At 68.8% G+C, this 57,671-nt stretch carries 32 protein-coding genes (2 of these 32 cut by a window edge); 15 read left to right on the top strand and 17 right to left on the bottom strand.

Annotated elements, in window-relative coordinates; genetic code table 11:
* The 7 genes from ACFXMV_RS05775 to ACFXMV_RS05745 form a co-directional block, all read right to left on the bottom strand.
* Positions 1–745: the 5' portion of a hypothetical protein gene (locus ACFXMV_RS05775; protein WP_378500960.1), read on the bottom strand. The gene continues 152 nt to the left of window position 1, outside the view; the window shows 745 of its 897 coding nt (coding positions 1–745); it begins with the start codon at positions 743–745; its stop codon lies off the left edge, out of view.
* A 121-nt stretch (positions 746–866) separates the two neighbouring features.
* Positions 867–1,253 (bottom strand): RNA-binding S4 domain-containing protein, encoded by a 387-nt coding sequence (locus tag ACFXMV_RS05770; protein ID WP_378500959.1) that lies wholly within the window; start codon positions 1,251–1,253, stop codon positions 867–869.
* Positions 1,254–1,279: 26 nt separating this feature from the next.
* Positions 1,280–2,740 (bottom strand): lipase maturation factor family protein, encoded by a 1,461-nt coding sequence (locus ACFXMV_RS05765; RefSeq protein ID WP_378500958.1) that lies wholly within the window; start codon positions 2,738–2,740, stop codon positions 1,280–1,282.
* Positions 2,741–2,833: 93 nt separating this feature from the next.
* Positions 2,834–3,235 carry a YchJ family protein gene (locus ACFXMV_RS05760; protein WP_378500957.1) on the bottom strand — a complete coding sequence of 134 codons (402 nt, stop codon included), beginning with the start codon at positions 3,233–3,235 and terminating at the stop codon, positions 2,834–2,836.
* Entirely contained in the window at positions 3,232–4,596 is a 1,365-nt protein-coding gene (locus ACFXMV_RS05755) for a metallopeptidase TldD-related protein (RefSeq protein WP_378500956.1), read from the bottom strand. The genes ACFXMV_RS05760 and ACFXMV_RS05755 overlap by 4 nt, the downstream gene beginning before the upstream one ends.
* Positions 4,593–6,122 (bottom strand): TldD/PmbA family protein, encoded by a 1,530-nt coding sequence (locus ACFXMV_RS05750; protein ID WP_378503143.1) that lies wholly within the window; start codon positions 6,120–6,122, stop codon positions 4,593–4,595. The genes ACFXMV_RS05755 and ACFXMV_RS05750 overlap by 4 nt, the downstream gene beginning before the upstream one ends.
* Positions 6,123–6,152: 30 nt before the next feature.
* Positions 6,153–6,920, bottom strand: coding sequence for a TSUP family transporter (locus ACFXMV_RS05745; protein ID WP_378503144.1), 768 nt, complete (start codon positions 6,918–6,920; stop codon positions 6,153–6,155).
* Positions 6,921–6,974: 54 nt separating this feature from the next.
* Between ACFXMV_RS05745 and ACFXMV_RS05740 the strand changes: the two genes are divergently transcribed.
* Both ACFXMV_RS05740 and ACFXMV_RS05735 read left to right on the top strand, forming a co-directional pair.
* Positions 6,975–8,132, top strand: coding sequence for a sensor histidine kinase (locus ACFXMV_RS05740; RefSeq protein WP_378501489.1), 1,158 nt, complete (start codon positions 6,975–6,977; stop codon positions 8,130–8,132).
* 155 nt (positions 8,133–8,287) lie between these two features.
* Positions 8,288–9,139, top strand: coding sequence for an SGNH/GDSL hydrolase family protein (locus ACFXMV_RS05735; protein WP_378503145.1), 852 nt, complete (start codon positions 8,288–8,290; stop codon positions 9,137–9,139).
* Here ACFXMV_RS05735 and ACFXMV_RS05730 read toward each other — a convergent pair.
* Complete coding sequence (locus ACFXMV_RS05730) at positions 9,136–9,843, bottom strand: cutinase family protein (RefSeq protein ID WP_378501487.1); 708 nt, start codon at positions 9,841–9,843, stop codon at positions 9,136–9,138. The two genes, ACFXMV_RS05735 and ACFXMV_RS05730, sit on opposite strands and share 4 nt — an antisense overlap.
* Positions 9,844–9,957: 114 nt before the next feature.
* On the opposite strand from ACFXMV_RS05730, the gene ACFXMV_RS05725 reads away from it, so the two are divergent.
* The 3 genes from ACFXMV_RS05725 (at position 9,958) to ACFXMV_RS05715 (ending at position 12,882) form a co-directional block, all read left to right on the top strand.
* A complete protein-coding gene (locus tag ACFXMV_RS05725; RefSeq protein WP_378501486.1) occupies positions 9,958–10,545 on the top strand; it encodes a hypothetical protein in 588 nt (195 codons plus the stop codon).
* A gap of 9 nt (positions 10,546–10,554) precedes the next feature.
* Complete coding sequence (locus tag ACFXMV_RS05720) at positions 10,555–12,084, top strand: DUF222 domain-containing protein (RefSeq protein WP_378503146.1); 1,530 nt, start codon at positions 10,555–10,557, stop codon at positions 12,082–12,084.
* A gap of 138 nt (positions 12,085–12,222) precedes the next feature.
* A complete protein-coding gene (locus ACFXMV_RS05715) occupies positions 12,223–12,882 on the top strand; it encodes a response regulator (RefSeq protein WP_378501035.1) in 660 nt (219 codons plus the stop codon).
* Between the two features lie 31 nt (positions 12,883–12,913).
* Here the strand turns inward: ACFXMV_RS05715 and ACFXMV_RS05710 are convergent, their stop codons facing one another.
* Positions 12,914–13,576 carry a hypothetical protein gene (locus ACFXMV_RS05710; RefSeq protein ID WP_378503147.1) on the bottom strand — a complete coding sequence of 221 codons (663 nt, stop codon included), beginning with the start codon at positions 13,574–13,576 and terminating at the stop codon, positions 12,914–12,916.
* A 285-nt stretch (positions 13,577–13,861) separates the two neighbouring features.
* Between ACFXMV_RS05710 and ACFXMV_RS05705 the strand changes: the two genes are divergently transcribed.
* From ACFXMV_RS05705 to ACFXMV_RS05690, 4 genes are read left to right on the top strand one after another with little or no spacing between them, the layout of a single operon-like run.
* Positions 13,862–14,452 carry an FxsA family protein gene (locus ACFXMV_RS05705; protein WP_378501037.1) on the top strand — a complete coding sequence of 197 codons (591 nt, stop codon included), beginning with the start codon at positions 13,862–13,864 and terminating at the stop codon, positions 14,450–14,452.
* A gap of 6 nt (positions 14,453–14,458) precedes the next feature.
* Positions 14,459–16,045 (top strand): amidohydrolase, encoded by a 1,587-nt coding sequence (locus tag ACFXMV_RS05700; protein ID WP_378503148.1) that lies wholly within the window; start codon positions 14,459–14,461, stop codon positions 16,043–16,045.
* Positions 16,035–17,660 (top strand): apolipoprotein N-acyltransferase, encoded by a 1,626-nt coding sequence (lnt, locus tag ACFXMV_RS05695; protein ID WP_378503149.1) that lies wholly within the window; start codon positions 16,035–16,037, stop codon positions 17,658–17,660. The genes ACFXMV_RS05700 and lnt overlap by 11 nt, the downstream gene beginning before the upstream one ends.
* A gap of 52 nt (positions 17,661–17,712) precedes the next feature.
* The gene (locus ACFXMV_RS05690; RefSeq protein WP_378502549.1) at positions 17,713–18,489 is read left to right on the top strand and encodes a polyprenol monophosphomannose synthase; all 777 of its coding nucleotides are present in this window, start codon (positions 17,713–17,715) and stop codon (positions 18,487–18,489) included.
* 150 nt (positions 18,490–18,639) lie between these two features.
* On the opposite strand, the gene ACFXMV_RS05685 is transcribed toward ACFXMV_RS05690, so the two are convergent.
* On the bottom strand, positions 18,640–18,978 hold the full coding sequence (locus ACFXMV_RS05685; RefSeq protein ID WP_378501351.1) for an RNA polymerase-binding protein RbpA: 339 nt from the start codon (positions 18,976–18,978) through the stop codon (positions 18,640–18,642).
* A 238-nt stretch (positions 18,979–19,216) separates the two neighbouring features.
* On the opposite strand from ACFXMV_RS05685, the gene ACFXMV_RS05680 reads away from it, so the two are divergent.
* Entirely contained in the window at positions 19,217–19,549 is a 333-nt protein-coding gene (locus ACFXMV_RS05680; RefSeq protein WP_378501352.1) for a hypothetical protein, read from the top strand.
* Positions 19,550–19,732: 183 nt separating this feature from the next.
* Positions 19,733–46,789: a non-ribosomal peptide synthase/polyketide synthase gene (locus ACFXMV_RS05675; RefSeq protein WP_378503150.1), complete on the top strand. Its 27,057-nt coding sequence runs from the start codon at positions 19,733–19,735 to the stop codon at positions 46,787–46,789.
* Positions 46,790–46,841: 52 nt separating this feature from the next.
* Here ACFXMV_RS05675 and ACFXMV_RS05670 read toward each other — a convergent pair whose 3' ends face one another.
* On the bottom strand, positions 46,842–47,396 hold the full coding sequence (locus ACFXMV_RS05670; RefSeq protein WP_378500043.1) for a TetR/AcrR family transcriptional regulator: 555 nt from the start codon (positions 47,394–47,396) through the stop codon (positions 46,842–46,844).
* Positions 47,397–47,458: 62 nt separating this feature from the next.
* Here ACFXMV_RS05670 and ACFXMV_RS05665 point away from each other — a divergent pair, with 62 nt between their 5' ends.
* From ACFXMV_RS05665 to ACFXMV_RS05655, 3 genes are all read left to right on the top strand, one after another.
* Positions 47,459–48,343, top strand: coding sequence for an alpha/beta fold hydrolase (locus tag ACFXMV_RS05665; RefSeq protein WP_378500044.1), 885 nt, complete (start codon positions 47,459–47,461; stop codon positions 48,341–48,343).
* Positions 48,344–48,446: 103 nt separating this feature from the next.
* Positions 48,447–49,133, top strand: coding sequence for a GNAT family N-acetyltransferase (locus ACFXMV_RS05660; protein WP_378611326.1), 687 nt, complete (start codon positions 48,447–48,449; stop codon positions 49,131–49,133).
* 132 nt (positions 49,134–49,265) lie between these two features.
* Complete coding sequence (locus ACFXMV_RS05655) at positions 49,266–50,063, top strand: alpha/beta hydrolase (RefSeq protein WP_378500046.1); 798 nt, start codon at positions 49,266–49,268, stop codon at positions 50,061–50,063.
* 50 nt (positions 50,064–50,113) lie between these two features.
* On the opposite strand, the gene ACFXMV_RS05650 is transcribed toward ACFXMV_RS05655, so the two are convergent.
* The 6 genes from ACFXMV_RS05650 to ACFXMV_RS05625 form a co-directional block, all read right to left on the bottom strand.
* Complete coding sequence (locus tag ACFXMV_RS05650) at positions 50,114–51,112, bottom strand: diiron oxygenase (protein ID WP_378500683.1); 999 nt, start codon at positions 51,110–51,112, stop codon at positions 50,114–50,116.
* On the bottom strand, positions 51,109–51,999 hold the full coding sequence (locus ACFXMV_RS05645; RefSeq protein WP_378503177.1) for a prephenate dehydrogenase/arogenate dehydrogenase family protein: 891 nt from the start codon (positions 51,997–51,999) through the stop codon (positions 51,109–51,111). Before ACFXMV_RS05645 ends, ACFXMV_RS05650 begins: the two co-directional genes overlap by 4 nt.
* Positions 52,000–52,076: 77 nt before the next feature.
* Positions 52,077–54,191 carry an aminodeoxychorismate synthase component I gene (gene pabB, locus ACFXMV_RS05640; RefSeq protein WP_378500682.1) on the bottom strand — a complete coding sequence of 705 codons (2,115 nt, stop codon included), beginning with the start codon at positions 54,189–54,191 and terminating at the stop codon, positions 52,077–52,079.
* 5 nt (positions 54,192–54,196) lie between these two features.
* Complete coding sequence (locus ACFXMV_RS05635; RefSeq protein ID WP_378500681.1) at positions 54,197–54,574, bottom strand: chorismate mutase family protein; 378 nt, start codon at positions 54,572–54,574, stop codon at positions 54,197–54,199.
* A gap of 228 nt (positions 54,575–54,802) precedes the next feature.
* On the bottom strand, positions 54,803–55,606 hold the full coding sequence (locus ACFXMV_RS05630; RefSeq protein WP_378500680.1) for an MBL fold metallo-hydrolase: 804 nt from the start codon (positions 55,604–55,606) through the stop codon (positions 54,803–54,805).
* Between the two features lie 45 nt (positions 55,607–55,651).
* Complete coding sequence (locus tag ACFXMV_RS05625) at positions 55,652–57,142, bottom strand: flavin-containing monooxygenase (RefSeq protein WP_378500679.1); 1,491 nt, start codon at positions 57,140–57,142, stop codon at positions 55,652–55,654.
* Between the two features lie 125 nt (positions 57,143–57,267).
* Between ACFXMV_RS05625 and ACFXMV_RS05620 the strand changes: the two genes are divergently transcribed.
* Positions 57,268–57,671, top strand: partial view of an alkaline phosphatase family protein gene (locus ACFXMV_RS05620; protein WP_378503151.1) — the 5' end (the start) only. The gene runs 1,645 nt beyond the window's last position; the window shows 404 of its 2,049 coding nt (coding positions 1–404); the start codon lies at positions 57,268–57,270; its stop codon lies off the right edge, out of view.

Genomic DNA, 57,671 nt, shown 5'->3' with positions numbered 1-57,671 from the left:
CGACCCTCGGAACGGAACCGGCCGGAGCGAGTTCGGTGCTGCCGCCTGCCGGGACCAGGAACGAGCCGCCGCCGCCGCCCACGCCACCGCCACCGCCGAAGTAGCCGCCGCCACCGCCCGAACCCAACGCTCCGCCGGAGCCCCCGGCGCCGAGCGCGCCGCCGGTGCCACCCAGCCCTGCGATTCCGCCCGCGGCGTCCGATCCGGCGTGGCCGCCCCCGGCGCCGGGGGCGGAGACACCCGCATCGCCGCCCGCGCCTGCCCCGCCGCCGCCACCGCCTCCCGGCGCGACCAGCAGGCGTGAGTTCATACCGACGGTCCAGTTGGTTGCGGCCGATTCCGTTGCCACGGCGGCGAATCCGCCGCCCGAGTTCAGGCCCGACCCGCCACCGGGGCCCACCATGATGATCAGCCGCTGTCCCGGCGTGACGGGCAGATCAGATGTGACGACTCCGCCACGTCCGCCCAGCGCGCCCCCACCGCTACCGCCGGTCGCCTTCACTGACACCGAAGTGACACCGGCCGGGATGTCCAGGTAGTACTCGTCAGGACCGAAGCTGTCGTAAGAGCAGGTGGTGTGCCCGGGCTCGGTCGCGCACCCGAGTGTCCGGGTCTGTTGCGCCGATGCGCCGCCCGCACCGATCACCCCCGCCGACGCGCACGCTGCGGAAAGCCCCACTGCCGCGGCAACCCACACCGCACGGTGCCCCCACACCGAACCCTGTCGACACACCCGGTCCATCATCGATTACTCCTCCGAAATCACGCTGATTCGGTGGCGATCGCCACCGGCGGGGGGAAGCATGGCACGAGTTCTCGCCCCGCATACCGGGAATGAGTGAGATGATTCGCGGGATCGCCGGTAGTCAGTCTTCGTTGAAGCCGCGCAGCCTATTTAGTTCGCGCCGTTCATGTTTCGTCGGTCTGCCGGTCCCACGGTCACGGCGCGGCACGGCGATCAGCTCCTCGCGGGGCGGGGGAGGAGGGGTCCTGTCGATCAAACAAAGGACGGCCTCGGCGGCGCCGACCCGCTTGCGGATCAGTTTGGTCACCACGACGATCCGTTCGGTACCGGCGACCCGGACCCGCACCTCATCATCCACGTGCAGCGGTTGAGCGGGTTTGGAGGACACCCCGTTCACGCGCACGTGCCCGGCGCGGCACGCGGCCGCAGCCGCGGAGCGGGTCTTGAACAGACGCACGGACCAAGCCCAACTATCCACGCGCACGCTGGTGGAATCCGCGCTCGACATGCCGTCCAGGGTACCGACACAGGTCGTCAGGCCCCGTCAGCTCCGCGGCCGGCGACCGCCCCTGGCGCGAGCCGGATGGGCGGAAGATAGTCCGAAACGGGGGCCCGGTGCCACCACGCACCGCTTTCGCGCCGCTCTCGCCACGTGCTGAACCGGTAGCGATAGAGGCGCGCCCGCACGAAGATGGGCGGCGCCTTCGCGAACGGATTGACGCGTAGCAACCTGAGCGTCGCTGCGTCGTTGAGGAGCAGCTTCTCCGCGAACGACACGAACCACCCCCTGGCGTAGCTGGGTGAGATCGCGGCGAACCACATCAGCCAGTCCAGGCGCAGGTGGTACGGAGCGAACTGACGCGGCCTCCTGTGGATGTCGCCCGGCTTGCCCTTGAACTCGTACTCACGCCACACCGTGTCCGGCGTGATATGCGCTGCCGACGTGCCCTCCACGATGACCTCGTACCGGATCCGGGTGACGTGCCCGAACGCGCCGTAGGTGTTGACCAGGTGCCAGGCGTTGAACGAGGCGTTCATCAGCTGGCTGTGCGAGGCCAGGTTGCGGACCGGCCAGTAGCTGAGCACGAGGACCAGCGCGGTCACCGCGATCACTGCCGCCGCGAAGGGCGCCGGGGAAGACGCGGCCTCGGCGGGTGGATCGATCGGCAGGACCGCGCCGAGCACACTGTCCGGCAGCACCGACACCGCGAGCACGAGCGCGAGCCAGTTCAGCCAGGCGAAGTTGCCGCTGGCCACCAGCCACAGCTGCGTCACGATCATCAGGCCCGCCGCGATCGAGGCAATCGGCTGCGGGGCGAAAAGGCCGAACGGCATCACGAGCTGGGCCAGGTGATTGCCCGCGACCTCGACCCGGTGCAGCGGGCGGGGGAGGTGTTGGAAGTACCAGCTCAGCGGCCCCGGCATCGGCTGCGTCTCATGGTGGTAGTACAGGCAGGTCAGGTCCCGCCAGCAGGAATCTCCGCGGATCTTGATCATCCCGGCGCCGAACTCGAGCCGGAACAGCAGCCACCGCAGCAGCAGCAGGATCGCGACCGGCGGGGCGGTATCGGCGTTGCCAAGGAAGATCGCCAGGAAACCGACCTCGAGGAGCAGCGACTCCCAGCCGAACCCGTACCAGACCTGGCCGACGTTGACGATCGACAGGTAGAGCAGCCACATCGCGAACCACACCAGCATGTGCGCGGGCAGCGGAAGCCGGTCGGTCACCCCAACCACCGTGACTGCGGCCAGACCGGCCCCGGTCCACGCGACCGCGGCGAAGAACCGATCGGAGTAGTACAGGTGGAACAGGCTCGGCGAACGCCGGAACGACGCCGTTGCCAGGTAGTCGGGGATCGGGAGCATCCCGTTGCTGCCGATCAACGCGCGGAATTGATTCACTGCCACCAGAAACGCAGTCAGGTAAAGGGCGGCGAGTCCTTCCTTGAAGAGCAGCCGCCCGATCGAATAGCCGTCCGCGTTGAACCAGTCCATCGTCGCCACCTGAGGCGATCGTCGCGGTTTCCCGCCTGCGCCGGACGTTACTCCTCGAATCGCCCCTTGGGGCGGGTGCGGATCGGCAGCGAGTCAGTCGAGCGCGTCCAGGTAGAACCACTTCCCGCCCTCGCGCACGAACCGGCTGTGCTCGCGCAGCGACTTCCGCTCCCGGCCGTACCGGTAATACGCGACGAACTCGACGGTGCCCTCCGACTCGAGCAGACCGCCGCCCGAGCGGCCGAGGATATCGAGCCGCAGCCACCTCTGGTTGTCGTCGAGTTCCAGCGTCCTAGGGCGGGTGCTCGGATGCCAGGTCCTCAGCAGGTAGCCGGTGTCACCTTCCGCGAACGCCGAGTACCGCGAGCGCATCAGCGCTTCCGCGGTCGGGGCCTGCGCGGCACCGGAGTGATAGCGGCCGCAGCAGGCACCGTAGGTGTCGCCGCTCAGGCAGGGGCAGCGGGCGTCGTCGGCGAGGCGGATTGTGATGCTCATTGTGCCTGGCTCACCGACGACATGTGGAAGTCCGGGATCCGCAGCGGCGGCATCGCGGTGCGGGTGAACCAGTCCTTCCACTCACGCGGGAGAGTCGTCTCGGTGGCACCCGCCTCCGAGACCCGCCGCAGCAGGTCGAGCGGGCTCTCGTTGAACCGAAAGTTGTTGACGGCGCCGGTGACCGCACCGTCCTCGACCAGATACACGCCGTCCCTGGTGAGTCCGGTGAGCAGCAGCGTTGCCGGATCCACCTCGCGGATGTACCAGAGAGTGGTCAGCAGCAGCCCGCGCTCGGTCCTGGCGACCATCTCGTCGATGGTCGCCGCTCCGCCGCCGGTGAGCAGCAGGTTGTCACCCGGCACCGCGACCGCGGCTCCGAACTCCTGCGCCGCGTGACGGGGGTAGGCGAGCGCGTTGACGGTGCCGTCCCGGACCCAGTCGACCCGATCGACATCCATGCCGTTGTCGAAGAGGGAGAGCGAGTCGCTCGAGGCCACCGTCGCGACGAAGGGCGCGTACTCGAGCCCGGGAGCACAGGGATCGGAGCGCAGGGTCAACGGGAAGCCGGTGAGCCGCTCACCGATTCGGGTGCCGCCCGCCTTCGACAACGCGGTGTGCCCCTCCTCTGCGCCGCGGCCCTCCATCGTCCACATCAGGTAGATCATCAGGTCGGCCACCGCCGACGGCGGCAGCAGCGTCTCGTAGCGACCCGCGGGCAGGTCGACGGTGCGCTTGGCCCAGTCCAACCGGGTGGTCAACTGTGCCAGCAGGTTCGGCACCGATACGTCGGCGAAGTCGACGGTTCCCGCCCCGACCCACGCGCTGGCGTCGCCGCGCTTGCCGTTGATCTCCACCGATCCGGTCGGCTGGGTGAAACGCCTGCGCACCCCCGTCGAGGTGCCGAGCCAGGTGCTGTGCAGTTGATGATGCGCAAACCCGTACAGCCGGTCGGCGCCGTCGAAACCGTCGGCCAGATCGCCTGCGAGCCCGCCGAACACGTCGATACCGGTCGAGGCGGCGGCCGCGGACCAGGCGGAATCGGTCACTCCGGAACCCGGAATCAGGTCCATCGTGTCCTCCGCCGGCTGGGCGGTGCGCGCCGCCTCCTCGCTGGCCCGCACGACGTCCGGGATCTGCTGTGGGTCGACGCTGCTGGAGCTGACCGTTCCGACCCGCGCATTCTTGCCGTCGCGGACGATGGAGATCACGGTCCAGGTCCGCGACGTCGACACGCCGTTCGTGGTCATCGAGTTGCCTGCCCAGCGCAGCGACGCCTCGCTGGCATCGGTGACGACCACCATCGCCTCGTCCACCGTGCACAGCGCTAGCGCTCGCTCGACGAGATCCTGCCCCGGAATCATTTCCCGCCCTCCGTTCGAGTGTTGAGCACGTTCACGCCGCGAAACAGTGCCGAGGGGCAGCCGTGGCTGACGGCTGCCACCTGACCCGGCTGCGCCTTACCGCAATTGAACGCGCCGCCCAACTGCCAGGTGGAGGCGCCGCCGAGGGCCTCCATCGAACCCCAGAAGTCGGTGGTGGTGGCCTGGTAGGCCACATCCCGGAGCTGCCCCTCGAGCGCGCCGTTTCTGATCCGGAAGAACCGTTGGCCGGTGAACTGGAAGTTGTACCGCTGCATGTCGATCGACCAACTCTTGTCCCCGACCACGTAGATCCCGTTCTCGACCCGGCCGATCAATTCCTCGGTGGTGGTGTCCCGCTCGGGATCCGGCTGCAGCGACACGTTCGCCATCCGCTGGATCGGCACGTGGTGCGGGGAGTCCGCGTAGGAGCAGCCGTTGGAACGCTCCAGGCCGAGCCTCGGGGCGAAGACCCGGTCGAGCTGATAGCCGACGAGAGTGCCGCCGCGCACCAGGTCCCAGCGTTGTGACCCGACGCCGTCGTCGTCGTAGCCGATGCTGGCCAGCCCGTGATCCTCGGTGCGGTCGGCGGTCACGTGCATGATCTCGGTCCCGTACCGCAGCGAGCCGAGCTTGTCCGGGGTCGCGAACGAGGTGCCCGCATAGGCCGCTTCGTACCCGATTGCCCGGTCGTATTCGGTTGCGTGGCCGATGGATTCGTGGATGGTCAGCCACAGGTTGGACGGATCGATGACCAGGTCGGTCGGGCCCGCCGTCACCGAGGGCGCCTTGGCCTTCTCTGCCAGCCATTCGGGAATCTGTGCCAGTTCCGTCGCCCAGTCCCAGGAGGCCCGGTCCTCGCCGCCGCGCAGGTACTCCCACCCACGCCCGACCGGGGGCGCGAGCGTGCGCATGGTCTCGAAGCTGCCCGCCGTCTGGTCGACGGCGGTCGCCTCCAGTTGCGGATGCAGCCGAACACGCTGCTGGGTGATGTTCGAACCGGCCAGGTCCGCGTAGAAGGTCTGCTCCTTGACCTGCATCACGGTGGCCGTGACATGGTCGACGCCGTCGGCGGCCGACAGCCGGCCCGAATAGTCGGTGAGCAGGTCGATCTTCTCGGCCGTCGGGACCTCGAACGGGTCGACCTCATAGCCGGAAACCCAGACCGCGTCGCGGTAAACGGGTTCCGGCGCCAACTCCACCCTGTCCCTGTTCAGCGTGCGAAGCGCCCTGGCCACCTCGACGGCCTGCGCCGCGGTGCGGGCCGCGGCGTCGGGAGTCAGCTCCGCGTGCGAGGCAAACCCCCACGTCCCGTCGACCACCACCCGCACCGCCACGCCGAGTTCGACGCCGTCGACCGCCGACTGCACGGCGCCGTCCCGGAGTCGGAGCGACTGGGTCAGCAGTCGGTGCACCCGTAGATCGGCGTGGGTGGCGCCCGCGGCCCGGGCCGCGGACAGCGCCGCGTCCGCGAGGGCCCGCAGCGGTAGGGCGAGAAAGTCCGGATCGACGTCGCGAGTGGCGGTCACGGGTGACACGCTACCGATGTCCGATACCTATCAGGCGAACTGCTGCCAGCCCAACCGGATCACCATGACCACGACCACCACCAGCAGCACGATGCGAACGAACCCCGCGCCCTTCGCGAGTGCCACGCGCGCGCCGAGGACCGCGCCGACGATGTTGCACGCCGCCATCGCCAGCCCGAGGGTCCACCAGACGTTGCCGGTCGCGGCGAAGTAGACCAGCGCCCCGAAGTTCGATCCGAGGTTGATCACCTTGGCCATCGCGGCGCTGCGCACGAACTCCGTTCCCAGCATCACCGCGAAGGTGATGATCAGGAAGGTGCCGGTGCCAGGGCCGAACAGCCCGTCGTAGAACCCGATCGCCCCGCCCGCGACCAGAACCGTCGTCCACACCCGCATCCGACTCGGCCGGTGATGGATGAGGGTGGTGCCCAGAGTCGGCCGCATCGTGACTATCGCCGCGACCGCAACGAGCAACACCATGATGATCGGGATGAACAGCGCCTTGTCGATCAGCGACACGGCGGCGGCCCCGAGACCGGCGAACGCCGCGGCCAGCACCGCGGCGGGGATCATCAGCCGCCACTGCATGGCGACCTTCCGGCTGAAGGTCAGCACGGCCGCGGCGGTGCCGTTGATGGCCGTGAGCTTGTTGGTCGCCAACGCCACCTGCGGACTCAGCTGCGGCATGGTGATCAGGATCGCGGGGAGCAGGATCAGCCCACCCCCGCCGACCACGGCGTCCACCCATCCGGCCGCGGTGGCCGCGACCATCAGCACTCCCCAGTCGAGCCACGCCATGCGTCAGACTCAATCACAGGACGGCTCGCGGCTCGCAACTCCTAGGCTGAGGTCATGCGGAGGTTCAGTCTGTGGCTGCGGGGAAAGCCGTTCGTCGCGGACTCGATGCTGGCCGCGATCCTTTTCGTACTCGAATGCCTGACGGCGCCGAACAGTCAGGCACCGGGACTGTCGGTACTACTCGGCCTGGCACTCTGCGTGCCGATAGCGTTCCGGCGCCGACATCCCGTCGTGGCCGCGGCCGCGATCCTCGGCATCTCCGTCCTGAGCACCGTGGTCAGCAGCTGGATCGGCGACGAGACACTCACCCATCCGGGCCAGCTGGGCCTGGCCGTGATGCTCTACACGCTGGTCGCCTACGTCGGCCGGAAGCAGGCCGTGGTCTACGTCGTCGGGCTCGCGGCCGACTCCGCGTTCTCGATCTGGCTGTTACATCAGGAACCGGCCACCACGGTCGGGTTCATCTCGCTGTTCTATGCACTGTCGTGGATCACCGCCGAGTTCCTCGGCGCGCGCCGGCTGTACGACGAGGAGGTCGCGGCGAGGCTGGCCGTCGCCGAGTACGACCGGGACCGGCGGGCCGAGGAAGCGGTGGCAGGGGAGCGCACCCGCATCGCGCGCGAACTGCACGACGTCGTCGCCCATGCGGTGAGCGTGATGGTGGTTCAGGCGGACGGCGCGTCCTACGCCGTGCGGCGCAACCCCGACGCCGCCGAGCGGGCACTCGGCAACATCGCGAGCACAGGCAGACAGGCGCTCGCCGAGCTACGCCGGACCGTCGCGCTACTTCGCACCGAGCAGACGCCCACCGAGATGCCACAGCACGGGACGGCGGGCGTGGCCAAAGTCGTCGGCATGATGCGTGACGCGGGACTGCACGTCGAACTCGAGATGACGGGGGAACTCGACGACATCCGACCCGCGCTCAGCCTCGGCATCCATCGCGTCGTGCAGGAGTCGCTGACGAACGTGCTCAGGCACGCGGGCGCCTCGCCGCGGGCGCGGGTCCGGGTGCGCAGGCGGGACGAGGACGTGCTGGTCGAGATCACCGACAACGGACGGGGATCGAGCCAGTTCACCCAGGGCTCGGGCAACGGCCTGCTCGGAATGAGGGAACGGGTGGCGGTGCTCCAGGGCAACCTCGAGACCGGGCGGGAAGCGGATGGGAGCTGGCGGGTCCGGGCGGAACTGCCGCTGCACCCCGAGGACTAGACGGCGCGGCGGGTTGTCACCAGCCTGGACAGGCGTCTATGTTGCCCAACAGCAGGAAGATAGACCTAGATCACGTCCGGCGGCTCCCAGGGGAGATCCGGCCAACTGACGGGGGGATCCGAATGCACGTGAAAACCGGGGGCAGGGGTTGGATTGTGGCGGCGAGCGCGCTCGCCGCCGTCGTGGGCTTCGGGCCGCCCGCAGCGGCAGCCCCGTCGCAACCACTCGAGTATGTGAACCTCGGCGACAGCTTCAGCGCCGGATCCGGCGTGTTCCCGATCGCCCCCGCGACGGTCTCGCAGTGCTGGCAGTCAGAGCAGAACTTCTCCCACATCATTGCCCAGCGGCTCGGCTACCGCCTCACCGACGTGAGTTGCGGCGGCGCGAAGACGGACGACTTCTACTCGCCGCAGCACCCGGGTACCCGCGCCCAACTGGAGGCGCTGACGCCGTCGACCGAGTTGGTCACGGTGATGATCGGCGGCAACAACAATGACACCTTCGGCGGCGCCATGACGGCCTGCATCGGCGCGATGCTCACCCACCCCGGATCGCCGGAACCGTGCAAGGTGATGTACGGAAACAGCCTCACCGAGCCGGTCGAGACCAACACGTATCCGGCGTTGGTGCAGGCGCTCAGCGACATCCATGCCAGGTCCCCGCGCGCCCACGTCATCATCGCCGGCTATCCGAACCTGCTGCCGTCGAGCGGAAGCTGCATACCGCAGATTCCCATCGCCCCGGGCGACGTCCCCTTCATGCGGGACCTGCAGTCCACCCTGAACGACGCGGTCCGACGCGCAGCGCAGGAGACTGGCGCTACGTTCGTGGACATGTCTGCGGTGTCGGAGGGGCGCGACGGCTGCAAGCCCGTCGGGCAGCGGTGGATCGAGCCGATGCTGTTCGCGGCGCAGCCGGTCCCGGTTCATCCGAACGCGGACGGCGAGCAGGCACTGGCGACCGAGATGCTGAAGGCGATCGGCGAAAGGAACGCGCAGACCGGCTAGAGGCGGCTGGCGACGAACTGCGCGGCCCCGATCGCCGTCCCGTTCACGGGATACAACGCGTGCAGGACGTTGGGGCGACCGAGTGGGGAACCATCGCAGATGTTGTCACCGGGAGCGCACAGATCGATGGTCTTGGTTCCGAATAGCGGTCCGATAGCGATTGGCGGATTTCCCGCATCGCGCATGAACCGATCCGAGGGCTTTCCGAAAAGAACGACCGCGGCAACATGGCTAGCCACATCCGGCGACAGCGGACCGGGTAGTGCTAGCTCAGGCGGTAGTCCGACGGGATTTCCGGCTTCGGCGACGAAACCCGCGACGGCCGCACCTTGCGAGTAGCCCCCGATCACCATCCTCGTGTTCGGACAGCTTGAGGCCATGAACTGAATCCGAGAATGCATGTCCCGCACACCTTCGACGAAGGTGTGGGCGAAGGCTCGCCGATCGTCAAAATTGCTGGCGGCACGGTAATTGACGGCGTACACCCCGATCGACCGCGTGCCCGCGAACAAGCGGAGCGATTCGATGAATGCGAGTCCCGTGGCGCCGACGCCGATCTGTTCGTCGGTACCCCGGGCGAACGCCACCTCGACGTCGGGGCATGGCTGGGCGGAAGCGGGCGGGGGCTCGAAGGATACGCAGAGCAGCGCACCAAACATCACCATCGCAGTGCTGATGAATCGAGCGGACGCGCGAGTCGCCATTGGCCAACAATACCTTTGGGGACGTTCATGCAACATGCTTGCTGAGCACCCCGCGAGGAGGGCTTCTTCCGGAAAGAACAGGGCTGTAGCGACGTCTGACTACAGTTCGAAGCCGTGGAAGAGTCCGCGTCCAACGTCGATGGCAGACAAGGCCTGCTGTCCCGGGTCGCCTCGGCACCAACAATCTACTGGGTCACCGGTTGCGCACTGGGCTACTTCGCTTCGGAACGCATGAGCTGGAGCTCGGGCGAGTCCTACGGGGAGAACGCCCTCAAATGGCACAATCTGCCGCTCTTCATCGCACTCGCTGTGGTCTGCATGCTCTCGGAGATCCTGTATCGCGCCGGCAAACTGCGCGGCCTGCGGTCCACCGCGTTGATCCCGTTCATTGCGATCCAGCTCCGGTTCGCACTGTGGCTGCTCTACTACTCAGGAGTCTGGATCCTCTGGTGCGGGACACTCAGCGCCGTTGCACTGAGCATTGCTGCAATCAAGTTTGCCGCCCACCGAACGATCACGGATAGTCGCTCGAACGCCTGCGCTGGGCACCCATTGCCGGTTCGCCTGGTTCAGGCACGAGCAGATCGAGATGCTCACGCGGGCGCACCTCGCCGAGCCCGCGCTGTACTCAGGATGTCGAGTCGGACCACCGACCCACCCACCGCGGCTGCATCCGCCAAACGTGTCGGACCCCGGCGGTAGACTTCGAACATGGGTTCGACCGATGGTTTCGGGGTCGCGGGGCAGGTGCAAGGACACCTGACCGCGATCGCCGACGCCATGTCTGGGCTCTGCGACATGGATATGACGGGGCTGGCCGACGGCGAGTTGACCGACACGATGCGCCGGTTGGAGACATCGCTGCGTCAGGCCTCGGCGGTCGGGCACAAGTTGATCGTGGAAACGGTCGAACGGTCGCTGCCGGGCAAGCTTGGCCACAAGACGGTCAACAAGCTGCTGATCGGGGTGCTGCGGATCTCCGCGGCCGATGCGTCCGCGCGGGTGACCGCGGCGAAATCGTTGGGCACCTGGCATGCGCTGTCCGGGCAGTCGTTGCCCGCGGATCTGCCCGAGACCGCCGCGGCGCAACGCGACGGCGATATCGGTCGGGATCATTGCCGGGCGGTGCGCGATGTGATCCGGAAGATCCCGCATTCGGTGCCCTCCGCTGACGTCGAGGCGGCGGAACAGATCCTGGCGGAACTCGCGCGTTCGGCCACCCCCGAGGATGTTGAGAACGCAGGCCAAAATCTGCTCGCGTATCTGAATCCGGACGGCAACCTGACCGACGCCAAGGACCGCAAACGCCTGCGCGGGATCCGGTTCGGCCGCCAGGACAAGGACCTCATGACGCCGATCTCCGGGCATCTCGACCCGGAGACGCGGGCGTTGTTCGAGCCGATCTTGGCGAAGTGGGCGCGGCCGGGGATGAACAATCCCGACGACCCGCAGTCGCCGACCGGTGATGCCGAGCACCCGAGCGTCGACAGGGAGGCGTTGGCTGCGGCGGCGGGCCGTGACACCCGCGCCGCCGCGCAACGCAACCACGACGCGTTCAAGGAAGCGCTGCGTGCCCTTCTCGGCTCCGGGGTGCTCGGGTCTCATCGCGGGCTGCCGGTGACGGCGATCATCACGATGACCCTCGACCAGCTCGAACATGCGACGGGGGTCGCGACGACCGCGTCCGGTGGGATCCTCCCGATTCGCGACGCGCTGAAACTGGCGGAACGCTCGCACCCGGTGCTTGTGCTATTCGATCACAACGGCCGACCGCTGCACCTGGGACGGACGAAGCGTCTCGCGAGCGCTGATCAGCGTCTCGCGTTGATTGCCGCGGAGGGCGGTTGCACCGGACCGGGCTGCGCCGCGCCGGCCACGATGGCCGCCGGCCACCACAAACGCGACTACGCCAAGGGCGGCAGGACCGACATCGACGAGCTCACGTTGGCCTGCGACTGCTGCCACGCGTTGGTCAAGGACGGGCCCGGCGGCTGGAAGACCCGCACCGCCCCCGACGGCACCGAGTACGCCGGCCGCACCGAGTGGATCCCACCGCCGCACATCGACCCCGAGCAGAAACCCCGGATCAACCACCGGCACCACCCGAAAGAGCTCCTCGACCGCGCCCGACGAAAAGCCCACGCCCGCAGGGAAGCCGACGCGCAAGCGCGGCGCGAACAAACGAAGCGGCACGATGGGCGAGGGTCGGCGGGAACCGACGGCAAAGACGAGGTTCCGTAGGTGTCCGTCCCGCGTGGACAACCTGCGGCCGGAGCCGCGCCGGCTCGAGCAGGCGACGGTCCGCGACCGAACCAGGCGTTGCCGCACCGACCCGTTGCCGCACGACCCGTGGCCGCTGCTCGGGGATAGGGTGGCGCCATGCCCATCACCGTGTTGCTCGTGGACGATCAGGAGCTGATGCGGATGGGACTCAAGATGGTGCTCGAGGCGCATGATGACATCGTGGTGCTGGGGGAGGCGGGGGACGGCGCCGCGGCGGTCAACGCCGCGCGGACCCTCGAACCCGACGTGGTGCTCATGGACGTGCGGATGCCGATTGTCGACGGCGTCACGGCCACCGCGCAGATTGTCGAATCCGGCTGCTCCAGCAAGGTTCTGGTGATGACGACCTTCGACCTCGACGAGCACGCCCTCGGTGCGCTTCGCGCGGGAGCGAGCGGCTTCCTACTCAAGGACACCCCGCCCGAGGACCTGGTCTCGGCGATCAGGAGCGTCGCGGCCGGGGACGCGGTGGTCTCGCCCAAGGTGACGCGACGTCTGCTGTCGCGGTTCATCAGCGACGACCCGGTCCCGACCGGGACCCCCGAGGTCCTCGATGACCTGACCGAACGGGAACTCGAGGTGCTCAGGCACCTGGCAACCGGGCTGTCCAATGCGGAGATCGCGCAGCAGCTCCACCTCTCCGAGGCCACCATCAAGACCCACGTCGGCAAGATCCTGACCAAGCTCGGCCTGCGCGACCGCGTGCAGGCCGTGGTGCTGGCCTACGAGACCGGGCTGGTCACACCCCGCGCGTAGGTCCCGCCCCGGCACCTGGTTGCAGGCTGACTCACGCCGTGAAGCTGCCCACCGTCGGCAACGCAAAGCAGGTCTTGCCCGACTGGTAGGTGACATCACCGTAGAGCGCGGCGAGTACGGTCCCGCCGCCGGTTGCGACGGTCTTCGACATCGTCGGCAAACCGAGCACCACGTCGTTCAGCGGCTCGATACCGCCCTTGAAGGTCTCGGTGTTGAACCAGACCACGCTGAGCCCGGACTGCTTGGGAAGGTCGAGGTGCGCCGGCAACGCCTGGAAGCGCAGCTGACCACGCTCGACAAACGGCGGAATCGGGAAGTTGGGTCCGGCCTGCGCGGAGGCGACCGTGACGGTCACCGGACTCTCGCCGACGCCGCAGCCGAGGGTGGGCGCCGGATACATGAACTCCTGCGGCCTGGTCACGCCGAACTCGGGGAGACCGAGGGGACCGAATGCGGCCGCCCCGAGAATGCTCTGGAGCACCGCGAGAGCCTCGGGAGACTGCATGCCGGGATCCGTCAGCAGGGCTGCAGGCGCCAAGCCGGGCGCCGCTATTCCAGCGACGGCAGCGGGTGTGGGTGGGGGCAGTGCCACGGGGGAGGGCAGTGCCGCGGGTCCCTCTGCCGTTGGGGTCGCGCCCGCCTGCCCGGCGAGCGAGAGGGCAAGGGCCGCGACGGAGACCATGGCTACAGACATCCGGCGAAGTATCAGGGGGAGACTCATGTTGCTCCTCGGCTGGTGCGCGAACTCGGCGATCATGAACCCGACCGATGTGAACTGCATCATGCCAAATGTCTAAATGTCAACTAGAGGGTTCGGGTTTACGTCGACTAGAGGTTCGCGTCCAGCTCAACTTGACGGTTGGTTTACACGAGAAGGCCGGATTGGTTTACGGGCGAAACTCCGGGAGAAAATCCGGGCCGTCGCACGTTGTTCGAGCAAGGGACCCAAGAGGCAAAGGGTCCAAGGAAAGGCAGGTCGATGATTCCGGCGTTGTTCGTGCTCTACGTCGTCATCGAGGTCGCTGCGGTGATCTGGGTGGGCAGCACCATCGGAGTGCTCTGGACGATTGCGCTGTTCCTGCTCGGCTGGGCCGTCGGCCTCGTCCTTGTGCGCTCGCAGGGCCGAAAGGTGATCGAGGGATTCCGCCGTGCCGGCCGCGGCACCGGATCGGCGGGCGGTGCCGTGGCAGACGGGGCCCTGGTCGCGCTCGGCACGATCCTGCTCGTGATCCCGGGGCTCGTCACGTCCGCGCTCGGGTTGCTGCTGCTGATCCCGCCGACCCGCCGCGTGCTTCGGCCGCTGGTGCTGATCCTCGGTGGCCGCCGGCTCGGGATGGTGTCTGCGGCAGGCGGGGTCGGAGCCGAGGTGTTCTCGCGCACCCGTCGCCGCACGGTGGTTGACGGCGTCATCGTCGAGGACACGATCGTCGAAGACTCTTACGTCGACACCAGCTACCGCCCCGGGACCGCCGGATCGCCCGCCGCAACCGGAGAGACTTTGGCCCTCGAGGGCGAGATCATCCTTCCGGATCCCGGTGGCACGGGTCCCGGTGCCCGGCGGGCAGACTGAACCCCCGTGGGTACCCAATTGTTGGTCGGCGGACGCATCTACAGCCCCGCCGCACCTGATGCGACATCGATGGCCGTGACCGATGACACCGTGGTGTGGGTCGGCGAGGATCGCCCCGGCCGCGCGCTACATCCCGACGCCGAGATCATCGACCTCGACGGCGCCTTCGTCACACCCGCGTTCGTGGACACCCACGTGCACGTCACCGCGCTCGGACTGATGCTCACCGGGCTCGACCTGACCGGCGCGCGGTCCCGGCGCGAATGCCTCGACCTGGTCCGCCGCTACGCGGACGAGCAGGACGACGCGGTGATCTGGGGCCACGGCTGGGACGAGACGGCCTGGACGGACGAAGCCGTCGCGCCGACCACCACGGAACTCGACGCCGCCGCACCGGGCCGGATGGTCTACCTGGCTCGGATCGACGTCCACTCCGCCGCCGCCTCGTCGCTGCTGCGGCGCGCGGGCGGCGTCGACCCCGCCGACGCCGAGGCGCCGGTCACCGCGGACGATCACCATCGCGTCCGCGCGGCTGCAAGGGAACTACTCACCGTCGCCCAGCGCGCGCGGGCCAGGACCGCCGCGCTCGACAGCGCCGCCGCCAACGGGATCGTCGCGGTCCACGAATGCGCGGGTCCCGACATCTCCGGCCGCGAAGACCTACGGGAACTGCTCGCGCATCCACACGGCGTCGAGGTCCGCGCCTACTGGGGCCAGCCCGTCCAGACCGCGGCGGAGGCGACCGCTCTGCTCGCCGAGACGGGGGCCGCGGGCCTCGGCGGCGATCTCTTCGTCGATGGCGCGATCGGATCCCGAACGGCCTGGCTGCACGAACCGTATGCCGACCGCCCGCAGACCGGGAACGCCTATCTCGACGTGGACACGATCGCGGCACACCTGCGGGCCTGCACCGAGGCCGGCATCCAGGCGGGCTTCCACGTGATCGGTGACGCCTCGGTCACCGCCGTGATCGAGGCGTTCGAGCGAGTGGCCACCGAACTAGGCGGACCCGCGGTCGCGGCGTGCGGACACCGTCTCGAACACGTCGAGATGATCACCGCCGAGCAGGCGGCGACGCTCGGTGCGCTCGGGGTGGTCGCCAGTGTCCAGCCGGTGTTCGACGCGCTCTGGGGCGGCGACCACGGCCTCTACGCCCAGGCGCTCGGGCAGGCTCGGGCCGGGGCCCTCAACCCATTCGCCGCGATGGCCGCGGCGGGCGTGTCCCTGGCCTTCGGATCCGACGCGCCGGTGACGCCCGTCGATCCGTGGGCGATGCTCCGGGCCGCGGTCAACCACCGCACCGAGGGCAGCGGCGTCTCGCCGCGTGCGGCGTTCTCCGCCGCCACCCGCGGCGCCTGGCGGGCAGGCGGTGTCCGCGACGGACTCGCAGGCACGCTGGTGCCCGGCGCGCCGGCCTCGTACGCCGTCTGGGAGGCCGGTGAGTTGGTGGTCACCGCCGCAAAGGACTCCGTCCAGCGGTGGTCGACCGATCCGCGGTCACGCGTGCCCGCGTTGCCCCACCTGGATCCCGGATCGCCGAACCCGGTGTGCCTGAAGACCGTTCATCGCGGCGAGACCATCTATGAGCGTTGAGGTGACCGCCTCGACCCGGACCCGACCCCGCACGCCCCGATTGACCACCCTGCGCGACTGCGCGTTGGCGTTCGCGTCCGGTGGGCTGTTGTTCGCGAGCTTCCCACCGCGACCGCTCTGGTTCCTGGCTCCATTCGGCGTCGCGCTGCTGGTTCTGGTGCTGACGCGGTTCGGCGCGTCCGATCGCGGCGAAGAAAACCCGAACCGGAAGGCACTGCGCCTACGGGGCGCGTTCGGGTACGGGCTTCTCGCCGGACTGGGCTTCCTGCTGCCGCTGCTGCCCTGGGTGGGGGAGTACGTGGGGCCGGGGCCCTGGCTCGCCCTATCGGGCGCGGAGGCGGTGTTCTTCGGCCTCTTCGGCATCCTCACGGTCATCCTCGCCCGGCTACCGCTCGCCCCGCTGTGGATCGCGTGCGCGTGGACGCTGACCGAATGGCTGCGGTCGAGTGTGCCGTTCGGAGGGTTCCCGTGGGGCAGGCTGGCCTTCGGCCAGGCGGAGGGCTGGCTGCTGTCGCTGGCCGGCATCGGCGGCGCTCCGCTGGTCAGCTTTGCGGTCGCGCTGACCGGAACCGGTATCGCCGCGCTCGCGGTGGCGCTCACCCGCCGCCTGCCCACGAGGGACTGGCTCGCCGCTGGCGCGTTCACCGTCGTCATGCCGATTCTCGCGGCCGTCCTCTGGCCTTTCGTCCCCGGCATGGGCTCGGTCGACGACGCAGCGGGGGACCGGAAGGTCGTCGTGGCCGCGATCCAGGGCAGCGTGCCGAGGCTCGGGCTCGAGTTCAACGCCCAGCGCCGCGCGGTGCTCGACAACCACGTCCGGGAGACCCTTGCGCTGGCCGACGACGTCCGGGCCGGGAAACAGCCGCAGCCCGACCTGGTGGTCTGGCCGGAGAACGCCTCGGACATCGACCCGCTACGCAACGCCGACGCGGCCGACGCGATCGATGCCGCATCGCGGGCCGTCGGCGCGCCGATCCTGGTCGGTGCGGTGCTGGTGAACGGCGACCGGACCACCACCAACTCGGTGATCGTCTGGGACGCCGACAACGGACCCCAGGACCGCCACGACAAGAAGATCATCCAGCCGTTCGGCGAGTACCTGCCCTACCGCGACTTCTTCCGCCACTTCTCGTCGTACGCGGACCAAGCAGGCAACTTCGTGCCAGGGGACGGCAACGGCGTGGTGACGGCCGCCGGGATCCCGGTCGGCGTGGCCACCTGTTACGAGGTGGCCTTCGACCGGGCGCTCACCGAGGCGGTCCGGTCCGGTGCCGAGCTGATCGCGGTGCCCACCAACAACGCGACCTTCGGTGACACCGAGATGACGTACCAGCAGCTCGCGATGTCGCGGCTGCGCGCGGTCGAACACGGTCGCGTCGTGGTGGTGGCGGCCACCTCCGGAGTCAGCGCGATCATCGCCCCCGACGGGTCCGTACAGGAATCTTCGTCACTTTTCGTGCCAACGACGCTTGTCGCGGAGGTTCCTCTTCGAGCCTCCACTACGCTGGCTACTCGACTCGGCCCGATTCCGGAGATCGTTCTCTGTGTCGGTGCCGCATTGGCCCTCGCCGTCGCACTCGTGCGACGGCGGCGGCCGGCCGCGCCGATCAATTGACGGCGGCGGACGTATGAGAAGGAACCAGCTCCGGCTGGCAGGGAGGATCAAGATGGCAGCGGGTACGCCGAACGGGGACTCACCGAGCGCGCACACCTTGGTGATCATTCCGACGTACAACGAGCGGGAGAACCTGGGCCTGATCATCGGCCGCCTGCACGCCGCACTGCCGAATACGCACGTGCTCGTGGCCGACGACGGCAGCCCGGACGGCACAGGGGAGCTCGCGGACAAGCTGGCCGACACCGACTCCGAGAACCGCATTCACGTCATGCATCGCACCGAGAAGAACGGCCTCGGGGCGGCCTATATCGCCGGTTTCAAGTGGGGACTCGAGCGTGACTACCGCGTCATCGTCGAGATGGACGCAGACGGCAGCCACGCCCCCGAGCAGCTGCACCGACTGCTCGACAAGATCGACGAGGGCGCCGACGTGGTCGCCGGCTCGCGCTACGTGCCTGGCGGCTCCGTGGTGAACTGGCCCAAACGACGCGAGTTCCTCTCGCGCGGCGGCAACATCTATTCCCGCCTGGCGCTGGGCGTGAAGATCAAGGACATCACCGGCGGTTTCCGTGCCTACCGACGCGAGGTACTCGAGGCCCTCGACCTGGACGCCGTCGAGTCGCACGGCTACTGCTTCCAGGTCGACCTCGCGTGGCGCGCGATCCAACACGGGTTCACCATGGTCGAGGTGCCGATCACCTTCACCGAGCGCGAGTTCGGCGAGTCCAAGATGGACGGGAACATCGTGCAGGAGGCGTTGCTCAAGGTCACCGCCTGGGGCATGCGTAACCGGTGGAACAAGGCGAAGGCGCTGTTCGGCAGGTAAACAGAGCAGAACCGACGACGCCGCCCCTGGGATTCCCCAGGGGCGGCGTTCTGTCGCTCAGCTCGGCGCTGGCGCCTGCTCCGCGTCGCGGCGTCTCAGGCGCCTGCTCCGCTACGCTCCGCGGCGCGGCGTTCTCAGGCGCCGGCTCCGCTACGCTCCGCGGCGCTTGGTCTTCAGCAGGTCCAGGCGCTCCTTGAGCAGCTCCTCGAGCTCCTCGACGGAGCGGCGCTCGAGCAGCATGTCCCAGTGCGTACGCGGGGGCTTGACCTTCTTGGCCTCCGGTGCGGTGCCCTCGAGGAGGCTGCCCTCCAGCCCGTTCTTGCACAGCCAGGTGCCGGGGATCTCGGCGTCGTCGGAGAAGGGGACGTCGAACTCTTCGCCGTTATCGCAGCGGTACTTAGCCATGCGGCGGGGCGCCAGGTCATGGTCGCGGTCGGTCTCATAGCTCACCGCTCCGAGTCGGCTACCTCGAAGTACGCGATCTGCCATGGTGGTGTCCTCTCCCTAGGTCGGCACGCGAGTGCGCTGGATCTGCAAAAAATTCACGGATCGGCAGGCATTCACACATCTTCAACGCCACGGACGCTGGAATGGTTCCCCGGCGTCGCACAGACGCAACCGCCCCATCTTACCGGTCTTCGAACGTCGGCAGGCACCGCGTCGTCTTGCCGGCGCGGCATCTCGGCGGGCATGGTCGCCATCGATAGGCACAGTAAGGTGACTTATCGTGGCTGGTCCCTCTCGCAGACTCGATTCGTGTGTGTGGTGTGGACGAGAGGTCGCCGATGTCGGCATCGGGCGCCGCCGCCGCTACTGCCGCCAGTCCTGCCGCCAGCGGGCCTACGAGCAGCGCTCCGCGGTCAAAGGCACGTCCATTCCGGTCGATGCCGTAGTCCTCACCGCCGACGAGGCAGCCGCGCTCGTGGATCGCATGTTCGAGGTCCGCTGCGCCGCGGAGGACGTGGACACCGCCGTGGCGGAGGGCGCAGAGCACTCCGAACTGGCTTCGTTGTGTGCGCGCCTGGTTCAGCTCGCTCGAGAGGCGGAGCGCTTCCGCTGAGCCCGGGACGAGGCGTTGACCCGTCCGTCCTGGTGTGTGTAACCGAAGCCCGAAACGGACGACAGTAGCAGCCCGCGGCCGATACTCTGTGTAACGCGGCCGACACTAATGCTGACAAACAGAATAGTGCGCACCAGCGCTGAATGAATCCTTCGAGATTTGTCTACTCGCTTGGGGAGTGCGATGACGACTACACATTCGCAGGGGCCAGCCCAAGACCCTTACAGGCAGGACGCGGCCTTTCCGCTGTCAGCAGTCCAGCGGAGCATGTGGTTCTCACAACAACTCAGCCCCACCGTCCCCGCCTCGATCGCGCACTACATCGAACTGCACGGCGACCTGGACCTCGAACTGCTCCGCGCGTCGGTCGATACCGCCGCACTCGAGTTCCAGTCCCCGATGTTGAAGATGGTCGAGGTCGACGGCGAGCCGCACCAGGTGTTCGACGAGACCTGCGACACCTCCACCGGCCTGGTCGACTTCCGTGGCGAACCCGACCCGATCGCCGCGGCCCACGCCTGGATCGACGGCGAGTACACGACGCCTGTCGACGTGACCCGCGACCGTCTCATCGACACATCCGTCCTGCAGGTCGGCGACCGAGACTACCTGTGGTACGCGCGAATTCATCACGTCGTCCTCGATGGCTACGGCGGCGCGACCCTGATCAACCGGATTGCGGCGCTGTACACGGCGGCCGTCAACGGCACCGAGCCGGAACCGAACCGCGCCCTGCCGGTGCGCGATCTCTACGACCTGGATCAGAAGTACCGGAACTCAGACCGATTCGCCTCTGACCGGCAGTACTGGGCCGAGCACATCGTCGGCATCGAGTCCGGCTCCACCCTCGCGCGCAGGGAGGCAGCCGCCACCGCGCGCAGTTCCCTTGTGAGTGCCCGATTGTCGGACGAGGGACTGGCCGCACTCGAGGACTCCGACCACCGCGTCGGCGCGACCTCCGCTGCGGTGATCATCGCGGCCTTCGGCTGCTACCTCGCGCGGATGACGGGCGAGCGCGACCTCCTCATCAACCTGCCCGTGTCCGGCAGGACGACGGCACAGTTGCAGCGGTCCGGTGGCATGCTCGCCACCGTCGCGCCCCTGCACATCACGGTGACCGACGCCGATACCGTCGCCGACCTCGTCACCCGGGTCCAGCTCCAGCTCATGGGCGCCCTGCGGCATCAGCGATGCAGCGTCGAGGACATCCGCCGCGACGCCGGCCTCGCAGGCGGCGCCCGTGGGCTCACGGGCCCGATGGTCAACGTGATGCTCTTCAACCAGGTGGTCACGCTGGGTTCCATGGTCGGCGGCTATCACATCGTCACCTCGGGCCCGGTCGAGGATCTGCTGGTCAACATCTACAAGAGCGGCGCGGACGAGCGGACCCTCGTCGATTTCCGGGGCAATCCGAACCGATACGACGACGACGAATTGCGGTCGCACCACGGCCAGTTCGTCGAGCTGCTCGAGGAGTTCCTGACAGCGAGTCCGAGTACCAGGGTCGGCGACATCCACTCTGCCAGCGCCGAGGCAGGCGTCCGGCAGCGCAAGATCGCCGAGGATCGCGACTACTGGGCCCGCGCGCTCACCCACCTACCGGCGGCCGCCTCGGTTCCCCTCGACCGGCCGCGGCAGGCGACGCCTTCGGGCCGGACCGGGCACGTCGATATCGAGATCGATCGGCGCGTCCACCGGCGGATGGCCGACCTGGCGTGGCAGGCGGACTCGAGTGTCTTCACGGTGATGCACACCGCGCTGGCGGTGCTGCTCGGCAGGCTCGCCGACACCGACGACGTCGCCGTCGGCACCGTGGTGGACCTCCGGCAGGACGACGGGGACGACTCGGTCGTCCCGGCAGTCGACTCCACTGCATTCCCGGCCGGCTCCGCCAACGTCGTGGTGCTGCGGAGCACGACGTCGGGGGCGGCCGCGTTCTCCGATCAGCTGGCCCGCATCCGAGATTCTGATCGGGCTGCGCTGCGGCACTCCGGCCTTCCGTACGAGCGGGTCCTCGCGGGCATAGGTGTCGAAGGAGCTGGCGCCGTGGCGGACGAATCCGCGGCTCCTCCGTTCAGGGTGTTGTTCGAGTTCGGGGACAGGGGCGATCCCGAGCCCCGCCGCAACAACCTCCGGATCGGAGCCGCCGGGGACCACCACCCGGCACCCGACCTCGACCTTCGTCTGTCCTTCACGGAACTGACCACGCACGACGGCGAACCCGCGGGGATCGCGGGCCGGATACTGTTCCAGACCGACCTGTACGACCGCGCCACCGTCGCCGAGTTCGCGGACCGGATCGACCGGGTCCTGCAGACCGCCACCGCCGATCCCGAACTGCCGGTCGGCGACATCAGGCTCCTCGGCCCGGCCGAATTCGACGCACTCACGCCGGTCCTCGGTGCACCCGGCATCGCTCCCCGGCCACTGCCCGACCTCCTCTCGGCCGCCGCGGCGATGGCACCGGACAACGACGCCCTGACCTTTGAGGGCGCGACTCTGACCTATCGAGAACTCGATCGTCGGTCCACCCAGCTCGCACGACTTCTGATCGGGCGTGGGGTCGGCCCGGAAATGGTTGTCGCGCTGTCGATCACCAGGTCCGCCGATTCGGTACTGGCTCTCTGGTCGGTAGCCAAGACAGGCGCAGCCTTCGTGCCGGTCGACCCGAACTATCCGCCGGACCGCGTCGCTCACATGCTCACCGATTCCGGAGCGGTCATCGGACTGGCCGTCGGAGACGGCGAACGTCCCGGCACCACACCGTGGTTGGACCTGCACGACCCTGCCCTGGTACGTCAGTGGTCCGGGCAATCGACGGCCCCGATCACCGATGCCGATCGCACCAGCCCGCTCCGGGTGGAGCATGCTGCCTACCTGATCTACACGTCCGGCTCCACCGGTCTGCCCAAGGGTGTCGTCGTCACGCACCGGGCCCTGGCCAACCTGTCCGCCGACGCGCGCGAGCGGTTCGCGGTCACGCCCGCATCGAGAACCCTGCACTTCAGCTCGCCCAGTTTCGACGCGTCGATCCTGGAACTGCTGATGGCCGTCGGGTCCGGCGCGACGATGGTCATCGCCCCGCCCACCCTGTACGGCGGCGCCGAACTGGCCGGGCTGCTCAGCCGTGAACGCGTCACGCACGCGTTCGTCATCCCGGCCGTGCTCGCATCGATCGACCCGGAGGGCCTCGATCACATCGAATGCGTGCTCACCGGAGGTGACGTCTGCCCGCCCGCCCTCGTCACGCAGTGGGGGACCGGGCGCGCGCTGCTGAACGGATACGGCCCGACCGAGACCACCGTCATTGCGAGCGCCAGCGCACCCATGTCGCCGGGGGCTCGGGTCGGCATCGGCAGGCCCTTCGTCGGTTACGGCGAGATGGTGCTCGACGCCCGCCTCGATCCGGTACCTGTCGGGGTGTCGGGCGAGCTGTACATCACCGGCCCCGGGATCGCCCGTGGGTACCACAGGCGGCCAGCCACCACCGCCGAGCGATTCGTCGCGAACCCCCACTCGCGTTCCGGCGAGCTGATGTACCGCACCGGAGACCTGGTCCGATGGGCCAGAAACGGCGGCGACGGCGAGATCTCGCTCGAGTACCTGGGCCGCACCGACTTCCAGATCAAGATCCGCGGGTTCCGGATCGAGCTCGGCGAGATCGACGCGGTGTTGCGTTCGCATCCGAGCGTTGGCTTCGCGCTGTCCACCGGTCACCCCGGCCCCTCGGGCGACACGGTGTTGGTGAGCTATCTCGTGCCCGAACCGGGCCACGAGATCGACGAAGCCGATGTGCTCGCGCAGGCCGCCGCCGCACTGCCGGCGCACATGGTGCCCTCGAATGTCACGATCCTCGACGAGGTGCCCTTGACCCCGGCGGGCAAGGTGGACCGAAAGGCGCTGCCCGCACCACGATTCGACGGGGACGGTGCCGGATATAGGGCGCCCCGCGACGCGACCGAGGAGGCGATCGCGGCGGTCCTCGCCGAGGTGCTTCAACTCGAGCGGATCGGTGTGGACGACAGCTTCTTCGATCTCGGCGGCAACTCGCTCGTGGCGACGAGGGTGGTGGCACGGGTCAACGCCGCGTTGGGCACCGAGATCGGGGTGCTCGACCTGTTCGAGGCGCCCACCGTGGCGACCCTGGCGGCGCGGATCGGAGCGGGCGGCGCCAGGACCACTCCGGTTCCGGTCCTCCGGCCGGTGCCCCGGCTCGGTCCGGTGCCGGTGTCGCTGGCGCAGCAACGGATGTGGATCGTCAACCAACTCGACACCACCTCGGCGGCCTACAACATCCCGATTGCCGTGTACCTGTCGGGCGAACTGGATGTCGATGCGCTCCGGAACGGACTCACCGATGTCCTCACCCGCCACGAGTCCCTGCGAACGGTGTTCCCGAACACCGCGGACGGTCCGGTCCAGGTGGTGCTCCCCGCCGCCGAGGCCATCCCCGATCTCGAGGTGACCACCACCACCGAGTCCGCACTCGACGGGCAACTCAAGTCGGTTGCGACCGCGGGATTTGACGTCGCCGAAGGACTTCCGGTCCGGATCAGGCTGCTGCGCACCGCGCCAACCGAGCACGTCCTGGTCATCGTGGCCCACCACATCGCGGCGGACGGGCTGTCGATGCCGCCGCTCGCGCGGGACATCATGACCGCGTACGTCGCCCGGTCGGCCGGACAGGCGCCTGCGTGGCCCCCACTCGAAGTCCAGTACTCGGACTTCGCGGCGTGGCAGCGCGAAGTCCTCGGCTCCGAACAGGATCCGGACAGCCGGCTGTCACGACAGCTCGACTTCTGGACGCACGCGCTCGACGGCGCACCCGAACTGCTCGAACTGCCGACCGATCGACCACGGCCTGCGCAGCCGTCCGTTCGCGGCGGCGTCGTCGACTTCACCATCCCGGCGCACCTGCATCGGGGATTGCTCGAGATCGCGGGGGCGCGGAGCGCCAGCCTGTTCATGGTGCTGCACTCGGCACTCGCGGTCCTGCTCGCGAGATCGAGCGACTCGACCGACATCTCGATCGGCACGCCGGTCGGGGGTCGCGGCGAGGCGGCGCTCGACGACGTGGTCGGCATGTTCGTCAATACCCTCGTGCTGCGCACCCAGGTGGACATCGGCGGGACGTTCTCCGATCTGCTGACCCAGACCCGCGCAACCGATCTCGAGGCCTTCGGGCACACGGACCTCCCGTATGAGCTTCTGGTGGAGGCACGCAGCCCCTCGCGCTCCGCCGCGCACACGCCGCTGTTCCAGGTGATGCTCGTCCTGCAGGGCCTCGAGGGAACGGAGCTTGAGCTGCCCGGCCTCGACGTGCGCGTCAGCGATGTGGACACCCAGACCGCCAAGTTCGATCTCCAGGTGATTCTCACCGAGAACTGGGAGGACCCGGATCCGCAGGCTCGCGACGGACAGCGGGAACCGGGGCCGATCACCGCCCAGTTCTCCTATGCGCGTGACCTGTTCGACCCGGCTTCGATGTCGGGGCTGGCGGAACGGTTCGTCCGGATCCTCGACGCGGTGACCGCCGACGCCGATGCGCTGGTCGGCGACATCGCGCTGCTCGGGCTCGACGAACAGGAGCGGGTGCTCGAAGGGTGGAACAACACCGCCGCGGAGGTGCCCGACACCACGCTCGTCGGTCTCTTCGACGACCAGGTGCGCCGTACGCCGGACGCCGTCGCGCTGGTGGTCGACTCCGAGCGGCTCACCTACGCCGAGTTCGACGCGCGAGTCAATCGGCTGGCCAGGGAGCTGATCTCCCGCGGCGTCGGACCCGAATCGCGCGTGGCCGTGGCAATCCGGCGTTCGACCGAACTCCTGATCGGTATCTACGCGATCGCGAAGGCGGGCGGCGCGTACGTGCCGCTTGACCCCGATCACCCCGCGGCCAGGACCGAGTACGTGCTGGACAGTTCCGCGCCCGTGTGTGTGCTCAGCACCGCCGAGGATCGTGCCGTGCGCAGCGGCGACGCCCCGGTGCTGCAGATCGATTCGATCGATCTGTCCCGGCATTCGACGTCCCCGATCACCGATGCCGAGCGGACGTCGGCACTGCGCCCGGACAACACGGCCTACGTGATCTACACCTCCGGGTCCACCGGCAGGCCCAAGGGCGTCGCGGTCTCACATCGGGCCATCGTCAACCGCCTGGTCTGGATGCAGGACACCTACCGACTCGACGAGTCCGACGTGGTGCTGCAGAAGACCCCCGCGACGTTCGACGTGTCCGTGTGGGAGTTCTTCTGGCCGTTGCAGACCGGGGCCCGGCTGGTCGTCGCGGCGCCGGACGGTCACCGCGACCCCGGTTATCTCTCTCGCGTGATCGATGCCGAGCGCGTCACCACCATGCACTTCGTGCCCTCGATGCTGGCCGCGTTCACCTCGGAGGCCGACGCGCAGCGGTGCACGTCGCTGCGCCGGGTGTTCTGCAGCGGCGAGGCGCTGCCGCCCGCCACCGCCGAGGCCTTCCGACGGTTCAGCGGCGCGGACCTGCACAACCTCTACGGCCCCACCGAGGCCGCGGTCGACGTGACCTCCTGGGAATGCAGCGAATTCGACCGGATCACCGTGCCGATCGGAGCTCCGGTGTGGAACACCGGGGTTTACGTCCTCGATTCGAGGCTCCACCCGGTGCCGCTCGGCATTCCCGGTGAGCTCTATCTCGTCGGCACCCAACTGGCGCGCGGCTACGTGGGCCGCAGCGACCTGACCGCGGACCGGTTCGTGGCCAGTCCGTTCGGCGCACCCGGCGAGCGAATGTACCGGACCGGCGACGTCGTCCGCTGGCGGCGTAACTGGGAGGCCGTCGGCTCGCTGGAGTACATCGGCCGGTCCGACTTCCAGGTCAAGCTCCACGGCCTGCGTATCGAGCTGGGCGAGGTCGAGTCGGCCATGTTCGTCGATCCCGCGGTGGCCCAGTCGGTGGTGGTCGTGCACCACAGCGCAGTCACCGGAGAGAGCCTGATCGGCTACGTGATCGCGGAAGCGGGCGCCGAGGTCGACATCGCCGGACTACGCACGGCATTGGCGAAGGTGCTGCCCGGCTACATGGTTCCCGCTCAGATCATCGTCCTCGACGAGTTCCCACTCGGCGCCACCGGCAAGCTCGATCGCAGGGCCCTGCCCGCGCCCGATTTCCTGGTCTCCCGCGCCGAATACCTGGCGCCGCGCAACCCGATCGAGGAGATCCTCGCGACGATCACCGCCGATCTCCTTGGCAACCCGCGAATCGGTGTGCACGACAACTTCTTCGATCTGGGCGGGAACTCCCTGATCGCCACCCGGCTCGTCGCGCGCGCCAACACGGCACTCGGTGCCGAGCTGGGCGTGCGCGACATCTTCGACGCCCCGACGGTGGCGGGCATCGCGGCCCGGATCGAGTCCAAGGCCTCGCACGAGGGTGGCAGGCCCGCGTTGATCGCGGGGGAGCGGCCCGACCCGCTGCCGGTCTCGCTGGCGCAGAAGCGAATGTGGTTCATCAACCAGTTCGATATCGACTCACCGGCGTACAACGTGGCGATGGCGGTGCGCCTGACCGGGCGACTCGACGAGGACGCGCTGCGGGCCGCCGTGACGGACGTCCTCGAGCGGCACGAGTCGCTGCGGACCCTGTTCCCGTCGGTGGACGGCGAGCCGACGCAGCTCATCGTGTCGACCGCCGAGGCGTTGCCCGACCTGCAGGCCGAACAGGTCGCCGAGGCGGATCTCGCCCCGCGGATCGCCGAACTGGCGGGCTCGGGTTTCGATGTGACCGCAGCGGTCCCGCTGCGCGCGGGTCTGTTCCGCAGCGGCCAGGACGAGCACGTCCTCGCCCTGGTCGTGCACCACATCTGCGCTGACGGATTCTCCCTCGCCCCCCTCGCGAGGGACCTGATGGTCGCCTACAGCGCCCGCTCGGACGGGCACGGCCCACAGTGGGCGCCGCTTCCCGTCCAGTACGCCGACTTCACCCAGTGGCAACACCGGGTGCTCGGTGACACCGCGGATCGAAGCAGCCTGCTCTCCGCTCAGCTCGACCATTGGCGGCGTGAGCTCGACGGCATGCCGGAACTGCTGGCCCTGCCCACAGACCGCCCACGTCCACAGGCACGTTCGATGCGGGGGCACGTCCTGGACTTCAGCGTCGACCCGCAGGTGCACCAACTGTTGGTGCGCCTGGCGCGCGAACACAATTCCAGCGTGTTCATGGCGATGCATGCCGCATTCGCGGTGCTTCTCGCGCGCTTGTGCGACACCGACGACGTCCCCATCGGCACCCCCATCGCGGGCCGCGGCGAGGCCGCCCTCGACGACATGGTCGGCATGTTCGTCAACACGCTCGTGCTGCGCAGCAGGGTCGGCAGCGGCACCAGCTTCACCGACCTGCTGGCAGACACCCGCGAAACCGACCTCCGTGCCTTCCACCATGCGGACCTCCCGTTCGAGCGACTGGTCGACGCCCTGTCGCTGGAACGTTCGACCTCCTACACACCGCTATTCCAGGTGGTCTTCGAATTCCGCAACAACGATCGTGCCCGGCTCGAGCTGCCGGGTCTGACCGTCGCGGGCATCGATCTCGGGACCGCGATATCCAACTTCGACCTTCAGCTCACCTGTACCGAGGAGTTCGACGACACCGGTGGACCCGCAGGCATCTCGGCCGGGTTCACCTACGCCACCGACCTGTTCGACCCCGCCACCATCGCCGGGTTCGGTCGACGACTGGTGGCGATTCTCACCGCGGTCACCGCCGATCCGGCCACCGCGGTCGGGGACATCGACCTGCTGGACGCCGCCGAGCTGACCGCGCTCGCCCCTGCGCTCGGAGCTGCCCCCGTCCCCGCGCGCACCCTTCCCGCGCTTCTCGCCGACGCGGTCGCACCCTCGCCCGATTCGGTCGCCGTCGCCTCGGACAGCCGGGAGCTGACCTACCGCGAGCTCGACGAGCGCTCGAACCGACTCTCTCGCATGTTGATCGAGGAGGGTGTGGGGCCGGAGTCGGTGGTGGCCATCGCGATGGCCCGGTCCGTCGAGTCGGTGCTTTCGGTGTGGGCCGTGACGAAGACGGGTGCCGCCTTCGTCCCCGTCGACCCGGACTATCCGGTGGAACGAATCGAGCACATGCTCACCGATTCCGGCGCGACGGTGGGCCTGACGGTGGCCGAGTTCGTCGACGGGCTGCCCCCGCTCGCGCGCTACCTGGTGCTCGACGACCCCGAGTTCCTCGCGGCCGCATCCGCTGTCTCGGCGAACCCGGTCACCGATGCGGACCGGATCAGCCCGCTGTCCCTCGACCATCCGGCGTACGTGATCTACACGTCTGGGTCCACGGGCACGCCGAAGGGTGTCGTCGTTCCGCACCGCGGTCTGGCGAACTTCGCGGCCTCGATGCGAGAGCGCTTCACCGTCACCCCGTCGTCGCGCACCCTGCACCTCGCCTCGCCGAGTTTCGACGCGTCCATCCTCGAGCTGCTGCTGGCCATCGGCGCGGGCGCGGCGATGGTCGTGGCCAGGCCCGGCATCTACGGCGGAACCGAGCTCGCCGACCTGCTCCGCCGCGACCGGGTCTCGCACGCCTTCATCACCCCGGCCGCGCTGGACTCCGTCGATCCGCACCAGCTCGACGACCTGGTCTGCGTCGTGACCGGTGCCGACAGCTGCCCACCCGAGCTCGTCGGCCGGTGGGTCACCGCCTCGCCCGAGCCTGCGACGGGCTCCGCCCCTGGCACCAAGCGACGGATGTTCAACGGCTACGGCCCGACCGAGGCGACGATCGCGGTTGCCCTGAGCGCGCCGATGATTCCCGGCGAAACAGTCGTCATCGGACGTCCGGTCCGGGGCTGCGGCCTGATGGTCCTCGATTCGAGGCTGCGAGCGGTCCCGCTCGGGGTTCCCGGCGAGCTCTACATCACCGGGCCCGCGCTCGCGCGCGGCTACCGCAATCGGTCCGGCACCACGTCGGACCGGTTCGTGGCCAATCCGTACGGCGGGCCGGGCGAGCGGATGTACCGGACCGGCGACCTGGTCCGGTGGAATCGCCGCGCGGGTGCGCAGGAGGGGACCAACCTGAGCGTCACGGTCGGCAACATCGAGACCGTCCCGGTCGGCAACATCGAGACCGTCCCGGTCGGCGACCTGGAGTACCTGGGCCGCACCGACTTCCAGGTCAAGATCCGCGGGTTCCGGATCGAGCTCGGCGAGATCGAGTCGGCGCTGGCTCGCTACGACGGAGTCTCCAGCGCCGTCGCGACCGCCCAGTCGAACGGGTCCGGTCCCAGTCGGCTGATCGGCTACGTGGTACCCGAATCCGGGGCGGTGCTGGACGAGACCGCGATCCTCTCGTTCGTCAGCGGCGTCCTCGCCCCCTACATGGTGCCCGCCGCCCTCGTCGTGCTCGACGGACTGCCGCTCACCCCTGCGGGCAAGCTGGACCGGAAGGCACTGCCGAAGCCCGACTTCGGTGCGATGGCAACGACGGGCCGAGGTCCGACCTCCGAACTCGAAGCCGTGCTGGCGACGCTGTTCGCCGAGGTGCTCGGGCTGGACGCGGTCGGCGTGGACGATTCATTCTTCGCACTCGGCGGCGACAGCATCATGTCGATTCAGCTCGTGGCGCGGGCCAAAGCGGCGGGCGTGATGCTGTCCCCGCGGGATGTGTTCGAACACAAGACGATCTCGAGGCTGGCCACGGTCGCGGTGCTCGGCGATGCCTCGGAGGTCAACACGCTCGAGGAACTGGCCGGGGGCGGCGTCGGTGACATGCCGTTGACCCCGATCGTGGCGTGGCTCGTCGAACGCGGCGGCAACTTCGATCGACTCACCCAGTCCGCGCTGCTCATCGCGCCCGAGGATCTCACCGACACCCGGGACCTCGGCCTCGTGGTCCAGACCGTGATCGATCGGCACGACATGTTGCGGGCCAGGTTGCGCGCGAACCAGGTAGCCGGTCCTGGCCTACGCGCGGACGCGACGATGGAGGTGACCGCCCCCGGGTCCGTGCCCGCGGCCGAGCTGATCCGCAGGGTCGAGGTGACCGCCTCTCCGGCCGACTCGGAGTTCGATGCCGAGGTGATCGAACAGTTCGAGGCGGCCGAGCGGCGACTCGACCCCGCCGCAGGCGTGATGATGCAGGTCGTGTGGCTGGACTCCGGTGCGGGCGTCGGCCGAATCCTGCTGGTGCTGCACCACGCCGTGGTCGACGGGGTGTCGTGGCGGATCCTGGTGCCGGACATGGCGTCGGCGTGGGCTCAGGTCCGCGCGGGTCAGGATCCGGAACTCGAATCGGTCGGGACCTCGATGCGGCGCTGGGCGTTCGCCCTCGCGCAGGAGGCCGAGAATCGGGCGGGGGAACTGGTCCGGTGGCGCGAGATGCTCGCCGGACCCGATCCGGTGATCGGCTCGCGCGCACTCGATCCCGCCGTCGACACGAACGAGACGGTGCGGAAGCTGTCCGTCGAACTGCCGACAGCAGTCACCGACGCGGTGCTGACCCGGATTCCCGAGGCGTTCCACGGCAGCGTCAACGACGGACTGCTCACCGCGTTGGCGATGGCCGTGTCTCGTTGGCGTCGCACTCGTGGAGTGCACGCGACCGCGACGGTGGTGAACCTCGAGGGGCACGGCCGCGAGGATCAGGTCATTGCCGGCGCGGACCTGTCGCGCACCGTCGGCTGGTTCACCACGGTCTTCCCGATGCGGCTCGATCTGTCGGACATCGATCTCGACGACGCGTTCGCGGGTGGCCGGGACGCAGGCGCCGCGGTGAAGGCAGTGAAGGAACGACTGCTCTCGATTCCCGACCACGGCATCGGGTTCGGGATGCTGCGACACCTGAGCGAGCACGCCGACGAACTGCGAGAGCTGCCGACGCCGCAGATCAGCTTCAACTACCTCGGCCGTCTGACCGCGGGTGCGGCAGACGATGGCCCGACCGTCGCGTGGAGCCCTGTCGCGGACACCGATCTGGACCTGGTCGGCACGGTCGACGTGCCGCTCGCATCGGTGCTCGATATCAACGCGGTCACCACCGAAACCGTTGACGGACCGCAACTGCGGGCCACCTGGACATTCCCCGACGGGATCCTCACCTCCGCCGAGGTGAGCGAGCTCGCGGACATGTGGACCGACGCATTGACCGCGCTGGCACGACACGTCGCCGCACCGACCGCGGGTGGGCTCACGCCGTCGGACCTCGACCTCGTGGACCTCGAGCAGCGCACCATCGAACGACTCGAGGATCGTTTCCCGGAGCTCACCGACATCTGGTCGTTGTCCCCGCTGCAGTCCGGATTGCTCTTCCACGCGCTGCTAGCCGACAAGTCGATCGATCAGTACACGGTGCAACTCGCACTGGACGTCCGGGGCGCCGACCCCGATCGCATCCGGCGGGCCGCGCAGGCCCTACTCGACCGGCACCCGAACCTGCGCACGTCCTTCGTCGCCGACATCGACGGCGTCACCGTCCAGGTGCAGCACGGCCGCGCCGTGCTGCCGTGGGCCGAATGCGATGTGTCCGCACTCGACGAGCAGGGCCGCGAGGCCGAGATCGCGCGCGTCCTGGACGAGGACCGGCAGCACCGATTCGACATGGCCACCCCGCCGCTGCTGAGATTCCTGCTCATCCGGACCGGCCCGGACACCCACCGCCTGGTGATGACGAACCACCACATCCTGCTCGACGGCTGGTCTGCACCGCTGCTCCTTCGGGAGCTGCTGGCCCTGTACGCGACCGACGGCGACGCGACCGCGCTGCCCCGGGCAAACGCCTACCGGGACTACCTGAAGTGGTTGTCCCAGCGCGATTCCGAGAAGTCGCTGGACGTGTGGATGCAGGCCCTCGCCGGCGTCGACGAACCGACGCTGGTCGCGCCGCTCGACCGGGCCAGGCTGCAGTGGGACACGTCCCTCGACGTCTTCGTCGAGATGGGGGTCGAACGGACCGAACGCCTGCGGGCCGTGGCGCGCGAGCGCGGACTCACGCTGAACACGCTCATCCGTGCCGCCTGGGGCATCATCGTCGCCGAACTCACCGGCCGCGACGACGTCGTGTTCGGCAGCACCGTCTCCGGGCGCCCACCACAGATCCCCGGCATCGAGTCGATGATCGGATTGTTCATCAACACCCTGCCCGTCCGGATCACCCTCGATCCCCGCGAGAGCCTCGACGGGATGCTGCGCCGAATCCAGGACGAGCAGACCGGTCTGCTCGATCACCATTACCTGGGGCTCAGTGACATTCAGGATGCCGCGGGCCCGGCCGCCACCTTCGACACCCTGACCGTCTTCGAGTCGTACCCGTTCGACCGCGCCGCACTGACCGCTGACGTCGACATCGCCGGACTGCGCGTGCTCGGCATCCCCGAGATCAACGACGCGGCGCACTACCCGCTGGCGCTGGTCGCGTCCGCAGAAGAGCAGCTGCGCCTCAAGGTCGAGTACTTCCCCGAGTTGTTCGACCACGCCGAGGCGCAGAGCATCGCCGTCCGTACCGCACGGGTGCTGGACGCGTTCGCCGAGAACCCGGACCTGCCGCTGGCCCGGCTGAGGATGCTCTCGCCGGACGAGGAGGCCGAACTGCTGCCGGTCGACGGCGGGCCCGCCGAGAGCACGCGGACACTGCCCGACCTGTTCGCGGCTGGCGCGGCGCTCGATCCCGCCGCGGTGGCGCTGTCCCTGGCCGGCCACGAGGTGTCCTACCGAGAACTCGACGATCGGTCGAATCAGATCGCCCGAAGTCTGCTCGATCGGGGCGTCGGGCCGGGTTCGGTTGTCGCCCTCGCGATCAGGCGTTCGATCGAATCGGTCATGTCGGTCTGGGCGGTCGCCAAGGCAGGCGCCACCTTCGTCCCGGTGGACCCGAACTACCCGCAGGACCGGATCGAGCACATGCTCACCGACTCCGGCGCCACCTCAGGGCTGACGATCGCCGAGTTCCGCGATCGGCTCCCGGGGACGGCGACGTGGCTGTCCATCGACGATCCCGGGATCTCGGCCGAGTTCGACGGCAGGTCGACAGCCCCGGTCACCGACGCGGACCGCCCGCGGCCCCTTCGGGTCGACGACATCGCGTACATGATCTACACGTCGGGCTCGACCGGGCTACCGAAGGGCGTGGCGGTCTCGCACCTGTCGTTCGAGAAGCTCGTCGCCGAACAGCGCCGGCTGTTCTCGACGACCTCGGCATCGCGCCCCCTGCACTTCGCCAGTCCCAGCTTCGACGCATCGGTCTTCGAGTACCTCCTCGCCGCCGGTGCGGGGGCCACGCTGGTGATCGTGCCGCCCACCGTGTACGGCGGGATCGAACTGGCCCGGCTGCTCAAGCAGGAACGGGTCACCCACGGCTTCATCATCAGCTCGGTCCTCGCGGGGCTCGATCCGTCCGGTCTCGACGACTTCCAGGACGTCCTGTTCGGCGGCGAGGCCAGTTCTCCCGAGCTGGTGCCGCGCTGGGCACCTGGACGCCGGCTGTGGAATGCGTACGGCCCGACCGAGGGCACCATCGTGACCAATTTCAGCGAGCCGATATCGGTGGGCGAACCGGTCACCATCGGCGGGCCGCTCCGCGGGATCCAGGAGATCCTGCTCGACGGCTTCCTGCGTCCCGTGCCGGTGGGGGTGCCAGGCGAGCTCTACATCGCGGGGCACAACGTGGCCCTCGGGTACCACCGGCGGAGCAGCCTGAGCGCAGGCCGATTCGTGGCGAATCCGTTCGGCGGGCCGGGAGAGCGGATGTACCGCACCGGCGACGTGGTGCGGTGGCTCCGGTCCCCGGCGTCCGGCAAGCTCGTGATCGAGTACATCGGGCGCAGCGACTTCCAGGTCAAGGTCCGCGGGTTCCGCATCGAGCTCGGCGACATCGACAGCGCCCTCGGCGAGCATGTCGGGATCGACTTCTCCGTGACCATCGGGCACGGGTCCGCGAGCAACGCGGTCCTGGCGTCGTACGTGCTGCCCGCTTCCGGGCACCGGATCGAACCAGCCGAGGTCCGCGAGTTCCTGTCGACGCGCCTGCCCTCGCACATGGTGCCCTCGAGCGTCACGATTCTCGACGACATCCCGCTCACACCGGTCGGCAAGCTGGACCGCGCGGCGCTGCCAGCGCCGGAGTTCGTCAGCGCCGCCGAGTTCCGGGCGCCGACGACGACACTCGAACGCACCATCGCCGACATCTTCGCCACGGTCATCGGCATCGACCGAATCGGCCTCGACGACAGCTTCTTCGACCTCGGCGGCAACTCGCTCAGCGCAACCCGTGTCATGGCCCGGCTGTCGGCCGCACTGGAGACCGACCTCAGCGTCCGCGCGCTGTTCGAGGCACCCACCATCGGAACCCTCGCGCAGCGGATCGCACTGTCCGACGGTGAGCACCGCCGCGCGCCCCTCGAGCCCGCCGACCGGCCCGAGCGCCTCCCGCTGTCGTTGGCACAGCAGCGAATGTGGTTCCTCAACCAGTTCGACACCGACTCCGCCGTCTACAACATCCCGCTCGCGGTTCGGCTGACCGGGCACCTCGACGTCGCGGCGCTGCGCGGCGCCGTCGCCGACGTCATCGACCGGCACGAATCGCTGCGCACCATGTTCCCGATGGTCGATGGTGAACCCTCCCAGGTGATCGTGCCCGGCACTGCCGCCATGCCTGACCTCGCCGTTCTCGACACCGCCGAGTCCGAACTGCCGCAGCGCATCTCCGACCTGATCTCCGGCGGCTTCGACGTGACCGGTGCGGTCCCCGTTCGCGCGACCCTGCTGCGGGTCCGGCCAACCGAACACGTGCTCGTCCTCGTGGTCCACCACATCAGCGCGGACGGGTTCTCGATGTCCCCACTGGCTCGGGATGTGATGTCGGCATACACCGCCCGCGTCTCGGGTACGCGGGCACCGTGGTCTCCGTTGCCGGTTCAGTACGCCGACTACGCGCTCTGGCAGCACCGTGTCCTCGGTTCCGAGGACGACGCCGACTCGCTGATCGCGCGCCAGCTCGAGCACTGGACGCACGCCCTCGCCGGGTTGCCCGAGGTGATCGCACTGCCGACCGACCGGCCCCGGCCCGTCTACCAGAGCTTCCACGGCGCACGCATCCAGTTCACCGTCCCCTCGGAGGTGCACCGCGCGCTCCTGGACGTGGCGCGGCAACACAACTCGACAATGTTCATGGCCACCCACGCCGCCCTGTCGCTGCTGCTGGCCAAGCTCGCGGGAACCACCGACGTCGCCGTCGGCACGCCGATCGCCGGTCGCGGCGAGGCGGCACTCGACGACCTGATCGGCATGTTCGTCAACACCCTGGTGCTGCGCAGCGAGGTGGACCCACGGGCGTCGTTCGGGGACCTGCTCGACACCGTCCGCGAGGTCGACCTCGCCGCCTTCGCGCACGCTGACCTGCCGTTCGAGCGGCTGGTCGAGGCGCTCGCCCCCGAGCGGTCCACGGCGCATTCGCCGCTGTTCCAGGTACTTCTCGAGTTCCAGAACAACGAGCGGCCACATCTGGAACTGCCCGGGTTGACCGCGGACGGAATCGATTTCGACCTCGCGGTGGCGAAGTTCGACCTGCAACTCACGCTCGCCGAGCAGTACGCGGAGGACGGGAGCCCGGCCGGGATCGCCGCGATGTTCACCTACGCGGACGACCTGTTCGACGCCGACACCGTGCACGGGTTCGCGCAGCGGCTGTGCGGGCTCCTCGAATCGGTCACCACCGATCCGCTCCGCGCGGTCGGCGACATCGAGATCACGGCCGCGGCCGAGCGGGACGCGATGGCGTCGAGCTGGAACCTCGCAGGCGTCCCTGCCCCTGCAGGCACCCTGGTGGATCGGTTCGCGCGGACGGCCGCCCGGGTGCCAGGCGCGATCGCCGTGTCGTGCGATGGCGACATCCTGACCTACGCGGAACTCGACGACCGGGCCAACCGGCTGGCCCGAATCCTGATCGATCGGGGCGCCGGGCCCGAGTCGCTCGTCGCGGTCGCGCTGCCCCGCACGAACGACCTGATCGTGGCGCTGTTGGCCGTCGTCAAGACGGGCGCCGGGTACCTGCCCGTCGACGTCACGTACCCCGCCGACCGGCTCAGCTTCATGCTCGCGGACGCGGCCCCGCTCTGCGTGATCTCCGCGAGCGCCGACCTCGAACACCTGCCCGGCGCCGATGTGCCAGTCGTCGTACTCGATTCTGAAGAGGTATCGGCCCGGCTCACCGCGGTCTCCGGGGCGCCCGTCACCGACTCCGATCGGCTCGCCCCGCTCGATCCGGCGGGCACCGCCTACGTCATCTACACCTCCGGGTCGACCGGGCGACCGAAGGGCGTCGTCGTCTCGCACCGCAATGTGCTCACCCTCTTCGCGAACACCGAGCAGAAGTTCGGGTTCGACGAGTCCGATGTGTGGACCATGTTCCACTCGTACGCGTTCGACTTCTCGGTGTGGGAGCTGTGGGGGCCGCTGCTGTACGGCGGCACTCTGGTGGTGGTCGACTACTACACCGCCCGGTCGCCGGAGATGTTCCTTGACCTGCTCCGCCGCGAACGGGTGACGGTGCTCAATCAGACCCCGACCGCGTTCTACCAGCTCGCCGAGGCCGACCGGCTGGCGCAGGAGGACGCCGAACCACTGTCGTTGCGCTACGTCATCTTCGGCGGCGAGGCCCTCGATCTCGGACAGCTCGGCCGCTGGTACGCGCGCCACGACGGCAGTTCACCCGCACTGGTCAACATGTACGGCATCACCGAGACCACCGTGCACGTCAGCCATCTCCCACTCGACAGCGAGTACGCCGCCGAGGCCTCCGCGAGCGTCATCGGCCGGGCCATCCCCGGCCTGCGGGTGTCGGTGCTCGATCAGCGACTGCACCCGGTGCCGCCAGGGGTGACCGGGGAGATGTACGTCGCGGGAGATCAGGTCTCGCGCGGCTACCTCGGTCGCGGGTCGCTGACCGCCGCGCGATTCGTGGCCGATCCCACAGGCGCCCCTGGGGCCAGGATGTACCGAACCGGCGACGTCGCCCGCTGGAACCGGGACGGGCAGCTGGAGTACCTGGGCCGCAGCGATTTCCAGGTCAAGATCCGCGGGTTCCGGATCGAGCTCGGAGAGATCGACGCGGTGCTGCTGCGGATCCCCGGCATCGCGCAGGCGGTGACCCTGGTCCACGACGACCCGCGAGGCAACCGGTTGATCGCGTACGTGGTCCCCGAGCCGGGGGTACGCCCGGACGAGACCGAGGTGCTCGAGTTCGCGGGCACCCAGCTCGCCTCGCACATGGTGCCTGCCGCGGTGCTGGTGATCGATGAGCTGCCCTTGACCGCGAACGGCAAGCTGGACCGAAAGGCCCTGCCGGAGCCGGATTTCGCGACGCGGGTCCATTCCGGCCGGGCGCCGCGCACCGACGCCGAGAGTGTGCTGGCGACGCTGTTTGCCGAGGTACTCGGGTTGGACAGGGTGGGCGTGGACGATTCGTTCTTCGCTCTCGGCGGCGACAGCATCATGTCGATTCAGCTCGTGTCACGGGCCAAGGCCGCCGGTGTCACGATCTCGCCGCGGGAGGTCTTCGAACACAAGACGGTCGCGGCGCTCGCCCTGGTGGCCGAGTCGGCCGATGCAGGCGACACGGTGGTGCTCGAGGAGCTCGAGGGTGGGGGAGTCGGCGACATTCCGCTGACCCCGATCATGCACTGGCTGACCGACAGGAGCGGAGCCGGCGGATCGACCCGGCAGCACAGGGCCGGAGCCGCAGGGGACATCCGGCGCTACACCCAGACGGCACTGCTGACGCTGCCGCCCGGAGCAGACCCGGACACCGTCGAGCGCACACTCCAGGCCGTCCTCGACCACCACGACATGCTGCGGTCCCGGCTGATCCAGGGCACTGCCGACCAGGATCCGATGATGACGGTCACCGCACCGGGGTCGGTGCCTGCCGCGTCGGTGCTGACCAGGGTCGAGGTCGCGGGCGTCGAGTGTCCCGAGTTCGGCGCGATCGCCGCGGCCGAACTCGACGCCGCTGCCGGCCGACTCGACCCGGATTCCGGAACGATGCTGCAGGTGGTCTGGTTCGACCCATCGGACAGCGGGGAGCCCGACGCCGCGGGCAGACTGCTGATGGTGCTGCATCACGCCGTGGTCGACGGGGTGTCGTGGCGGATCCTGGTGCCGGACATGGCGTCGGCGTGGGCGCAGATCCGCTCGGGTCAGGATCCGGTGCTCGCACCGGTGGGGACCTCGATGCGACGCTGGACGCATGCGCTGGTGGATGCGGCTGCCACCCGGTCCGGCGAGATGGAGCTGTGGCGGTGGATGCTCGCCGGTCCCGATCCGGTGATCGGTTCGCGCGCACTCGATCCTGCCGTCGACACGAACGAGACGGTGCAGAAGATCACCGTCGAACTGCCGACACCAGTCACCGAGGCCGTGCTGACCCGGATCCCGGAGGTGTTCCACGGCAGTGTGAACGACGGCCTGCTGACCGCCCTGGCGATGGCCGTCAGCCGGTGGCGCGCTGCGCGCGGCGAAGCGGTGTCGGCGACGGTCGTCAATCTGGAGGGCCACGGCCGCGAAGATCACGTGATCGCGGGCGCGGACCTGTCGCGCACGATGGGCTGGTTCACCACGATCTTCCCGGTCCGTCTCGATCTGTCGGACATCGACCTCGACGACGCCTTCGCGGGCGGGCGCGGTGCCGGTGCCGCTGTGAAGTCCGTGAAGGAGCGGTTGCTGTCGATTCCCGACCACGGCATCGGCTTCGGGATGCTGCGCTACCTCGGCGAGCACGCCGAGGAACTGCGCGCGTTGCCGACGCCGCAGATCAGCTTCAACTACCTCGGCCGGATGACCGAAGGATCCGGGACGCTCGACCCCGGCACCGGATGGACCCCGGTCACCGACACCGACCTCGACGACGCCCCGAGCAAGCAGATGCCGGTCGCGTCGGCACTGGACATCAACGCGCTCACCCTCGGCTCAGCGGACGGACCGCGATTGCGTGTGACCTGGTCGTTCCCCACCCAGGTCCTGCGGGCGCTCGAGGTCAGGGAGCTCGCGGACCTGTGGACCGAGGCGTTGACCGCGCTGGCACGGCACGCCGCCGTTCCGGCCGCAGGCGGCCTCACGCCGTCGGACCTCGACCTGGTCGACCTCGAGCAGGGCACCATCGAACGGCTCGAGGATCGGTACCCCGGCCTCACCGACGTCTGGTCGCTGTCCCCCCTGCAGGCGGGACTGCTCTTCCACGCGCAGATGTCGGACGTGTCGGTGGATCCGTACCTCGTTCAGCTCACCATGACCCTGCGTGGCGCGGTCGATCCCGATCGCATCCGCAGGGCGGGCCAGGCCCTGCTCGATCGGCATCCTAACCTGCGGTCCGCCTTCGTCAGCGATCCCGGCGGAGCGGCGGCTGCGGTCATCTCAGATCGCGTCGAGTTGCCCTGGCGCGAACGAGATCTCGCGGCGATGAAATCAGTGGAACGCGAGCGTGAATACGCCTCGATCGTGGCGGCCGACCGGGCGACGCGGTTCGACATGTCGTCCGCGCCGCTCCTGCGCCTGCTCTTGGTCAGGTTCGACGACGACGAATACCGGCTGACGCTGACGAACCATCACATCCTGCTCGACGGATGGTCGACACCGCTCATCATCCGAGATCTGCTGACCCTGTACGCGACCGACGGCGATGCCTCGGTGCTGCCGCACGTGCAGCCCTACCGGGACTACCTGGTCTGGATGTCCAAGCGCGACATCGATCAGTCGATCGATGCGTGGCGGCGGACCCTTTCGGACGTCGAGGAGCCGACGCTGCTCGCACCCGCGAACGACGGTCGGCCGCATTCCGGCAGCCGGGAGATCGGGCTGACGCTGTCCGAAGCGGAGACGAGCCTGCTGCGACTGGTGGCGGGGGAACGCGGGCTGACCCTCAACACCATGCTCCAGGCCGCATGGGCGGTCGTGCTCGGGGCGCTGACCGGTCGCAACGACGTCGTGTTCGGTAGCACCGTCTCGGGCAGGCCGCCGCAGATCCCCGGCATCGAGTCGATGGTCGGCCTGTTCATCAATACCCTGCCGGTGCGGGTCACCCTCGATCCGCACGAAGGCCTCGGCGATCTGCTCGACCGGGTCCAGGCAGAGCAGGTCGCGCTGCTCGATCACCACTATCTCGGCCTCGCCGACATCCAGACGGTGGCCGCACCCGCCGCCGCCTTCGACACCCTGACCGTGTTCGAGTCCTACCCGATCGACCGGGCAGGCCTCACCGAGCAGACCGATATCGCCGGCATGCGCATCGCGGGTTTCGACGGACGAGATTCCGCGCACTACCCACTGGCGATCGTCGCCTCCGGCGAGGAGAACCTGCACCTGAAACTCGAGTACCTCGACACTGCCTTCGATGTCGCCACCGTGGAGTCCATCGCGGCCCGGGTGCGCCGGGTCCTGATCGCGATGGCAGGCGACCCCGGCCTGCCGCTCGCCAGGATGGAGTTGCTCTCCGCGGACGAGCGCGCGGCCCTGGTCCCGGTCAACGGCAGGGCGGGCGCTTCGGTCCGGACGCTGCCCGAGTTGTTCGAGGATGCGGCGGCCGCGAGCCCCGAAGCCACCGCACTCTCGTACGAGGGGCATCACGTCAGCTACCTCGAACTCGACACGCGATCGACTCGGTTGGCGCGCCTGCTGATCGCCAGGGGAGCCGGCCCGGAAACCTTTGTCGCTCTCGGTATCCCGAGGTCCGTCGAATCGGTGCTCGCGGTCTGGGCGGTGGCCAAGACCGGTGCGGCCTTCGTCCCTGTCGACCCGAACTATCCGCAGGACCGGATCGAGCACATGCTGACCGACTCCGGTGCGACCCTCGGACTGGCGATGAGCGCCGATCGCGGTCGGCTGCCCGATTCCGTGCCGTGGCTGATCCTCGACGGGCCCGACACCGCTGCGGAACTGGCCGCACAGTCCACCCGACGGGTCGTCGACGCGGACCGGGTCTCGCCCATCGACATGAACAACGCCGTCTACGTCGTCTACACCTCGGGTTCGACCGGAACACCCAAGGGCGTGGTGATCACGCACGTCGGCCTGGAGAACTTCGCCACCGAGCAGCGGGAACGGTTCTCCTCGACGCCGATGTCGCGGACCCTGCACTTCTCGACGCCGAGCTTCGACGGCGCCGTCTTCGAGTACCTGCAGGCATTCGGGCTCGGTTCGACGATGGTGATCGCACCGCAGTCGGTGTACGGCGGCGCCGAGCTCGCGCACCTGATCAAGGTCGAGGGGGTCACCCACGCGTTCGTGACGACGGCCGCGCTGGCAACGGTGGACCCGGGCGGGCTCGTCGAGTTCCAGCACGTCGCCTTCGGCGGTGAGGCCTGCCCGCCGGAGCTGGTCACGCGGTGGGCGCCCGGACGCAAACTGTCGAATGCGTACGGCCCGACCGAGACCACGATCATGGCCAACATCAGCGATCCGATGACGGTGGGCGAGCCCATCACCCTCGGCGGACCGCTCCGCGGTGTGTCCGAGGTCGTGCTGGACGGGTTCCTGCGGCCGGTGCCAGCGGGGGTGCCGGGCGAGTTGTACATCGCGGGTGTCGGATTGGCCCGCGGATATCACCGGCGCGGCGCCCTCACCTCGGGGCGGTTCGTGGCGAATCCGTTCGGGCAGCCAGGCGATCGGATGTACCGCACCGGGGACGTCGTCCGCTGGCGGGTGGAGCCCGAGTCCGACGAACGCGTTCTCGAGTACCTCGGGCGCAGCGACTTCCAGGTCAAGGTGCGCGGCTACCGCATCGAACTCGGCGAGATCGACACGGCGATCATGGAGTTCCCTGGCGTGAGCTTCGCCGTGACACTCGGGGTTGCGGGGCCGTCCGGCGACACCGTGCTGGCCAGCTACGTCGTCCCGACGACGGACGTCCCCGTGCGGGTGCCCGCGCTGACCGAGCACCTGTCGAGCCGGCTACCCGCCCACATGGTGCCCTCGAGCATCATGCTGCTCGACGAGGTCCCGCTGACCCACGTCGGCAAGCTCGACCGGTCGGCGCTGCCGGAGCCCGAGTTCCTCGGCGCCGACACCGAATACCGCGCACCAAGCACGCCGCTCGAACGCACCGTCGCCGAGGTGTTCGCCGCCGTGCTCGGTGTCGACCGGATCGGCGTGGACGACAGCTTCTTCGACCTCGGCGGAAACTCGCTGATCGCCACTCGCGTCACCGCCCGGCTCGGGTCCGCACTCGGCGCGAAGATCGGCGTCCGTGCGCTGTTCGAGTCGCCCACGATCGCGGCCCTCGCCGCCGTGCTCTCGCCGGACCGCGCCGGCGACGAGGCGCGTCCCCCGCTCACGGCGATCGAGCGGCCGTCGGTGGTCCCGGTGTCGCTGGCCCAGAAGCGAATGTGGTTCCTCAACCAGTTCGACACCAGCTCACCCGCGTACAACATCCCGCTCGCGGTGAAGCTGTCCGGCCGACTCGACACCGAGGCGCTTGGCGCCGCCATCCGGGATGTGCTCGACCGGCACGAGTCGCTGCGCACGATGTTCCCCATCCACGACGGCGAACCCACCCAGCTCGTCGTCCCCACCGAACAGGCCCTGCCCGCCCTGGCCACGATCTCCGTCACGGACGTCGAGGTGGGTTCGCGCATCACCGAACTCGCGAGCGCGGGTTTCGACGTCACCGCGGCGGTGCCGGTCCGGGCCGCGCTGCTGCGGCTGGGCGAGCTCGAGCACGTCCTGACCATCGTGGTGCACCACATCTGCGCGGACGGATTCTCGCTCGGTCCGCTCGCAAGGGACGTGATGGTCGCCTACACGGCGCGGGTCCACGGCGCGGCACCGGCCTGGAACCCACTGCCGGTTCAGTACGCCGACTACACCCTCTGGCAACACCGGTTGCTCGGCGCCGAGGACGATCCGGGCTCGCTGATCACCGCACAGCTCGACTACTGGAGCGAAACCCTGGCGGGGCTGCCGGACGTGATCGCGCTCCCGACCGATCGGCCGCGGCCGCTGCAGCAGACCTTCCGCGGCGACCGTATCGAGTTCGCGATCGACGCCGAACTGCACGCTCGCATCAGCGACCTGGCGCGGGAGAACAATTCGACCGTCTTCATGGTGATGCACGCCGCGCTCGCTGTCCTGCTGGCGCGGCTCGGCGACACCGACGACGTGGCCATCGGTACCCCGATCGCAGGCAGGGGCGACGCCGAGCTGGACGAGATGATCGGCATGTTCGTCAACACGCTGGTCCTGCGCACCCACGTCGATCCCGGTGCCGGCTTCCTCGACCTTCTCGAATCGGCAAGGGAGACAGACCTCGCCGCCTTCGCGCACGCCGACCTTCCGTTCGAACGGATCGTGGAGGCGCTGAACCCGGCCCGATCAACCTCGTACCAACCCCTCTTCCAGGTCGCGCTGGAATTCCAGAACACCGAACGGCCCCACCTGACGCTCCCCGGACTGGACGTCGACGGTGTCGACCTCGAGATCCGGGTGGCGAAGGAAGATCTGGAGGTGATCCTCGCCGAGGAGGTCGCGGCGGACGGCACCCCGGCCGGTGTGCGGGGTGGCATCGACTACGCCACCGACCTGTTCGACCCCGAGACCGTGCACGCCTTCGCGGACCGTTTCGTCCGGGTCCTCGACGCGGTGACCGCCGACCCCGGCCGCGAGATCGGCAACATCGGCATCCTCGGGGCGAAGGAGATGTCCACCATGGCACCGGCTCTCGGGCCTGCAGGCGGGGCCCCGCAGCTGTGGCCGGAGATCCTGTCCGCGGCTGCGGCCGTCGCACCCGAGTCGCTCGCGTTGTCGTTCGAGGCCCAACGCCTGACCTATCGCGAGCTCGATGAGCGTTCGAACCGACTGGCGCGGGTGCTGCGCAACGCCGGGGTCGGTCCGGAGACGTTCGTCGCCCTCGGTCTGACCCGTTCGATCGAGGAGATCGTGTCGATCTGGGCGGTGGCGAAGGTGGGCGCGGCATTCGTGCCCGTCGACCCGACCTATCCGCCGGAACGGATCGAGTACATGCTCGTCGACTCCCGCGCAGTCGTCGGACTGACCGTCGAATCGCGGCGCGGTCAGCTCCCCGACACGATGCCGTGGCTCGTGCTCGACGACCCCGAGTTCCTCGCGGCCGCATCGGCTGTCTCGGCGGACCCGGTCACCGATGCCGACCGGACCGTCCCGCTGCACCTCGCGCATCCGGCCTACCTGATCTACACCTCCGGATCGACCGGCCTGCCCAAGGGCGTGATCGTCACGCACCTGGGGATCGCGAATCTCACCGCGGAGGAACACACCCGGTTCGCGGTCACGCGCGAGTCGAGGGTCTCGCACCTGGCGTCCCCGAGCTTCGATGCCTCGGTGTTCGAGCTGATGATGGCCTTCGGCGCCTCCGCCGGTGTGGTGATCGTGCCGCCCACCGTGTACGGCGGCCCCGAGCTCGAGGACCTGCTCAGGCGCGAACATGTCACCCACGCGTTCATCACGCCGACCGCGCTCGCCTCGATGGAGGACCGGGACCTCGAGGAGCTGCGGGTCCTCGCGGTCGCGGGGGAGGCGTGCCCGCCTGACCTGGTGGATGTCTGGGCCCGAGGCCGGCGGATGTTCAACGGTTACGGGCCCACCGAGACCACCATCCAGGCCAGCGTCAGCGACCCGATGGAGCGGGGGGTCGCGGTGAACATCGGCAACCCGGCGATCGGATTCGGTGAGGTGGTGCTCGACGCTCACCTGCAGCCGGTCCCGGTCGGGGTCCCCGGCGAGATGTACATCCTCGGCCTCGGCCTCGGCCGCGGGTACCACAACCGGATCGGGTTGACGTCCGAACGCTTTGTCGCGAGCCCGTTCGGCGGGCCGGGGCAACGCATGTACCGCACCGGCGACATCGTCCGCTGGCACCGTGACGCCCGTACCGGAGATCACACCATCGAGTACATCGGCCGCAGCGACTTCCAGGTGAAGGTCCACGGCTTCCGCATCGAACTCGGTGAGATCGATACCGTGCTGACGCACCATCCCGACATCGCGTTCTCGGCGACCATCGGCCAGACCGGTCCGTCCGGAGACACCCTGCTGGCGTCCTACGTGCATCCGGTGGACGGCCGCACCCTGGCGCCCGCCCAGGTCCGGGCCTTCGCCTCGGGCCGGCTGCCCGCGCACATGGTGCCGTCGGCCGTCGTCATCCTCGATGCGATCCCGATGACGCCCGTCGGCAAGCTCGACCGAAAGGCGCTGCCGGCACCCGAGTTCGGGCCCCGCGAGGACGAGTACCGGGCACCGGCCACACCGACCGAGTTGGCGATCACCGACGCGTACGCCGAAGTGCTCGGCCTCGAACGCGTCGGGGTGGACGACAGCTTCTTCGACCTGGGCGGCACCTCGATCGTGGCAACCCGGGTCGTCACCGAACTGCGGGAGCGATTCGGGGACCGGATCCAGCTGCAATCGATCTTCCTCGATCCGACGCCTGCCGGGCTCGCGCGCCGCGTCGACGAGGAATCGACGCAGTCGGCCGCCGATGAGGCTCTGCAGGTGGTGATCCCGCTGCGGCCCGGCGGGACGAAGCCCGCCCTGTTCTGCGTGCACCCGGGGATCGGCCTGAGTTGGGGGTACTCGGGGCTGGTCCAGCACCTCGCCCAGGACCGCCCGGCGTTCGGGCTGCAGCTTCCGCTCATCAGCGGTGGGCCACGCTTCGAGTCGATTGAGCAGCTCGCGCACCGGTACGTCCAAGAGATGCGCGCGGTCCAGGGACACGGTCCGTACCATCTGCTCGGCTGGTCGCTTGGCGGGGTGATCGCGCACGCCATGGCCGTCGAACTGCGGCGCGACGGCGACGACGTCGCGACCCTCGCGATCATGGACAGCTACGTCACCGCCGACGGAATCCCGCCGTCGCTCACGGTGGAGGAGCTGCTGCACGGTCTCGGGCTCGATCTCCGTCCCTCGGCTGGAGAGGAACTGACCTACGCGCGGGCGGTCGAACTGCTCGACGAGTCCCTGGGCCAGCAGACCGGACTCACGGCGGCACACCTCGAGCGGATCAGCGCCGGATTCACCAACTCGGCCGAGATCATGCACCGGTTCCACCCCTCGGTCTTCGACGGCGACCTGCTCTTCTTCAGCGCGGCAGCCGCTTCCGGCGCCGACGAGCATTCGCCTGAGGAGTGGCGTCCCGCGGTCACCGGCGGAATCCGCGAGGTCCGGGTGGACTGCGGCCACAATCAGATGATCGAACCCGACTCGCTGGCCGTGGTCGGCCCGGCGCTCGAGGAGTACTTGTCCTCGCACTGAGCGGGCATGTACCGAATTGGCGGTGTTCGGTTGTCTGCGCCGGAGCGTCAGATCAGGACTCCGCGAGGGCGCGCACTGCGCGTTCGATGGCGGGGCGCATGTCAAGCCCGGGGTCGACGGTGAGCCGGTGCAGGAGCAGTCCGTCGTCGAGTGCCATGAGAGCCCTCGTCGCCGGCACGGGGTCGGCGATACCGACGGCGATCATGATCCCCTCAGTCCACCGCTCGAACTTGCGTCGCTGCCGCCGCAGCGGCTCGAAAAGCTCAGGGTCGTCGGCGAGTTCGAGGAAGAGGGCGTAGCGTGCGCGGGTGCGCGCGGCGAAGGGCCCGGTCTGCAGTTCGGCCATAGCGCACAAGCACTCGATCAGCTCGTCGACTCCCGAGATCGTGGGCATCGCGGCCGGCTCGAGGTCGGCGCGCTCACGTTCGGCGATCCAGTCGACAATTCCGCCGAGCAGCGCCCGACGGGTGCGGAACCAGTTCGAGGTCGACCCGGGTGGGAGGCCTGCTCGTTCATCGACCCTGGCATGGGTCAGCGCGCGCACGCCCTCCCTGCCGAGCAACTCCACGGCCGCCTCGAGTCCGCGCTCCCGGGTCGTCGCCGGCATCGACACCCCTCTTCCACAGGTTTACTATGAACATAGTATCCCTATCTCACAGAGGGGGAACCATGCCAATTCCCATACCCGCCACGGCCTGGTCGCCGCCGCTGCCAGAGGACTCCGGCTTCGACCATCTCGTCGTCGAGACACCAGGCCTGCGCACTCACGTCGCCGCCATCGGCGAGGGCGAACCGGTCGTGATGTTGCACGGATTCCCCGAGCACTGGTGGCAGTGGCACGCCGTCGCTCCGGTCATCGCGGCGCGTGGCTACCGCGTACTCTGCCCCGACCTGCGGGGGGCCGGCTGGACCGTGGCCGACGATCCGCGCATCGAACGCGAGACCCGGCTCCGCGACCTGCTCGCCCTCCTCGACGTCCTCGACATCGAGCTCGCCCACCTCGTCTCCCACGACATGGGCGTCATCACCGCGATGCAGTTGACCTACGAGCACCCCGAGCGGGTTCGAACGGCACTGCAACTCTCCGTGCCGCCGGCCTTCATGACCTTCAGCCCCAAGGTCATTCCGGGGTTCCAGCACCTGCCCCCGTTCATCTGGCACCGCCCGGGCGCGTCGCTGCGCGGGATCTTCTCCGAGAGGTACGTCGCTCACCCGATGTCGGAGGCAACCGTTGAATCCCACCTTGCCCCGATGCGCCGACCCGACATCGACGGCGCGGTGCGTCCCCTCTGCCGCGGCATGATCCTGCCCGAGGCCGTGCGCATCATGCGCGGGGTCTACCGCCACCGGCGGCTGACCGTGCCGACCCTCGTGGTCTTCGGCCGCCGCGACCACCCCTGGTCCGATGAGGTGGAGAGGATCTGCCGCAATCCGGAGCGGTACGCCGACCGGGTCGAGTTCGCCTATGTCGACGACGCAGCGCACTTCATCACAGACGACGCCCCCGCCGCGGTCGCCGACCTCGCGATCGACTGGTTCGCACGAGCGGCTTGACGTAGGGCTCACTACGCACTGGTACCCGCGTCGTCGCGTCTTCGGGTCGGCCATAGGCGACCGAGGCGCGCCCGGGCCCGGAAATGATGGTTGACCGGGGACAATGCTCCTTCCCTCTCCCACGCGAGCACAGCGCGTCGAGTCCTTCCGATCGGGTAGATTTCTGAGCATGACGGGTACGTCACCCTGTGTCGTCGCGCTGGTCGCTGTTGATGATGAGGTGCTTGAAGCGCTCGTTCAGGCCGCGATCACGGACGCCGCCGCCGACGAAGTGACCCCACCACTGACCGCCGGTAGCAAATGGAGTCCAGAACGAGTCGCCTGGCTCCGCGATTTCCACCAGCACCGCCGTGATGGGTTGACCGGGGACGCCGGTGAGGCCACTTGGGCCGTGGTCGTCAGGAGTCACGTCGTCGGTTCGGTGCGTCTCGTTCGGACGCAGGACCCGGGCATCTTGGAGACGGGCATATGGCTGACACGCGCTGCCCGGAATCAGGGTCTCGGTCGAGCAGCCATGGCCGCAGTGTTGCGCGAGGCTGCCGCATTCGGCGCCGACACTGTGTGCGCCAAGACCACGGCTGACAACGCCAACGCGCTGAGCGTGCTGGGCCAGCTCGGCTTCGAACTTTCCGCAGCTCCCGATGGGAAGCACGTCCGCGGGATGATGCACGTCGACCGCACCCCTCGGGCTGCCCCGCCCCGATTGCGATCGATTACACGGGAGGTCGGTGGGCAAGAAAATCGGTTGGACGGGATTCGGTTCAGGTTGATAGCGTGCGCGAGACCGTGACATCACACGAGGAGGTGAGACCCATGAACGCAGTAGCCGTGTGGGTGCTCCCACTCGTGTTCACGGTTCGGCGATTGACGTAGGTGTCGCCGGGAGCGCCTCGACAACAAGGCAATCCCGAAAGGCAACACCATGAACTTCACTTCTGAAACGCACTGCACCTCTGAAACGCACTGCACCTCCGAGACATCGTCGAACGGTGTCATCGAACGTAGCTTCACTCTGGATGAGATCACCGGCGTGCTCTGGTCGCCCGCATCCGGAACCGCCGGCTCACCCCTGCTGCTGTTGGGGCACTCCGGCGGCATGCACAAGAAGGCGCCGGGGCTGGTAGCCAGCGCACTTCTCAGCGTGACCACCTATGGGTTCACCGTCGCCGCCATCGACGCGCCCGGGCATGGTGACCGGCCGCGAAACCTCCAGGATCAAGGGTGGGCCGAGGCGATCCATCAGGCCAGGGCGGCGGGCGAGCCGATCGCCCCGATCATCATCGACTACAACATGTCGCTGGCGGAGCGTGCGGTGCCGGAATGGCAGGCGACCCTGGACGCCCTGCAGGCGCTGCCCGAGATCGGCGCCGAAGCGCCGATCGGGTACGGCGGCATGACGCTGGGTGTCGTGACCGGGCTGATGCTGACTGCGGTCGAATCCCGGATCGCTGCCTTGAGCTTCGGTGGGGTTTTCGTGGACGATGCCCTGATCGAGGCGGCAAGAAGGATCACCGTCCCGGTCGAGTACCGGATTCCGTGGGACGACGAGGAAATCGACCGCACCTCTGGAATCGCGTTGTTCGACGCCTTCGCCTCGAAGGAGAAGACGCTGCACGCCCACCCGGGCAGGCACTTCCAGGTGCCCGACTACGAGCGCGACAGCTCCGCTCGGTTCTTCGCCCGCCACCTCGGCCGGGTCGCCGACACGGCCTCGGACTGATCTGAACCGGTATCGGCGTCCGGCCCCGCGCCGGACGCCGATACCACCCGTCACCAGTCGTCGCGGATCTCCTTCGCGACGCCCAACTTCTCGCAGAGCCGCCGAATAGCGCTGCAGTCCTGCACCATCGGCTTCGCGACGCTGTCGGCGGTGGCGTCCGCGATGATCGTGCCCGCGCCGGTGACCTGCTCGTGTTCCAGGATGGCCAGCCAGGTCCTCATGTCGTTGGCGGTGAACGCGTCCACCCCCGCGCTCAACCCCTCCAGCAGGGTGCGACGGTCATCGGCGTCGAGCCGGTCGTACACCAGCGTCACCAGGTCGCCGGTGATCGACGAGTGACAGAGTTCGTCGCGACGGTGTAGCGCGACGGTCGCACGGTTCACGGGCTGCACCGACTCGTCCTCGGTCATCAGGCCCAGATAGGAGCTGATGGAGGTTTCGGCGACCGTGGTGAACGCGAGGGTTGTCAGCGCCGCGGCACGTGGGTCGGTGTGCCGGGAGACCTCCGAGTGGTGGCGCCGGACCGTCTGGGAGGGCGGCAACTCGTCCTCGCGCAACGGCCAACCGCGACGGCTGCGCGTCAGGGCGCTGGCGTTCAGGTGCATCAGCGTGTGGTACTCCTCGTCGACCATCGACTGCACCGCGGCCGCGCGGTGGCGGTCGCCGAGCCCGGTGCCGAAGGCATCGCGGGACAGCAGCTGGAACCCCGGGTTCACGACGAACTGCTCGACGTCCATCACGTTCTTGTTGTAGGCGATCCACCCCCATGCACGCAGCCGGGCCTTCTTGGTCTCGTCCAGGCACCGGTAGAGGTCGTGCTCGCGGAACGGGATCAGGTCCTCGGAGAAGTCGGCCTTGGACGGGTCGAAGAGGTCGTCGAGATCGGGCTCCGCCCTCCGCACGGTCGCGCGAGCGGGCCAGCTCCTGACCAGGCCGCGAATCACCGCGCTCTCGACCGGGTCCGACTCGTCACAGTCGGGCAGCATCGGCGGCGACAGCAGTCCGTCGAACCCGCCCGCCCCGCCGTACAGTTCGAACGGACCCGTCATGACTCGAGGACCTCCGATCGCACGGACCCACGCTCGGTGGCACGGTCGGACGCCAAGCCGCGGAAGATCTCCGCGCACAGCTCTCCGTACTGGGCGGCCCGGTCGCCGAGTGGCAGGCGCGTCGTCGCCACCAGAGCATCGAAGTCGGCCTCGGTGCCGTGCTCGACCACCGACGACAATCGGGACACCGCCACAGCCAGGGCGTCGCGAGCCCTGCCCGCCAACGGATTCCCGGCCTGCACGTCGCGATAGACCGCCGGATTGCCGAGCCCGATCCTGGCCAGCAGCGCCAACGCCACCGTGTGCGGCGGGGTCGCGGTGGCGGCCAATTCGTCGCTCGTCACGTCGAGTTCGGCCAGCGCGAGACCGAACGCCAGCACCGCGGCGTGCGTGAGCGCCTGCGTCGCCACCACGATCCGGTCGTGCTGGTCCGGTGCGAGCCGGACGATCTCGGCACCCCAACCGGACAGTGACCCGAGGAACCGGTCGACCTCGAGACCCTCGCGGTAGGTGACCGCGGCCACCGGCCGGCCCGCCATTCCCAGGTCGGGCGCGAACATCGGGTTCAACCCGAGCGCCGGAATGTCCGGCGCGAGGTCGGCGAGCGCGCGCGCGAACCGTGTCTTCACCGACAAGGTGTCGACGAGCAGGGCGCCGGGGGAGAGGAACCCTGGCAGATCCGGCGCGGCGGCCAGCGCGACGGACTCCGGCACCGCCAGCACCACCACGTCGGCGGAGCGGAGCGTCCCGATGAGCTCCCCGGTCGGAGCCGTCAGGTCCGCGGCCAGCGTGTCGTCCGCGTCGACTGTGCTGCCGGGTGGCAGCGCACAGCGGGGATCGATCACCACCACCCGGACGCCGTCGCCGCGCAGCAGCGTCACCAGCATCGCGCCGACCGATCCCGCACCACCGACCACGACGGCGGTACGGGCCTGCGGCAGAGTGCGAGCGGATTCCGTGCGGATCACGGCGCCGCCCGGTCCCGATGATCCTTGTCCCGATGATCCTTGTCCCGATGATCGGCTGCCGTCGACAGGCAACGCTTCATGGTGACGGCCTTGACCATGGTCTCCTCGTACTCGTCGTCCGGGTCGGACATCGCCATGATCGCGCCGCCTGCCCCGAACGTCACCTCCTCGGCGGTGGCGACCAAGGTCCGAATCACGATGGAGAAGTCCGCCGTGCCGGTGAGGGAGAAGTACCCGATGGCACCCGAGTAGACCCCTCGAGGACCGTCCTCCAGCTTGTCGAGGATCTCGAGGGTCCGCACCTTCGGAGCCCCCGTCATCGAACCGCCGGGAAAGGTCGCCCGGATGCAGTCGACCACCGAGACATCCGGCCGCAGGGTCCCGCGGATGGTCGAGACCAGTTGGTGCACGGGGGCATAGGTCTCTACGTCGAACAGCTTCGGGACGTGCACCGAACCCGGCAGGCAGACCCGAGACAGATCGTTGCGGACCAGGTCGACGATCATCAGGTTCTCGGCACGATCCTTCTCGTTCGCTCCCAGGTCACTGCGCAGGGCCTCGTCCGTCTCCGGAGAGGACGAACGCCGCCGGGTGCCCTTGATCGGCTTCGACTCGATCACCCGGTCCGAGTCGATCCGCAGAAAGCGTTCGGGCGAGGCGCTCAGGACCGAGATTCCCGAGAACTGCAGGAGTGCGTTGTACGGGGTGGGACTGATCTCGCGCAGACATGCGTATCGGTCCAGCGGGTCGATCGGACCGTCCACGGTTGCGGTGTTCGTCAGGCACACCTCATACGACTCGCCGGACCGGATCTCGCTGAGGCACTGCTCGATCAGCGCGATATAGGTGTCCTTGTCGTGCCGGAACCGTGGCTCGGTGTCGGCGTCGAGATGAACGAGCGGAGGCGGGGAGGCGGGGGCGTCCGCGACCACGTCGAACTCCGCCAAGGCCGCCGCGGTATCCGCCATCCAGCGGGCGCCCTCGGGATCGGCGGAGCCGTCGTCGAGCGAGAGCAGATAGCAGCAGCCGGCGTCGTGGTCGAGCACAAGGGCGCGGTCCGCGAAGACGACCGCGGCGTCCGGATTCGGCGAGGCGTGCACGAGCTGGCCACAGGTGTCCGCCTTCAGCTCGTAGCCGAGGTACCCGACGTACCCGAGGCAGAAACCGAACGGCAGGTCCGGGCGCGGAGCCACCGCGCGAGCACGCAACTCGCGCTCCAGGTAGTCGAAAAACGTCGTGTGCACCTCGCGTGCGAGCTTTCCGTGCCGGTGTACGCACACCGCGGTCTCGGTGACGCTGTAGGTGACGTATTCGGCCAGGGGCCCGGAACAGTCGCCCATGACGGAGAACCGCGAGTCCGGCTCGAGCGCCGCGCCGCCGTCCAGCCAGAAGCTGTTCGGGCCGTCGGCGAACAGCCCCTCGTAGACCGCCTTTGGATCGAGGGCGAGCTCGATGCGCACGCAGTCGACCCGGTATCGGGGTTCGGACGGGGGCGGTGTCGGGGGCGCCGCCGCGGCGCGACGGGAGGTCACGTGCGGCGTCAGGTCCCGGAAGTTGGTGATCAGTCTGCGCCCGTGCTCGGTGCAGATGGATTCCGGATGGAACTGGACGCCCCACAGCGGGCGCTCGCGGTGACGAACCGCCATCAGCAGTCCATCGCGCGTGCGTGCGAGCGCTTCGAGGCGATCGTCGAGATCCTCGACGATGAGGGAGTGGTACCGGACCGCGCGGAACGGTGAGGGAATGCCCGCGAAGAGTCCGTCACCGGTGTGGTGCACCTCCGAGATCCGCCCGTGCATGGGTGTCGGTGCGACCAGGACCTGGCTGCCGAACAGGTGGCACAGCCCCTGGTGTCCAAGGCACACCCCGAGTACGGGCAGATCGCACTCGGTGATCGCCGCGGCGCTGATGCCGAAATCCCTGTCCCGGTCGGGTCTTCCGGGCCCGGGGGAGATGACGATGTTGTCGTGGTCGGCGACGTTCACCGATGCCCAGTCGACGTCGTTGGGCACAACCGTCGGTGCCACTCCGTTCACCTCGGTCAGCAGGCTGTAGAGGTTGTAGGTGAAGGAGTCGTAGTTGTCGATGAGGAGGGTGCGGGTCGGCGTCATGGCCGTCAGTCCCCACGTCCCGACGGCCCGGTCGCCCGTGCGGACTCGGATCCGTCCGCGTCGATGATCAGGTCCTCGACCCGGCACGTCTCGCCGATCAGCAGCTCGTAGAGCGAGCGAAAGAAGTCGGGGGACAGTTCGTGCTCGACCGCGTAGGTCTGGGCCCGGTCCTGGACGAATCCGACGCGCTGCGGCTGCATCATGGGTATCGAATGCCGCCGCTTGAGCCGGGCGATCCGGGTGCACACTTCGATCCGCGCGCGGACGTCCTCGAGCAGATGTCGGTCCACGTCGTCGAGTTCGGTGCGCAGCATCTCGAGTTCTCGCTGCGCCGCCGAGAAACCGTTGTTGCCGGTCCCGTGGGAGCCATTCGACGTGTCCATCCGCCGCCGCCTTAGCAATCGGGGCTGACCTGCACCGATTCCGATCGATGCACGCCGCCGAGGTCCGTTAGCCTCGAGCAGAACTTCGGGTAGAGAATCTATGAATCCTCTCACGGAGGAGCACGCCCGAGCACACTTTTTTATCGATTCCTCGACGCCCGACGTTACCGAGGCCCGCTGGCGCGCAGCGCCCGAAGCGGTCTCGCTTGAGTTGCGGTTGCCGACGCCTCAGGTCGACTCGCCAGGCCGAAGCTCCCGCGCGTCGAGACCCGCCTCGAGCATCCGTCGGACGAACTCGGCGCCCGGTCCGTAGAAGCGTTCGGGGCGTACCGAATCGAACCCCATCGGCCAGAGCGTGCCGAAGTGCACCGGGATCGCGGTGCGGGCTCCGACCGCGGCGGCGGCCAGGACCGCGGCCGCGGGGTCGAGGTGCCCCGGACCGAGGCTGGGCCCCCACCCGCCGACCGGGATGAGCGCCAGATCGCACCCGGGAATCCAGTCCGACATCGAACCGAACAGCGCGGTGTCCCCCGCGAAATAGGTACGACCCTCGCCCTCGATCACATAACCGAGCGCCCGCACCCGGTGCGGCCCGCGCGGCCAGCGCCGACCGTCGTGCTCGGCCGGGACACCTCGGACGAGCACACCGCCGATCCGGACCTCGTCACCGGGACTCACCTCGATCAACCGATCGCCGAACGCCCGCAACCCCGCCACCTGGCCGACCGCGCCGGTGGGAACGAGGATCGGGACGTCGCGGTCGATCAGCCGCAGCGACGGCAGATGGGTGTGGTCGGCGTGCAGGTGCGACAGGACCACCGCGTCCGGCCGCAGCGGGCCAGTCACCTGCCCCGAGGCTCCGCCCGCCGTGGTGAGGGCGTCTGAGGCGGCGAGTGGGCTGGGTCCACGCCTGCGGCGCAGATGCGCCACCCGATCGGTGAGAACCGGATCGGTGAGGATGGTGGTCCCGCCGTCGGTGATCGCCACGGTGGCGTGGCCGTGCCATCGCGCCCGCGGTGATCGATCGGCCATGGCACCCACGATCCCAGACCCGACCGCCCGCCGCCCGGCGAGTGGTCAGCCCAGGACGTCGATGCCGCGCGCCTGCGCCGCATCGGTGCGAACGAATTCCATCGCGTCCTCGATGGAGCCGAACTTCAACATGGCGATGTCGAGCGCGTAGTTCTGGTACAGCCGCCACGGTCTCTTCGATCCCTGCTTGGGGAACTCGTGGATCGAGCGCTGCACGTACCCGGAGGAGAAGTCGATCATCGGCATCGTGGTGATGGACGGGTCGACGTTGCGCGGCGTGCACTGCCGGTAACCGTTGGCTTCCATGTGATTGATCAGCCTGCACACGTACTCACAGGTGAGGTCGCACTTGAGCGTCCACGACGCGTTGGTGTATCCGATACAGCTGGCAAAGTTGGGCACGTCGCTCAGCATCATCCCCTTGTAGCTCAACGTCTTTGCCGCATCGACGGCGACGCCGTCCACGCTCAGCTCGGCACCGCCCGCCACGACGAGCTTCAACCCGGTGGCCGTCACGACGATGTCGGCCGCCAACTCCGCCCCCGACACCAGGCTGATTCCCGCTTCCGTGAACGTCTCGATCCGATCCGTGACCACGTCCGCGCTGCCGTGCCGGATGGCCTTGAACAGATCGCCGTGCGGCACGAAGCACATCCGCTGGTCCCACGGGTCGTAGCGCGGCGTGAAATGGGCGTCGACGTCGAACTCGGCGGGAAGCTGCGCCTGAACTCCCTTGCGGAGCAGCCTCTTGACCATTCCGGGTGCGCGCCTGCTCAGCGTGAAGAAGAGCATGAAGCGCAGCACGTTCTTCCATCGCACGATGCCGTACGCGAGCCTCGGTGGCAGCAGCGCGCGCAGCCGGTTCGCGAACGCGTCCTCGTCCGGCACGGACAGGACGTAGCTGGGCGATCGCTGCAGCATCGTGACGTGGGCGGCGGACTCGGAGATGGCGGGCACCAGCGTCACCGCGGTCGCGCCGCTGCCGATCACCACCACGCGCTTGCCCGTGTAGTCGACGTCGTCGGTCCACTGCTGCGGGTGCACGACCTCGCCCGCGAACCGGTCGAGACCGGGGAAGTCCGGGGTGTATCCCTGTCGGTAGTCGTAGTAACCACTGCACATGAACAGGAAGTTGCAGGTCACCCGCACCACCTCGGCGTCGGGTCCACGTTCGGCCTCGACCGTCCACCGCGCGTCCTCGCTCGACCAGGACGCCCGGGTGACCCGATGGCCGAATCGGACCCTGGCGTCGATCCCGTGGTCGCGCGCGGTGGCACGGACGTACCTCAGGATCGACGGCCCGTCGGCGATCGCCTTCGCGTCGGTCCACGGACGGAAGGAATACCCGAGGGTGTACATGTCCGAGTCGGAACGCACTCCGGGATAGCGGAACAGGTCCCAGGTGCCACCGATCGCGGTGCGCGCCTCGAGGATCGCATAGCTCTTGTCGGGGCACCTTGTCTGCAGGTGATACCCGGCACCGATCCCGGACAGGCCCGCTCCGACTATCAGGACGTCGAAATGCTCGTTCGGCATGGCCGCCACCGTCGTCGTGGGGAGTGTTCCGCCTCGAATCTAGCACCGGCAGTCGAGCGCGATCGGTGCGCGCGCACCGCGAACGACCTCGCCTGCACCTACGATCCAGGTGGATGGAGGTGTGCATGCGCACTCTGGGATCGGCGGCTCGCACCGCCACCGAGTTCCTGGTGTTGTGGCTGATCTCGGCCGCGGCGCTGATGGTGATCGATGCGGTGCTGCCCGGCGTGGAGCTGGCGAGTACCGGCGCACCCGGCCCGCTCGGATCGGCACCGAGTGCCCTCGCGCTGGCCTTGGTTTTCGGTCTGCTCAGCACCGTGCTCTGGCCGCTGCTGCTGCGCGCCATGCTGTGGGTCGGTCCCGCGCTGCTGTTCCTGCTCGCCTTCGTCGGGAGCGGGCTGATCATGCTGCTCTCGGTCCGCATCCTGCCCCTCGCCACGGCGGAGAGCGCCACCGACATCTTCGTCCTCGCGGTGCTGTTGTCGCTGGTGAGCTCGGCGGTCTCCGGCGCAATAGCGTCGCGGCGCGA

This window comes from Rhodococcus sp. NPDC059179 (genome assembly GCF_042754885.1).
Taxonomy (GTDB): domain Bacteria; phylum Actinomycetota; class Actinomycetes; order Mycobacteriales; family Mycobacteriaceae; genus Rhodococcus_G.
Note: the sequence above shows the minus strand (reverse complement) of the source record. Positions and strands in the feature narration are given on the sequence as shown.

Bases quoted from the DNA above. Each gene is read 5' to 3' on its own strand.
- ACFXMV_RS05745 (WP_378503144.1), bottom strand. From the start codon at position 6,920: ATGGCGTGGCTCGACTGGGGAGTGCTGATGGTCGCGGCCACCGCGGCC.
- ACFXMV_RS05675 (WP_378503150.1), top strand. From the start codon at position 19,733: ATGACGACTACACATTCGCAGGGGCCAGCCCAAGACCCTTACAGGCAG.
- ACFXMV_RS05760 (WP_378500957.1), bottom strand. From the start codon at position 3,235: ATGAGCATCACAATCCGCCTCGCCGACGACGCCCGCTGCCCCTGCCTG.
- ACFXMV_RS05630 (WP_378500680.1), bottom strand. From the start codon at position 55,606: ATGGCCGATCGATCACCGCGGGCGCGATGGCACGGCCACGCCACCGTG.
- ACFXMV_RS05705 (WP_378501037.1), top strand. From the start codon at position 13,862: ATGATTCCGGCGTTGTTCGTGCTCTACGTCGTCATCGAGGTCGCTGCG.
- ACFXMV_RS05625 (WP_378500679.1), bottom strand. From the start codon at position 57,142: ATGCCGAACGAGCATTTCGACGTCCTGATAGTCGGAGCGGGCCTGTCC.
- ACFXMV_RS05635 (WP_378500681.1), bottom strand. From the start codon at position 54,574: ATGGACACGTCGAATGGCTCCCACGGGACCGGCAACAACGGTTTCTCG.
- ACFXMV_RS05720 (WP_378503146.1), top strand. From the start codon at position 10,555: ATGGGTTCGACCGATGGTTTCGGGGTCGCGGGGCAGGTGCAAGGACAC.
- ACFXMV_RS05740 (WP_378501489.1), top strand. From the start codon at position 6,975: ATGCGGAGGTTCAGTCTGTGGCTGCGGGGAAAGCCGTTCGTCGCGGAC.
- ACFXMV_RS05755 (WP_378500956.1), bottom strand. From the start codon at position 4,596: ATGATTCCGGGGCAGGATCTCGTCGAGCGAGCGCTAGCGCTGTGCACG.
- pabB (WP_378500682.1), bottom strand. From the start codon at position 54,191: ATGACGCCGACCCGCACCCTCCTCATCGACAACTACGACTCCTTCACC.
- ACFXMV_RS05765 (WP_378500958.1), bottom strand. From the start codon at position 2,740: ATGGACTGGTTCAACGCGGACGGCTATTCGATCGGGCGGCTGCTCTTC.
- ACFXMV_RS05655 (WP_378500046.1), top strand. From the start codon at position 49,266: ATGAACTTCACTTCTGAAACGCACTGCACCTCTGAAACGCACTGCACC.
- ACFXMV_RS05730 (WP_378501487.1), bottom strand. From the start codon at position 9,843: ATGGCGACTCGCGCGTCCGCTCGATTCATCAGCACTGCGATGGTGATG.
- ACFXMV_RS05660 (WP_378611326.1), top strand. From the start codon at position 48,447: ATGCTCCTTCCCTCTCCCACGCGAGCACAGCGCGTCGAGTCCTTCCGA.
- ACFXMV_RS05650 (WP_378500683.1), bottom strand. From the start codon at position 51,112: ATGACGGGTCCGTTCGAACTGTACGGCGGGGCGGGCGGGTTCGACGGA.
- ACFXMV_RS05710 (WP_378503147.1), bottom strand. From the start codon at position 13,576: ATGTCTGTAGCCATGGTCTCCGTCGCGGCCCTTGCCCTCTCGCTCGCC.
- ACFXMV_RS05645 (WP_378503177.1), bottom strand. From the start codon at position 51,999: ATGCTGGTGACGCTGCTGCGCGGCGACGGCGTCCGGGTGGTGGTGATC.
- ACFXMV_RS05670 (WP_378500043.1), bottom strand. From the start codon at position 47,396: ATGCCGGCGACGACCCGGGAGCGCGGACTCGAGGCGGCCGTGGAGTTG.
- ACFXMV_RS05690 (WP_378502549.1), top strand. From the start codon at position 17,713: ATGGCAGCGGGTACGCCGAACGGGGACTCACCGAGCGCGCACACCTTG.
- lnt (WP_378503149.1), top strand. From the start codon at position 16,035: ATGAGCGTTGAGGTGACCGCCTCGACCCGGACCCGACCCCGCACGCCC.
- ACFXMV_RS05665 (WP_378500044.1), top strand. From the start codon at position 47,459: ATGCCAATTCCCATACCCGCCACGGCCTGGTCGCCGCCGCTGCCAGAG.
- ACFXMV_RS05715 (WP_378501035.1), top strand. From the start codon at position 12,223: ATGCCCATCACCGTGTTGCTCGTGGACGATCAGGAGCTGATGCGGATG.
- ACFXMV_RS05685 (WP_378501351.1), bottom strand. From the start codon at position 18,978: ATGGCAGATCGCGTACTTCGAGGTAGCCGACTCGGAGCGGTGAGCTAT.
- ACFXMV_RS05770 (WP_378500959.1), bottom strand. From the start codon at position 1,253: ATGTCGAGCGCGGATTCCACCAGCGTGCGCGTGGATAGTTGGGCTTGG.